This window comes from Oceanicaulis sp. HTCC2633, assembly GCF_000152745.1.
In the GTDB taxonomy this organism is placed as follows: domain Bacteria; phylum Pseudomonadota; class Alphaproteobacteria; order Caulobacterales; family Maricaulaceae; genus Oceanicaulis.
In genome coordinates, this window is the sequence record NZ_CH672428.1 from 2,279,728 (window position 1) to 2,323,357 (window position 43,630).

The 43,630-nt window shown below is 65.2% G+C and carries 39 protein-coding genes and 1 tRNA gene; 22 read left to right on the forward strand and 18 right to left on the reverse strand.

Going from position 1 to position 43,630, the window contains the following annotated elements:
- Positions 1 to 766, forward strand: a 766-nt coding sequence (locus tag OA2633_RS10910) for a dicarboxylate/amino acid:cation symporter (RefSeq protein ID WP_009802605.1), incomplete at its 5' end; no start/stop codon positions are given.
- On the opposite strand, the gene OA2633_RS10915 is transcribed toward OA2633_RS10910, so the two are convergent.
- Together OA2633_RS10915 and OA2633_RS10920 are read right to left on the reverse strand one after the other, a co-directional pair.
- Positions 755 to 1,219 carry a GNAT family N-acetyltransferase gene (locus tag OA2633_RS10915; RefSeq protein WP_009802606.1) on the reverse strand — a complete coding sequence of 155 codons (465 nt, stop codon included), beginning with the start codon at positions 1,217 to 1,219 and terminating at the stop codon, positions 755 to 757. The genes OA2633_RS10910 and OA2633_RS10915 overlap by 12 nt on opposite strands.
- Positions 1,216 to 1,809 (reverse strand): TetR/AcrR family transcriptional regulator, encoded by a 594-nt coding sequence (locus OA2633_RS10920; RefSeq protein WP_009802607.1) that lies wholly within the window; start codon positions 1,807 to 1,809, stop codon positions 1,216 to 1,218. Before OA2633_RS10920 ends, OA2633_RS10915 begins: the two co-directional genes overlap by 4 nt.
- Before the next feature lie 120 nt (positions 1,810 to 1,929).
- On the opposite strand from OA2633_RS10920, the gene OA2633_RS10925 reads away from it, so the two are divergent.
- The 7 genes from OA2633_RS10925 (at position 1,930) to OA2633_RS10960 (ending at position 8,721) form a co-directional block, all read left to right on the forward strand.
- Entirely contained in the window at positions 1,930 to 2,802 is an 873-nt protein-coding gene (locus OA2633_RS10925; RefSeq protein ID WP_009802608.1) for an NAD(P)H-binding protein, read from the forward strand.
- A 5-nt stretch (positions 2,803 to 2,807) separates the two neighbouring features.
- A complete protein-coding gene (locus OA2633_RS10930; RefSeq protein ID WP_206740503.1) occupies positions 2,808 to 3,272 on the forward strand; it encodes a DUF1772 domain-containing protein in 465 nt (154 codons plus the stop codon).
- Between the two features lie 205 nt (positions 3,273 to 3,477).
- A complete protein-coding gene (locus tag OA2633_RS10940; protein WP_009802610.1) occupies positions 3,478 to 4,365 on the forward strand; it encodes a LysR family transcriptional regulator in 888 nt (295 codons plus the stop codon).
- 103 nt (positions 4,366 to 4,468) lie between these two features.
- On the forward strand, positions 4,469 to 5,077 hold the full coding sequence (locus tag OA2633_RS10945; RefSeq protein ID WP_009802611.1) for a flavodoxin family protein: 609 nt from the start codon (positions 4,469 to 4,471) through the stop codon (positions 5,075 to 5,077).
- Positions 5,074 to 6,081: a cyclase family protein gene (locus OA2633_RS10950; protein WP_009802612.1), complete on the forward strand. Its 1,008-nt coding sequence runs from the start codon at positions 5,074 to 5,076 to the stop codon at positions 6,079 to 6,081. Before OA2633_RS10945 ends, OA2633_RS10950 begins: the two co-directional genes overlap by 4 nt.
- 96 nt (positions 6,082 to 6,177) lie before the next feature.
- The gene (locus tag OA2633_RS10955; protein WP_162010991.1) at positions 6,178 to 7,620 is read left to right on the forward strand and encodes an amidohydrolase family protein; all 1,443 of its coding nucleotides are present in this window, start codon (positions 6,178 to 6,180) and stop codon (positions 7,618 to 7,620) included.
- 69 nt (positions 7,621 to 7,689) lie between these two features.
- Positions 7,690 to 8,721 (forward strand): GlxA family transcriptional regulator, encoded by a 1,032-nt coding sequence (locus OA2633_RS10960; protein ID WP_009802614.1) that lies wholly within the window; start codon positions 7,690 to 7,692, stop codon positions 8,719 to 8,721.
- A 7-nt stretch (positions 8,722 to 8,728) separates the two neighbouring features.
- Here OA2633_RS10960 and OA2633_RS10965 read toward each other — a convergent pair whose 3' ends face one another.
- Positions 8,729 to 9,049: a helix-turn-helix domain-containing protein gene (locus OA2633_RS10965; RefSeq protein WP_206740504.1), complete on the reverse strand. Its 321-nt coding sequence runs from the start codon at positions 9,047 to 9,049 to the stop codon at positions 8,729 to 8,731.
- Between the two features lie 377 nt (positions 9,050 to 9,426).
- Between OA2633_RS10965 and OA2633_RS10970 the strand changes: the two genes are divergently transcribed.
- From OA2633_RS10970 to OA2633_RS11010, 9 genes are all read left to right on the forward strand, one after another.
- Positions 9,427 to 11,316: an autotransporter domain-containing protein gene (locus OA2633_RS10970; protein ID WP_156776221.1), complete on the forward strand. Its 1,890-nt coding sequence runs from the start codon at positions 9,427 to 9,429 to the stop codon at positions 11,314 to 11,316.
- A 41-nt stretch (positions 11,317 to 11,357) separates the two neighbouring features.
- A complete protein-coding gene (locus OA2633_RS10975; RefSeq protein WP_009802618.1) occupies positions 11,358 to 11,738 on the forward strand; it encodes a hypothetical protein in 381 nt (126 codons plus the stop codon).
- Between the two features lie 138 nt (positions 11,739 to 11,876).
- Positions 11,877 to 12,539 (forward strand): ribulose-phosphate 3-epimerase, encoded by a 663-nt coding sequence (gene rpe, locus OA2633_RS10980; protein WP_009802619.1) that lies wholly within the window; start codon positions 11,877 to 11,879, stop codon positions 12,537 to 12,539.
- Between the two features lie 7 nt (positions 12,540 to 12,546).
- On the forward strand, positions 12,547 to 14,295 hold the full coding sequence (locus tag OA2633_RS10985) for a heparinase II/III family protein (RefSeq protein ID WP_009802620.1): 1,749 nt from the start codon (positions 12,547 to 12,549) through the stop codon (positions 14,293 to 14,295).
- 55 nt (positions 14,296 to 14,350) lie between these two features.
- Positions 14,351 to 16,297, forward strand: coding sequence for a polysaccharide biosynthesis protein (locus OA2633_RS10990; RefSeq protein WP_009802621.1), 1,947 nt, complete (start codon positions 14,351 to 14,353; stop codon positions 16,295 to 16,297).
- A 59-nt stretch (positions 16,298 to 16,356) separates the two neighbouring features.
- Positions 16,357 to 17,952, forward strand: a complete 1,596-nt coding sequence (purH, locus tag OA2633_RS10995) for a bifunctional phosphoribosylaminoimidazolecarboxamide formyltransferase/IMP cyclohydrolase (RefSeq protein WP_009802622.1) — start codon at positions 16,357 to 16,359, stop codon at positions 17,950 to 17,952.
- A 72-nt stretch (positions 17,953 to 18,024) separates the two neighbouring features.
- A complete protein-coding gene (locus OA2633_RS15495; protein ID WP_009802623.1) occupies positions 18,025 to 18,891 on the forward strand; it encodes a dienelactone hydrolase family protein in 867 nt (288 codons plus the stop codon).
- 8 nt (positions 18,892 to 18,899) lie between these two features.
- Positions 18,900 to 19,472: a hypothetical protein gene (locus tag OA2633_RS11005; RefSeq protein ID WP_009802624.1), complete on the forward strand. Its 573-nt coding sequence runs from the start codon at positions 18,900 to 18,902 to the stop codon at positions 19,470 to 19,472.
- A gap of 150 nt (positions 19,473 to 19,622) precedes the next feature.
- Positions 19,623 to 21,104, forward strand: a complete 1,482-nt coding sequence (locus OA2633_RS11010) for a sodium:alanine symporter family protein (protein WP_009802625.1) — start codon at positions 19,623 to 19,625, stop codon at positions 21,102 to 21,104.
- Positions 21,105 to 21,159: 55 nt separating this feature from the next.
- Here OA2633_RS11010 and OA2633_RS11015 read toward each other — a convergent pair whose 3' ends face one another.
- Complete coding sequence (locus tag OA2633_RS11015; protein WP_009802626.1) at positions 21,160 to 21,588, reverse strand: VanZ like protein; 429 nt, start codon at positions 21,586 to 21,588, stop codon at positions 21,160 to 21,162.
- On the opposite strand from OA2633_RS11015, the gene bioB reads away from it, so the two are divergent.
- A complete protein-coding gene (gene bioB, locus OA2633_RS11020) occupies positions 21,587 to 22,585 on the forward strand; it encodes a biotin synthase BioB (RefSeq protein ID WP_009802627.1) in 999 nt (332 codons plus the stop codon). The genes OA2633_RS11015 and bioB overlap by 2 nt on opposite strands.
- A 3-nt stretch (positions 22,586 to 22,588) precedes the next feature.
- Here the strand turns inward: bioB and OA2633_RS11025 are convergent, their stop codons facing one another.
- From OA2633_RS11025 to ahcY, 3 genes are all read right to left on the reverse strand, one after another.
- On the reverse strand, positions 22,589 to 25,045 hold the full coding sequence (locus OA2633_RS11025) for a PAS domain-containing sensor histidine kinase (protein ID WP_009802628.1): 2,457 nt from the start codon (positions 25,043 to 25,045) through the stop codon (positions 22,589 to 22,591).
- Positions 25,046 to 25,232: 187 nt separating this feature from the next.
- Positions 25,233 to 25,685 (reverse strand): energy transducer TonB, encoded by a 453-nt coding sequence (locus OA2633_RS11030; protein ID WP_156776223.1) that lies wholly within the window; start codon positions 25,683 to 25,685, stop codon positions 25,233 to 25,235.
- Between the two features lie 102 nt (positions 25,686 to 25,787).
- Positions 25,788 to 27,206, reverse strand: coding sequence for an adenosylhomocysteinase (gene ahcY, locus OA2633_RS11035; protein WP_009802630.1), 1,419 nt, complete (start codon positions 27,204 to 27,206; stop codon positions 25,788 to 25,790).
- Between the two features lie 279 nt (positions 27,207 to 27,485).
- Here ahcY and OA2633_RS11040 point away from each other — a divergent pair, with 279 nt between their 5' ends.
- Positions 27,486 to 29,360 carry an MFS transporter gene (locus tag OA2633_RS11040; protein WP_009802631.1) on the forward strand — a complete coding sequence of 625 codons (1,875 nt, stop codon included), beginning with the start codon at positions 27,486 to 27,488 and terminating at the stop codon, positions 29,358 to 29,360.
- A gap of 78 nt (positions 29,361 to 29,438) precedes the next feature.
- On the opposite strand, the gene OA2633_RS11045 is transcribed toward OA2633_RS11040, so the two are convergent.
- The 4 genes from OA2633_RS11045 to OA2633_RS11060 all read right to left on the reverse strand — a co-directional run bounded on the left by OA2633_RS11045 (position 29,439) and on the right by OA2633_RS11060 (position 32,577).
- Positions 29,439 to 29,711 carry an HPr family phosphocarrier protein gene (locus tag OA2633_RS11045; RefSeq protein WP_009802632.1) on the reverse strand — a complete coding sequence of 91 codons (273 nt, stop codon included), beginning with the start codon at positions 29,709 to 29,711 and terminating at the stop codon, positions 29,439 to 29,441.
- Positions 29,708 to 30,112 carry a PTS sugar transporter subunit IIA gene (locus OA2633_RS11050; protein WP_009802633.1) on the reverse strand — a complete coding sequence of 135 codons (405 nt, stop codon included), beginning with the start codon at positions 30,110 to 30,112 and terminating at the stop codon, positions 29,708 to 29,710. The genes OA2633_RS11045 and OA2633_RS11050 overlap by 4 nt, the downstream gene beginning before the upstream one ends.
- Positions 30,113 to 30,251: 139 nt before the next feature.
- Complete coding sequence (locus OA2633_RS11055) at positions 30,252 to 31,904, reverse strand: stimulus-sensing domain-containing protein (protein WP_050752874.1); 1,653 nt, start codon at positions 31,902 to 31,904, stop codon at positions 30,252 to 30,254.
- On the reverse strand, positions 31,873 to 32,577 hold the full coding sequence (locus OA2633_RS11060) for a response regulator transcription factor (protein ID WP_009802635.1): 705 nt from the start codon (positions 32,575 to 32,577) through the stop codon (positions 31,873 to 31,875). Before OA2633_RS11060 ends, OA2633_RS11055 begins: the two co-directional genes overlap by 32 nt.
- A gap of 147 nt (positions 32,578 to 32,724) precedes the next feature.
- Here OA2633_RS11060 and OA2633_RS11065 point away from each other — a divergent pair, with 147 nt between their 5' ends.
- A complete protein-coding gene (locus OA2633_RS11065; protein ID WP_009802636.1) occupies positions 32,725 to 34,440 on the forward strand; it encodes a hypothetical protein in 1,716 nt (571 codons plus the stop codon).
- Here the strand turns inward: OA2633_RS11065 and OA2633_RS11070 are convergent.
- From OA2633_RS11070 to OA2633_RS11090, 5 genes are all read right to left on the reverse strand, one after another.
- Complete coding sequence (locus tag OA2633_RS11070; protein ID WP_009802637.1) at positions 34,437 to 34,793, reverse strand: gamma-butyrobetaine hydroxylase-like domain-containing protein; 357 nt, start codon at positions 34,791 to 34,793, stop codon at positions 34,437 to 34,439. The genes OA2633_RS11065 and OA2633_RS11070 overlap by 4 nt on opposite strands.
- 3 nt (positions 34,794 to 34,796) lie before the next feature.
- The gene (locus OA2633_RS11075) at positions 34,797 to 34,994 is read right to left on the reverse strand and encodes a Trm112 family protein (RefSeq protein WP_009802638.1); all 198 of its coding nucleotides are present in this window, start codon (positions 34,992 to 34,994) and stop codon (positions 34,797 to 34,799) included.
- A gap of 25 nt (positions 34,995 to 35,019) precedes the next feature.
- The gene (locus OA2633_RS11080) at positions 35,020 to 35,667 is read right to left on the reverse strand and encodes an LON peptidase substrate-binding domain-containing protein (RefSeq protein ID WP_009802639.1); all 648 of its coding nucleotides are present in this window, start codon (positions 35,665 to 35,667) and stop codon (positions 35,020 to 35,022) included.
- A gap of 78 nt (positions 35,668 to 35,745) precedes the next feature.
- Positions 35,746 to 36,654, reverse strand: a complete 909-nt coding sequence (gene trxA, locus OA2633_RS11085) for a thioredoxin (protein ID WP_009802640.1) — start codon at positions 36,652 to 36,654, stop codon at positions 35,746 to 35,748.
- A gap of 77 nt (positions 36,655 to 36,731) precedes the next feature.
- The gene (locus OA2633_RS11090; RefSeq protein ID WP_009802641.1) at positions 36,732 to 37,253 is read right to left on the reverse strand and encodes a prolyl-tRNA synthetase associated domain-containing protein; all 522 of its coding nucleotides are present in this window, start codon (positions 37,251 to 37,253) and stop codon (positions 36,732 to 36,734) included.
- Between the two features lie 142 nt (positions 37,254 to 37,395).
- On the opposite strand from OA2633_RS11090, the gene OA2633_RS11095 reads away from it, so the two are divergent.
- Positions 37,396 to 37,470: transfer RNA gene (locus tag OA2633_RS11095), tRNA-Gly, on the forward strand.
- A gap of 236 nt (positions 37,471 to 37,706) precedes the next feature.
- Here the strand turns inward: OA2633_RS11095 and OA2633_RS11100 are convergent.
- Complete coding sequence (locus tag OA2633_RS11100) at positions 37,707 to 38,423, reverse strand: PepSY domain-containing protein (protein ID WP_009802642.1); 717 nt, start codon at positions 38,421 to 38,423, stop codon at positions 37,707 to 37,709.
- Between the two features lie 569 nt (positions 38,424 to 38,992).
- On the reverse strand, positions 38,993 to 39,682 hold the full coding sequence (locus OA2633_RS11105; protein WP_009802644.1) for an SDR family oxidoreductase: 690 nt from the start codon (positions 39,680 to 39,682) through the stop codon (positions 38,993 to 38,995).
- Between the two features lie 188 nt (positions 39,683 to 39,870).
- Here OA2633_RS11105 and OA2633_RS11110 point away from each other — a divergent pair.
- Positions 39,871 to 43,630 (forward strand): NAD-glutamate dehydrogenase (locus tag OA2633_RS11110; RefSeq protein WP_009802645.1); only part of this gene is annotated, 3,760 nt, incomplete at its 3' end.

The window sequence follows — 43,630 nt, forward strand, 5'->3', positions numbered from 1 at the left end:
ACGCTCCGAGCCTCTCAGCCGCCTTCTTCAGACCGTGCAGGAAGTGGCGATGAAGATTGTCGGCTGGGCCATGCGGCTGGCGCCCTTCGCGGTGCTGGGGCTGATTTCCGACTTTGTCATCCGGGCAGGCCTTGATGCATTGGTGGGCTTGTCCGCCTACATCCTGTCGGTGCTTCTGGGGCTGATCGCGCTTCTGGGCGCCTATCTACTGATCGTGCTGGTTCTGGGACGGCGCAATCCCTTCGCCTTCGCCGGTCAGGTGGTGGAGGCGCAATTGCTCGCTTTCTCCACATCGAGCTCGGCTGCGACCATGCCCTTGTCCCTGCGGGTGGCCGAGGACCGGTTGAAAGTCGCCCCGCCCATCGCCCGTTTCGTCATTCCGTTGGGCGCGACGGTGAACATGGACGGCACGGCGCTCTATCAGGTGGTCGCCGCGCTCTTCATCGCCCAGCTCTTCGGGGTGGAGGTGAACACGGCCCAGTTTGCTCTGCTGGTGGTGACGGTGGTGGGGGCCAGCATTGGCAGCCCGTCCACACCGGGCGTCGGCATCATCATCCTCGCCACCATCCTGCAAGGGATGGGCATTCCGGCGGCGGGGGTGGCGATCCTCCTGGGCGTGGACCGGATTCTGGACATGTGCCGGACGGCGGTGAACGTCACCGGCGACCTGACCGCCTGCGTGGTGATGGATCGCTGGCTGGAGGATGTGAAGGACGACCCGCTCGCCGCTGTGCCCGAGAGCGCCCCGCCGGCCTCAGAGAGCTAGCTTGAAGCCTTCATGGCTCGCGATGAAGCCAAGGCTCTCATAAAAGCGGAGGGCGTCAGAGCGGCTCTTGTCCGAGGTGAGCTGGACAAGCTGACAGTTGCGCTGCCGGCACTGATCGATCGCCCATTCGAGCATCTCTCGGCCCAGCTTTGCGCCGCGCAAACGGCTGGCGATGCGCACGCTTTCAATCTGGCCGCGCCACATGCCTCGCCGCGACAGGCCGGGGATGAAGCTGATCTGCAGGCAGCCCGCCACGCCGTCCTCATCCTCCATCACCGCCAGCAACTGGTTCGGGTCCGTCTCGATCGCGCGAAAGGCCTCCGCATAGGCCGGGTCGGTTGGCGTTGCGACGCGCTCGCGCGTCTGCCCCAGGGCGTCATCGGCCAGCAGCGCGATGATGGCGTCAAGATCACGGGCCTCGGCGCGACGGAAGCGGGGCGACACACGGCTCATGCGTCGATGATCTCGGCGCACAGATAGGCCCGGCTGAGCGCCTTCATGTCCTTGATATAGCGCGTCTGATCCCAACCGCAGTCCTGCACCAGGCTTTCCCAGTTGCGCACGGACAGGAGCGTCCACAACATGTCCGTTGCGGGTTTTTCGCCAAGCCCGGCCCTCAACCGCCCTGCCATGGCCAGCGCCTTCACCGCGGCTTCACAGCCCTGGCGCATGGCGTTCATCCGGTCGTCCCAGGCCAGGCGCGCGGCGTCATCGGTCGGCGCCATCGCCATGAGCGCCTGCCCCACCGGGTAGATCACGGGGATATAGGCGCCCCAGGCCTCGATATAGGCGTCCAGTCGCTCCAGCCCTGTGGCGGATCGGCTGGCGACAAGCCGCTCCTCCACATGTTCAACCTCATCAATATGCCGGGTCAGGGCGATCAGCAGCTCCGCCCGCGTCTTGAAATGCAGGTAGACGGCCTGCCGGCTGACCCCGGCCGCCTTGGCCACATCGCTCATGCGGGTGACGGCGCCGGCGTCGCTTTCCAGAAGGGCGCGGCAGGCGTTGAGAATTCGGGTGCGGGTGATCGAGGCGTCCGCCATTCGAGGCTCCTTCAGGGGAAACCGGGTCAGGTTCGAATACGCTTGACATCGTGTCAAGTTGCTGTCACTTGTCACCATGTAAACTTTACATAGCGTCAAGTGACGCGTCAGGAGCTTGAGATGAGTATCTTCACATCCGTTCGCCGCGCGTTCACGCGCACCTCTCCCATTCTGGTCACCGGCGCGACCGGCAAGACCGGCAGCCGCGTTGCAGCCCGGCTCGCCGAGCGCGGTCATGAAGTCCGTCTTGGTTCACGACGCGCCGAGATCCCGTTCGACTGGAACGCGCCGCAAGGCTGGGCGGCAGCGCTCAAGGATGTGAAGGCGGTCTATATCGCCTACGTGCCGGACCTTGCCGTGCCGGGCGCGGTCGAGCTGATCAACCGTTTTGTCGAGGCGGCGAAAACCGCAGGCGTGGAACGCCTTGTGCTGTTGTCAGGTCGGGGCGAGGAAGAGGCCCAGGCCTGCGAACAGATCGTTCTGAAAAGCGGTCTGAACGCGACGGTGGTGCGCGCCGGCTGGTTCAACCAGAATTTCTCCGAAGGCGGGTTTGCAGACATGGTCCGGGCCGGGCGGATCACTCTGCCGGGTGCAGACGTGCTCGAACCCTTTGTGGATGTGGACGATATCGCTGATGTCGCGGTCGCTGCGCTGACCGGGGATGGTCATGCCGGCGAGATCTACGAGGTGACCGGCCCGCGCCTTCTGGGCTTTGCGGATATGGCGCAGATCCTGTCGGAAGCGTCAGGGCGCGAGATCGCCTACATCCCGCTGAGGCATGAGGATTTCATAGAGGGTCTCAAGGCCCAGGGCGCGCCGGGCGAAGTGGTCTGGCTGATGGATTACCTCTTCAGCACCGTCTTTGACGGCCGCAACGCCCATGTCTGTGACGGTGTGGAGCGAGCGCTCGGACGCAAGCCGACCGATTTCGAGACCTTCGCGCGCAAGGCTGCAGCGGCGGGCGCCTTCAGGGTCACCGAGGCGGCAGAGTGATGGGGATGGCCCTTTATGCAAGCATGGTTCTGGGCCTCGTCATGATGACGGGGCTCGGGGCCGGGGTGTTCCTGGCGTTCTCCGACTTCATCATGCGCGGGCTGCAACGCGCCGAGGCCGGAGCCGGGGCGATGATCGCGATCAATCAGGTCATCTTTCGTTCGATCTTTCTCACCGGCTTCATGCTCACGACACCGGTGGCGGCGGGGCTTGCGTTCTGGGCGCCGGACGGGGTGAGCGATGAGGTGCGAGCCCTGATCGGCGCAGGTGCTGTGATCTATGGCGTCCTCGTGTTTGGGCTGACCGCGGTGCGTAATGTGCCCCTCAACAAACAGCTCGAAGCCTCAGGCGGCGAAGCGTCGGTCTGGGGTCGGTATCTCCGCGTATGGACGGTGTGGAACCATGTTCGTAGCGTCGGGGCGATTATGGCCTTTGGCCTGTTCGTGCTGGCGTTTGCGCGCCTGATCTGACGTCCGGAGGGCGCGATGAGACCCTGTCTGGCCCCTGCTTTTCTGAGTCTGTCCCTGCTGGCGGCGCCGCAGCCGGACCGGGCCGTTGAGCGATTGTCCTGCCCGGCCCTGACGCCGGAACCGGATCTGACGGCAGAGCGCCCGCTTTCCCCCTTCGCCGACTTGGCCCAGACTGACGCCATACGGGCGGACCGGGGTTGACGTCATGGATCGACTGAGCACGCTTGAGATTTTCAGGAAGGTCGTGGACCGCAATGGTTTCAGCGCGGCGGCGCGGGATCTGGGTCTGTCGAATGCGTCGGTCAGCAAGGCGATCAAGGAGCTGGAGGCCCAGCTGGGCGCGCAGCTGATCGTGCGCACCACCCGCTCGCTGCATCTGACCGATGTGGGACAGGCCTATTATCAGCGGGTGGGGGGTGTTCTGGATGCGCTTGATGACGCGGACGAGCTGGTGCGGTCGGAGACCGCCTCTCCCCGCGGGCGATTGAGATTGGCGGCGCCCCTGTCCCTTGGGCTGGTGGCGCTTCAGGAAGCGCTCCTGTCCTTTTGCAAGACCTATCCCGACATCCTGCTCGACCTTCATATGAGCGATGCGGTGGTCGATGTGGTCGGCGAAGGGTTCGACGCCGCGATCCGCGGCGGCAATCTGCCCGATTCAAGTCTGAAAGCCCGCAAGCTCATGTCGCTGGACCGTGTGGTCGTGGCGTCGCCAGACTATCTCGCGCGGTCTGTCGAGCTGAAACGACCTGAGGATCTCTCTCGTCACGATGCGTTGATCTATTCCGGCGCCGAGCATAGCGAGACCTGTATTCTCAAGCGGGACGGCGAGGCGGTTCAGGTTCAGCTTCGCCCACGCTTGCGGGTGAACAGCTCCATCGCGGTCAAGAGCGCGGCCGTGGAAGGGCTGGGCATCGCCGTCACCCCTCATGTCTATGTGCGTCAGGCTCTGGAAGAGGGCGCGCTGGTGCAATTGCTGCCGGATTGGTCCATTGAAGGGCGCGCGCTGTATGTCGTCTATCCGGAACAGCGCGAAGTGTCGCGAAAGCTGCGTGTCCTGCTGGACCATCTGGCCGAGACCTTCCGCGAACGTTAGCAGTCTTATTTTTCAAATCGCGAAATATATATTCAAAAATTTGCCAATTATTTTCAATTTGTGAACGGCCTAGCTGTGTCCCGTCAAACAACGGGAGATCCTCATGCAGGCTCATATCGCAATCGCCTATCATTCCGGATACGGCCATACCCGGGCGCTGGCGGACGCTGTCGCCCAGGGCGTGGCGCGTGTACCGGGCGCCACGGCCGCGCTCATCGATGTCGTCAGCCTGTCCGACCCGGACTGGAAGGCGCTGGGCCAGGCCGACGCCATCATCTTCGGCTCGCCCACCTATATGGGCGCGGTCTCGGGACCGTTTAAGCATTTCATGGACCTGACTTCGGCGACCTGGCTGGCGCGCGGATGGTCCAACAAGCTCGCCGCCGGCTTCACGGTCTCAAGCTCCCAGGCGGGCGACAAGTTCGCCACGCTGAGCCAGCTCTCCACCTTCGCCGCCCAGCACGGCATGATCTGGGTCAGTCTCGATCAGCTGCCGGGCAATAACAGCTCCACCGCCAGCGTGGACGATCTCAATCGGATCGGCGCCTCCATCGGTGTGATGGCGCAGGCCAATAATGATCAGGGCCCGGATGTGGCGCCGCCAGGGTCGGACCGGGAAACCGCAGCCCGGCTGGGCGTTCGTGTGGCGGAGCTGACGCTTCGTTTCCTGCGGGGCGCGGATGCGGCCCGGATGATGGAGGCGTCGGCATGAAACCGCATCTGTTGGCCAATCTGGCGGCCTTCGCCCTTATCGCCTTTCCCGCCCAGGCGCAGACGGAAGATGTGCCGGCCAAGGTCGGCGTCAGCCCCTGGGGCGCTGAGGACGAAATCGGCCGGCTCAACCTCATGACGGACGAGAGTCAGGCCGCGATCCTGAGCCGGATTTCCGGCGGCGCGCCCCATGACCTGTCGGTGGAGTATTTCATCGGCATGCCCAGCTGGCAGGCGGCGGGCGACCCCCATTACCGCATCTGGATGACCCATACGCCCCATGGGACCGAAGTTGATGACCCTCTCGGCGTCGGTCACGCGATGAACGCCCATGTGGGTTACACCGGGGCGGCGGTGGCGATGTACACCCACACCGGCACCCATATCGATGCGCTGGTCCATTTCGGTCTGAACGGTGAGGTCTGGAACGGGTTCTCCGCTGAGGACCATCTGGGCGATCGCGGCTGGCGCGTGGGCGGGGCGGAGGCTCTGCCGCCCATTGTGGCGCGCGGGGTCATGCTGGACCTGGCCCGCTACAAGGGCTTGAGCATGCTGGAGGACGGCTATCGGATTACGGCGGATGACTTGCGGGGCGCGGCGGAACAGCAGGGCGTCACGCTGCAAACCGGTGATGTGGTGCTGATCCGGACCGGCCGGATGCAGGTTTATGAGGACGCCGGGCGGTACATGCGCAACCCGCCCGGCCTGGGGCTGGAAGCGGCGCGCTTCCTGATTGAGGAGGCGGGCGCAATGGTCGTGGGCGCGGACAATCTCAGCTTTGAGGCCTTTCCGTCCGAAGATCCGCATAATTATGTGCCCGTTCATACCTATCTGCTGGCCCAGCAGGGCGCACCCATTCTCGAGCTGGTCAATCTTGAAGGCTTGGCGCAAGCCGGGGTGCATGAGTTCGCCTTTGTGGGCGGCGGGTTGAAGCTGCGGGGCGCGGACGCTGCGCCCTTGCGGCCCCTGGCCTTTCCCCTGACCGCTGGGGCGCCGCGCCCCTAACGCTGAAAATGGCGTGAAACGCCCAGCCCCGGTCCGGATTTGCGCTTCCCTTGCGATGTGCGCCATTCCAGACTGGGGCCAGTTATGGGGGGCGGCATGCGGATCTTGACGATCGGATTGACGGTTCTGGCGCTTTTGGCGGCTGGGATCTGGGCGGCATTCTTCCGATGGCCGGGCGCGCTGGTCAGTGCGTCGGTTGAGCCGGCGGTGCTGATTTCGGATGTGCGTCTGGTGTCCATGAGTCCAGGCGCTGCAGAGGTCGAACTCCACAAGGACGTCCTCGTGCTCGACGGCGTCATCGTCGCCATTGCCGATCACGGCGGGCTGGATGGGGATCCGCGCGTCGCAAGCGCGCTGCGGGTCGACGCCAGCGGTCAGACGCTGCTTCCGGGGCTGATCGACGCCCATGTGCATGTCTGGGATGTGCCCGAACTCGCCGCCTATCTCGCACATGGGGTGACGACCGTGCGCAATGTGTCGGGTCTCGAGGTGCATCTGCGCTGGGCGGAAAGGATCGAGCACGGGGCGCTGCTGGGCCCGACCTTGCTCACGACCGGTCCGATTCTGAACTCTCCCGGTCCCAACGCCCAGCAGAACCATGTGCTGGTGATGACGCAGGACGAGGCGCGCGCCGCGGTGCGCCGCCAGCATGAGCAGGGTTTCGAGCATCTCAAGGTCTATTCCAACCTGACGGAAGACGCGTATCGCGGCGTGCTTGAGGAGGCGCGGGCGCTGGGCATGACCGTATCGGGCCACACGCCCGAAGGGGTCCGCGAGCCGGGCATTCCGCTCGAGCGCGATTTCCTGATCCCCTTCTTGAGCGTGCTCGATGACGGCTTCCTGACGATCGAGCACACCGAATCCATTGTCTGGCATGGTTTGCGCGACCGCTTGAACGCCGAACGGATGGAGGTGCTGGCGCAAGAAATGGCGATGGCGGGCGCGGTGGTGACGCCGACCCTGATCGCCCATGACAATCTGGTGCGGGTCGCGGAGAGCGATGGCGCGTATCTGGAGCGCGATGGCGTTGCGGCGATGAACCCGCTTTATGTGAAGGTGGATGCGGGGGTTTATGACTTCTGGTCCCGTCAGGATCCGGCGTTCCGGGAAGAGGTGAGGCGTCAGTTCTATCAGCGCGCCACCGGGATGATGCACGAGGCGGGCGTCACCCTGATTGCGGGCACGGATGCGGGCATTTTCACCAACCTTCCCGGTCGCGCAATGACGCGGGAGCTTGAATTGCTCGTCCTGTCCGGGCTCACCCCCTATGAGGCGCTGCAGGCTGCGACAGTGACGCCGGCCGGTGTGTTCGGGCTGGACGATCGCGGCGTCATCGCGCCGGGCATGCGCGGCGACCTCCTCCTCGTCTCCGGCGATCCGCTCAGTGATGTGTCCAGTGTGGAATATCCCGCCGCGGTCATGGCGAATGGCGTCTGGCTGGATCAGGATGCGCTCAACCGGCTTGAGGCTGCGAGCTATCAGGGCTCGCTGCCACGCAGCGTGCTGAACGCCCTGCCGGTCCTTCTGGGGACCCAATAAGGCGCGATTGGCGGGATTTGCGTTTTTTCCGGCCTTACGGTTTTGGGAAAAGCGCGCAATATCCGCCACATGAACACGACAGCCGCACGCCCCGCCGCCGACGCGCCGCTCATCCATGTGGTGATGGTGGCTTACCCTGACGCCCATGTGCTCGACATCACCGGGCCGATGGAGGTGCTGTCAGGCGTGAAGCTGTTCAAGGATGGCGGGGTGGGCGGCTATGAGCTGACCCTGGTCGCTGCTGACGCAACGCCCATCCGCACCACCTCGGGCCTGTCGCTTGTGCCGGACATGACCTTTGATCAGGCGCGCGAGAGCGGTCTGCCGGTGGATGTGCTGATGATCGCGGGCGGGCACGGCACTCAGGCCGCGCTCAAGGATCAGCGCCTGCTGGAGTTCGTGCGCTGGGCGGATGGCGAGGCCGAACGGGTGATCTCGATCTGCACCGGCTCTTTCATCCTGGCCGAGCTGGGGCTTCTGAACGGTCGGCGCGCCTCCACCCATTGGTGGTGGTGCCCGGTGATGGCCAAACGCTATCCGCAGATCGCGCTCGATGCAGACGCCATCTATGTGCGCGACGGCAAGTACTGGACCTCTGCGGGCGTGACCTCGGGCATGGATCTGGCGCTGGCGCTGGTGGAGGCGGACTGGGGGCATGACATGGCGCTCAAGGTCGCCCGCTATAATGTCATGTACATGATGCGGCCGGGCGGACAGGCCCAGTTCAGCGCCCAGCTGGTGGCTCAGCAAGTGGATGACGGGCCGATCAACCGTACGCTCCAGCACATACTCGCGAACCTCACCGACGAGCTGAGCGTGACCCAGCTGGCCAATTTCGCCTGCATGTCCGAGCGCAGCTTTGCCCGCAAGTTCAAGAGCGAGACCGGCCAGACGCCCGCCACCTATGTGGAGCAGGCGCGGCTGCAGGATGCCCGGGTCAGGTTGGAGCAGTCCGATGACACGATTGACCTGATTGCGCTCAAATCAGGATTTGGCGCGGCCGAACGCATGCGTCGGGCCTTTCACAAGCATCTCGGGGTGACGGTGCGCGAATATCGCGAGCGCTTCCGCCCCGTCCGCGTCCGATCTGCAGAGGCCTGAGATGCGTTCACACGTCATGCCCGTGCGCGACGCGGGTTTCCGCCCACATGTTCGACCAGTCGCGCAGGGCGTACAGCACCGGACCCAGCTCCTCGAGCAGGGCGGTCGGCTTGTAGCCTTCATCGGTGCTTTCCAGCAGCAGCGTCTCTTTGAGAAGCGCCAGGCGCTGGTTGAGGACGGTTGGCGAAATCTCGTCGCACTGGGCCCGCAGCTCGCGAAAGGTCAGCGGGCCGTTGCGCAACTCCCAGATGATGCGCAGCACCCATTTCTGACCCAGGACTTCAAACAGGGCCATTACCGGGCGCGAGGATTCGGTCAGTTTCGCCACAATCTCTCCTCGAAATGGTCACTTGCGCTACGGAAAGCGTAGCAGTACTTCTTGCTACATAATACGTAGCGATTGCCGCCCTGATTGAAAGGGCGGCGCCTACGAAAGGGGGCATTGTCCCCGCTGGTTGGTCAACCCTTCCGCCTGAACACGGGAAACCCGGTCGGCGGAGACTGCAGGAGACGCCAGGATGGCGCACACAGCAGTTCGGGCGTTTGTCGCGCCCGTCGCCAAGATGACGACAGCGCCGCTCGGCGTTGCGCATGCCGTGTCCGGACCGCCGATGATCGGCCCGGACACCTGACTGACGCTGCGCGGTAAGCGCGGCCCAAGATTCGGGTCCTGACAGGCGGACCCTTCCTCAGGAGAGAGACATTATGAAACGCAGTATGACTGCGCGCACGGCTCTGTGCGCGTTGCGGGGCGGGTGCGCCCTTATGGCCGGGGGCTTCGCCGCGCTGGCGCTGGGCGGGGCGAGTTACGCCAAACCCGGAGACGGGAACTGGTATTTCTTTGGCGACAGCTCGACCGGGCAGGGCAATCACGCTGCCCTTCTGGAGCAGCGCGGCGAGACCCAATTCCCCTATTCGTCCAATAATGGCTTCCGTCGCCTGTCCAATGGTCTGGTCTGGTCAGAAATGATGGGCCGGGATGTGGACATTGTCCTCGACCCCGACCGCGACAGCAACAATGTGAACTTCGCTTTCTCCGGCGCTCATATCACCGCAAGCGGCGATCTGGCCGAGTTTGGCCTCTATACGGGCGTGCAGATCCAGACCGCGATCTTTGCCGAGATGGTCGAGGCGGGCGAGGCCAGCGTTGGCGCAGACGATGTCGCCTTCATCATGGCGGGCGCCAACGATCTGATGGATCGCGCCGCGGCGGGCGAGGATTTCGATGCGATCATCGCCGATATCGCCGAAGCGGGCGCGGATAACATCACCACCCTGGGCGCGCTGGGCGTGAAAACGGTGCTGATGGCGGAAGTGCGCCCGATCAAGTTCGCCCCGCTGGTGCGCGATGACGCCGAGGCTCAGGCCGCCTTCGCCGAAGCCGTGGATGCGGCGAATATCGCCCTGTTTGATGCGGCGGTCGCAGCCGCGGATGCGGCGGGCGTCAATCTGGTGACGGTGCGGGACGAGGCGTTCCTCACCTATATCCGGGACAACGCCGCAGCGCTGGGCTTCGATGAGGTGGATCGCGAGTGTTATCTTGAAGACGCCGACACGGTCTGCGCGCCCGATATGGCGGGGCAGAACCGCTATCTGTTCCTCGATGATCTGCACTTCACCGAAGCCGGTCAGCTTCTGACCGCGCAATGGTGGCAGGCGACCTTGGCGGGCGCGAATGGCGAGGCCGCGCGGCCTGCGTTGATGCTGCCCTCGCTGGTCGCCGCCGGGCTGGAGATGAGCGAGCAATCGGTCTGGGCGGGCGCGCGTCAGGGGCCGGGCGTGTTCGGTGATCTCGCCTATCAGGACGTGAAGTTCGACTTTGACGGCCTGACCGCGGATGTCCGCCTGAAAGCGGCAAGCTTTGGCGGCGCCTATCGTCTGACCGACGTGTTCAGCGCCGGCGCGGCCCTGCGCCATGACGACGCCGAGATTCGCTTTGGCAACGGGGATCGTCAGGACTACGCCGCCACCACGCTGACGGGCTTCCTGCGCTATGCCGAAGACGGTTATGGCCTGACGGCGGCGGTCAGCCATAGCTGGCTCGATTTCGAGGATGGCGTGCGCCAGACCGGCGTGCGCGGTCTGTCCGCCCGCACCAGCTTTGACGGCGAGGCCTGGCAGGCGAGCCTTTTGAGTGATGCGGCCTATGAGTGGGGAGTGTTCGACCTGCAGGTCAGCAATTCCTTGCAATATGACGCGATCCGTATCGATGGCGCGACCGAGACCGGCGCGACCGGTCTGGCGCTGCGCTATGGCGCGCAATCGCTCAACACCTGGCGCTTTGACACCCATCTTGATGCGCGCATGGACGGCTGGCGCGTGGCGGAGAACGTCACCCTCGCCCCGGTCGGCGCTGTGGGCTGGACCTGGCGCAGCAATGCCGATCACAGCCTCGTCTCACAGCTGATCGACAACACCGCGGACCCGGTGACGCTGTTCGGCGAGGGGCTGGCGGAGAACAGCTTCGAGACCCGTCTGGGCCTTGAGGCGCAGATCGCCGAACGCTTCACCGCCGGGCTCAGCTATGGCCGCGGCTGGGGTGATGACCGCCATTCTGATGACCGGATCGCGCTGACCGTGCGCGCCCGCTTCTGATCCTGAAATCAAAAGAGCAACAACAAGAAAGGATACTCCCCATGAAACCGATTGTTCTGATGACCGTGATCGCCTCCGGCCTGATGGTCACCGCCTGCGCTGGCGGCGGCGCCGATTACGCCCCGATCGTGGATGGTCCGCATTCCGTGGCCTATGAGGCGGATCTTCAGGCGTGCCAGGCGCTGGCGCGCGAGCGGGCCTATCTGAACTCCGAAACCCGCACCGACATGGCGGTGGGCGCTGGCATCGGCGCACTGGCCGGTCTGGCCGATGACGATGTGACCGACACCGAAGGCGCGATTGCCGGCGCCGTGGTGGGGGCGGCGGCGGGCGCTCTGGGCGGTTCGCTCGAAACCCGCGACGAGCGGCGCCAGATGGTGGTGGAGTGCCTGCGCATGCGCGGGCATCGCGCGGTGGGCTGATCCATCAGCGGCCTCGGGAAGGCGTCTCTCTCCGGCGCTTTTCCGAGGCTTCTGAATCCGGCGAACAAACTGACGTGAAAGGCGGGAAAGCCGCCGCCGCATCTTGCCCAAAATGCGGGCCGCTGATACGCAATCAGCATGGCTCGTTCGACGATTATTTCACCCTCGATTCTGTCTGCTGATTTCGCCCGGCTGGGAGACGAGGTCAAAGCCATCGACGCCGCGGGCGCCGACTGGATCCATATCGACGTCATGGACGGGCATTTCGTGCCCAATCTGACCATTGGCCCGGCGGTCGTGAAGGCCTTGCGGCCCTGGTCGGACCAGCCTTTTGACGTGCACCTGATGATTTCGCCGGTGGACGCCTATGTCGCCGACTTCGCCGAGGCGGGCGCGGACATGATCACCGCCCATCCCGAGGCGGGCCCGCACTTTCACCGCACCGTGCAGACCATCAAGAGCCATGGCGTGAAGGCCGGCGCGGCGCTCAATCCGGGCTCCTCGCTGGACATGATCGACTATGTGCTCGACGAGCTCGATCTCGTCCTGATCATGAGCGTCAATCCCGGCTTTGGCGGGCAGAGCTTCCTGACCTCCCAGCTGCGCAAGATCGAAACCCTGCGCAAGACCATCGAGCGTCGGGGCCTGGACACGATGATCGAGGTGGATGGCGGGGTGAACCCGCAAACCGCCCAGCACTGCATCAATGCGGGCGCAGATGCGCTTGTCGCAGGCTCCGCCGTCTTCAAGGGCGGTCCCGGCGCCTATGCCGGGAACATTGCCGCATTGCGGGGCGTTTGAGGCCTTGATGAAACGCCCGCCCAGGACCCGTGAGATCGCCGCCGCCCTGGCGCTGCGCGGTCGTCGGGAAATGTCAGATCTGCTCAATGCGGCCCCGCCCTATCGCATACTGACCCAGAGCCAGCGTGCGCCCGAAGCGCTGGCCGTGCGGCCCAAAGCGCTGATCAAGGGCGACAAGGCGCGCGGCGCCGCCCTGCTGGGCGGTCGGTTCGCGCTGGCGGGCGAAATGCTGGAAGTGTCCGAGGAGGAGTCGGTCTGGGACCGGACAGCGCCGTCCAAACGCTTTGCCGAAAGCCTGCACCGGTTTGACTGGCTGGCGGACCTTCTGGCGGTGGAGGACCCCGAGGCGCCGACCATGGCGCGCGCCCTGGTCGATGACTGGCTGGCGCGTTTTGGCAAATGGAACTGGTTCAGCTGGGAGCCGCATGTGCTCGAAGGCCGGTTGTGGGCCTGGATGCTGGCAAGCGAAACCGTCTTCGCCTCCGAGGATCCCGAAACGCCGAAGCGGCTGAAATCCGCGGTGCGCCAGGGTCTGCGTCTGGCGCGCTGCCTGTCGCTCATGCCCCAGGACAAGACGCGGCTCTGCGCTGCGATCACCCTGCGTCTGGCCGCGCTGACCCTGGACTTGCCCGCCAAGCTGCAGACCCAGGCCCAGAGCGCGCTTGATCGCGAGCTGACCAGCCAGATCCTGCCTGATGGCGGCCACGCCAGCCGCAATCCGCGCGTCGCGGCGGATGTCCTGATTGCGCTCGTCATTCTCGACCGCGCCGCCGATGCGCGCGGACTCAGCCTGTCCTCCGAGGTCAGTCGTGCGATGGATCGCACGGCGGCCTTCATCCGCTTCTGTCGCATGCCGGGCGGCGGGCTGACCGTCTTTCATGGCGGGGATGAAGGGGATTCCCGCGCCATCGAGACCGCGCTCAAGCATGTGGGCGGTGGTCAGGGGCGTGGCTTCAATGTCGCGCCGCACAGCGGATTCAACCGTGTGGAAGCGGGCGGCGCCGTGCTGATCATGGATTCCGCAGGCCCGCCATCGGGTCCGCATTCGGCGGATGTTCACGCCAGCGCGCTGGCCTTTGAATTTGCTGCTCCCGGCGGGCGTCTGGTGGTCAATTGCGGCTGGTCCGCGGATCAGCCGCGCACCTGGCGCGAGGCGGTTCGGGCGACGGCCGCCCATTCAGTGCTCACTCTTGAGGAAACCTCCTCAACGCGGCTTGTCGCCCAGGGTTGGGCCCGAGCCCTGCTGGGGCCGCGGGTCGCTGCCGGACCCGAGCCGGTGAAGGCGCGACGCAATGAGGAAGATCTCGGCGTCTGGCTGGAAGCCAGCCATGAAGGCTATCGCCGCGAGTTCGGCCTCTCCCTGCGCCGCCGGCTCTTTCTGGCGTCTGATGGCGGAGATCTGCGCGGGGAAGACAGCCTGTATCGCCCCGTCGAGGATGGTGCGCCGGACAATCCCGAACTGCGCTATCGCTTCTCCATCCGCTTCCACCTGCATCCCAGCGTTCGCGCTTCTCTTTCAAGGGATTCCTTGAGCGCACTTCTGGTTGCGGGTAATGGTGATGGCTGGCGCTTCCGGACCGATGGGGGACCGGTGCGCCTCGAGCGTTCCGTCTATCTGGCGGCAGGGGGCAAGCCCGAACGGTCGACACAGCTGGTGGTGTCGGGCGAAGCGGAGCCCTATGGTGGGGGCGAACGTCCGCCAAACCGGGTCCGATGGGCGTTTCAGCGCTTGGGCCGCGTGGGGGCGGCGGGGTAAACATGGCAGGCGGGTCCAGGATCGATTGCGCTGTCGCAGGGGGGAAGGCGGCGATATGAGCGAGAACGCCAAGGAGCAAGCGCAGACGACGCCGCCTCGCGGGGTGGCGCTGACGACCAGTCTCGTCTTGCTGTACGATACGCTGGCGGCGGCCATGGCGATGTTCGCCAGCCTGATGATCCGCTATCACTTTTCCGAATACAGCGTACCGCCCGGACCGCTTGAGTATCTCGCGCCGGCAGTGTTCGCGCCGATCAGCGCCGCCGTCTTCCTGGTGCTCGGCGTTCATCGCGGCCTGTGGCGTCACATGTCCATGCCGGACCTGCTGCCCATCGTGCAGGCGGTGCTGCTGTCGCATCTGATCTTCCTGCCGGTCTTCTTCGCCATGAACCGGCTGGAGGATTTCCCGCGCTCGACCTTCGCCCTGTCTGCTCCGCTTCTGGTCTTCCTTCTCGTGGCGCCGCGCGTGGCGGCGGCCGCCTGGCGCTCCGGCGATCTCAGATCGCTGGTCCAGCGCGGCGATGAAAGCGCGCCCATGGCCATCCTGGTCGGCGCGCGCGAGCATCTGGCCGATGTGCTCAAGGCGCATTTGCGCCGCGCCTCCGGCCCCAGCTTCCGCTTCCGCGCGCTGGTGGAGACCGAGGGCACGGCGGGCGGTCGCGCGCTCTACGGCATTCCCATCGAGGGCGGACCCGACAAGCTGACCCGCGCCGTGCTGCGGGTGAAGCGACAGGCGGGCGACGGCCCGGTGCGCATCGTCCTGGCCGATCCCAATCCGGATGCGGCGCTGGTGAATGAAGTGGCGCGCGTGGCGGGCCGCACCGGCGTGCAGCTGAGCCGGGCGCGCGGCGGCAATGGCGTGCGCGCCTTCACCTCGGTCGAGGCGTCTGACCTTCTGGCCCGCCCGCCCCGCGCCCTGGCGCGCGACGGCGCGCGCCGCCTGATCGCCGGCAAGCGGGTGCTGGTCACCGGCGCGGGCGGCACGATCGGGTCCGAGCTGGTGCGCCAGGCGGCGGCGCTCAAGCCTGAACGCCTGATCCTGCTCGATAGCGCCGAACCCAATCTCTACGAGATCGACATGGTGCTGCAGTCCATGCCGGACGCGCCCAGCTGGCGCTCGGTGCTGGGCGACATCAAGGACCGCAAGGGTCTGGATGTGCTGATGGCCGAAGAGCAGCCCGAAGTCGTCCTCCACGCCGCAGCGCTCAAGCATGTGCCGCTGATGGAGGAGAATGTCTCCGAAACCGTGCGCACCAATCTGATGGGCACGCGCAATGTGGTCGAGGCCGCAGCCGCGGCCGGCGTGGACGCCGTGGTGTCCATCTCCACTGACAAGGCGGTCGATCCCAGCTCGATCATGGGGGGCAGCAAGCGCGCAGTGGAGCTCTATCTCGCCGCAACGGCCAGCAAGGTCGAGCCCATGAAGCTAGCCTCCGTGCGGTTCGGCAATGTGCTGGGCTCCGCCGGTTCGGTTGTGCCGCTGTTCGAGCGCCAGATCGCCCAGGGCGGCCCGGTGACAGTCACTCATGAAGAGACCACGCGCTATTTCATGACCGTGGAGGAAGCCGCCGGCCTGGTGCTGGAAGCGGGTGCCCAGGCGGGCGCTGTGGGCCTTGAGGGCGGGGATATCTTCCTTCTGGACATGGGCGAACCGGTGCTGATCTCGCGCCTGGCGCGGCAGCTGATCCGCCTGCGCGGGCTGGAGCCCGAGCGCGATGTGCCGATCATCTATACCGGCATGCGTCCGGGCGAGAAGCTGCATGAAGCGCTGACCCATGCCTTTGAACGGGTCTCGCCGGCCGGTCCGGCCGGGGTGTTGCGAATCCAGACGCCGGATCTGGATCTGGCCCGGGTGGAGTCCGCGCTGGAGCAGTTGATCGCCGCGGCGCAGCGCCGCGATGACGATCAGGTGCGCAATCGGTTAAAACTGGTCATCGAAGCCGGCTGGCCAGAAGGCGTGACGGCGATCAGTCAGACGCTTCCCGCCGCGCGTGACGCGTGATAAGGGGCCGTCTTCGTTCCTGGCGCAGCTAGTTTGGCGCCGTATGGGAGGACGTTTCCATGGATGATTCCGGCCTTGCCCCGCTCAAGCGGGCGCTGATTTCCGTTTCCGACAAAACCGGTCTCGCCGAACGCGCCGCCAAGCTGGCGGAAGCGGGCGTCGAGCTTCTGTCCACAGGCGGCACGCTGCAGGCCCTGCGCGACGCCGGACTGGAGGCGCGCGACGTTTCGAGCGTCACCGAATACCCCGAAATGATGGATGGCCGGGTCAAGACCCTGCATCCGCGCATCCATGGCGGTCTGCTGGCCCGGCGCGACCGGGAGGATGATCTGGCGGCCATGGCGGAACATGGCATTCCCCAGATCGACCTTCTGGTGGTCAATCTCTATCCGTTCGAGGAAACCGCCCGTTCCGGCGCCGACATCGACGCCTGCATCCAGAAGATCGATGTGGGCGGGCCGGCGATGATCCGCGCCGCCGCCAAGAACCACAATCATGTGGCCGTGTGCACCGACATGCGCGATCTCGACAAGGTGCTGGAATCCATGGCCGCCCATAACGGCGAGACCACGCTGGCCATTCGCCGCCATCTGGCCGCAAAGGCCTTCGCCCGCACCGCCGCCTATGACAGCGCGATCGCCGCGCGCTTCGAGCCGGAAGTCGAGAAACCGGCCCATAGCTGGTTCACCATTGGCGGTCGCCGTCTGAACAAGCTGCGCTATGGCGAGAACCCGCACCAGGATGCGGCGCTCTATGAAGCCGCCGAACAGCGTCCGGGCGTGGTCACGGCGCGCCAAATCCAGGGCAAGGCCCTGTCCTACAACAATATCGCCGATGCGGACGCCGCCTTTGAACTCGTCAGCGAGTTTGATCCCGAGGACCGCGCCGCAGCCGTGATCATCAAGCACGCCAACCCGTGCGGCGCCGCGGCGGCGGATGATCTCGCCACTGCCTATGAGCGCGCCTTCGCCGCGGACCCGATCTCGGCCTTTGGCGGCATCGCGGCGTTCAACCGCACGCTGGACGCCAGCACGGCGGATGCGATCACCAAGATCTTCACCGAGGTTGTTATCGCCCCGGACGCGGACGAGGCTGCGCTCGACATCCTGTCCGCGAAGAAGAATGTGCGGGTGCTGCTCACCGGCGCCCTCGCGGACCCCACCCAGCCGGGCTGGACCACCAAGGCGGTTGCGGGCGGTCTGCTGGTGCAGGAACGCGATACCGGCCATATCCTGCCGTCCGATCTCAAGGTGGTGACCAAGCGCGCCCCGACCGAGGAAGAGCTGGCGGATCTGATGTTCGCCTGGCGCGTGGTCAAGCACGTCAAATCGAACGCCATCGTCTTCGCCAAGGGCGGTACGACGGCGGGCGTCGGCATGGGCCAGACTTCGCGCGTGGAAGCGGTGCGGCTCGCCGCCCGGAAGGCCGAGGACGCCGCCAAGGAAAATGGCTGGGATGCGCCGCGCACGGCGAACTCCGCCTGCGCGTCCGATGCGTTCTTCCCCTTCCCGGACGGACTTCTGGAAGCGGCCAAGGCAGGCGCGCGCTGCGTCATCCAGCCGGGCGGCTCGGTGCGGGATGAAGACGTGATCGCGGCTGCTGACGAGGCGGGCCTGGCGATGGTCTTCACCGGCATGCGCCATTTCCGTCACTAGACTCTTCGTGTTTGACCCTGATCCTGATGGGCTTAGTCATGAGGACAAGGCCATCAGGATTGGGCGCGTGACATGGATTTGCTGATCTGGGTTCTGGCGATGGCGGGCGCTGGCGTTGTCGCATTCGCGCTCTACATCGCCTGGTCGCTCTATCGGCGACTGCGCGGCCAGCACATGGCGCGCAAACCGTTCGCGGAACACGTCGCCTTCCTGGAGCCCTATGTGCGGGTGTCCTATCCGCCGGGCGAGGGCCCGTTTCCGGCGGTGCTGTTGTTTCATGGGTGCGGCGGCGTTCGCCAGGTCACCGAGAATTACGCCGCTCTGGCGGTGAAGTCCGGCGTCGCGGCGGTGATCGTGGACAGCCTGCGGGCCCGCAATATCAGCTATGAAGAGGCGCTGGCCCAGGTCTGCACCGGGCACAGGCTGTGGGGCCGCGAGCGCGCGGCGGATGTGTATGCCGCGCTCGCCCTGATCCGACAGGACGCCCGGATCGACCCGCGCAGGCTGGCGCTGGCCGGCTGGAGCCATGGCGGCTGGACCCTGCTGGACGCGCTGACGCTGGCGCGGATGGCGCTGCCGCCTGACGGACTGTCCGATGCGCCGGCCCAGCCCTTTGAAGGCGTGCGTGGGGCGTTTCTCGTCTATCCCTATGTCAGCGGGCCGTCCCTGGCTGTGCGCCATGACTGGCTCAGGGATATTCCCATTGAAGCCATTCTGGTGGAGCGCGATTCCATGGCCAGCGAAGCGGACGCCTCGGTGGTCTTCAGCCGGGCGCGCCAGGAGGGGGCGCCGGTCAGCTGGTCGGTGCTGGGGGGCGTGACCCATGCCTTTGACGAGCCCGACCACCATCCGGACTCCACCCTGCGATATGATGAACAGGCGAGCCGGGAGACCGAGGGACGGTTTGTGGATTTTCTGGATCGGCGATTACTGCAATGAGGGACGCCATGCGGGGATGGTTTCAGACGGGTCTGGCGGGAGTGATGGCGTTTGCAGTCCTGTCCTGTACGCGTGTTCCGGATGCGTCGGACGCCGTGGTTCTGTGCCGGGTTGAGGCCGACAGGAGCGCGCCGAGCCCAAGTCTGTATGCCGCCTACGGCACGGGCGGACCGACGCAGTGTCTCTCCCTGGCCGACCTGATGCGGCTTGAAAGCGTCACGCTGGAGACGGACTTCCCTCAAGGCGGAGCGCTGTCACGCTGGACCGGACCGCCGGTCTCGGCGGTGCTTGAAGCGTTGAACGTCCCGGCGAACTCGGATTTGCGCCTGACGGCGCTGGATGGATATCAGGTCGTGGCGCCCGCGCGCCAGCTCGCCGAGTCTGATCCCGTATTGGCCTATCAACGGGACGGCGATCTATTGGCGCTGGGCGATCTTGGCCCGCTCATTCTGGTCTGGCCGCGCCACACGGATTCGCGCCTGGGCGAGATGACGGATGATTTGTGGCCCTGGGCCATCTTCACCCTCGAAGTTCTGGCGACAGGCGATGCTGGCGAGGACGTCGCGATGGCGCATGGATAACCGGATCCGTCGGCGCGCCTTATCTTTGATAATCAGAGCCGAAATAGGTTTGAACGAATTAAAGGATGGCGCCTGAGCTCTTTGTACTTTTGAACAAGCCGATTAAAGTCCGCACCAACGATTAAACACAACCAACGCAAGGGGAGCGGCGTGGGCGATCTTTTTTCCGGCCTTGATGGCCTCATCAATAACGTCTCCAACTTCATCTGGGGCGGCACCTGGGGCGAGGCCCAGGTGCTGCCGCTGGGTTTCCTGGCGGTGGTGCTTCTGGGCACCGGCCTTTACTATATGGTTCGACTGGGCGGACGCCCGGTCCTGCGGTTCTTCCCGGCTCTGAAAGAGCTTTGGGCGGGCCGCAAATCCCAGGGCGAGGATGGCGACATCACCCCCTGGCAAGCGCTGTCGACGGCACTGTCGGGCCAGGTGGGCACGGGTAACCTTGCGGGCGTGGCGACCGCCATCTCGCTGGGCGGGCCGGGCGCAATCTTCTGGATGTGGATCACCGCGCTTCTGGGCATGGCCTGCGCGTTCGCAGAATCCAGCCTGGCGGTGAAGTATCGGGAAACCCACCCGGACGGCCGCATCCATGGCGGTCCGATGTTCTACATCAAGAACGGCCTGAACAAGGGCCGTGCGGGCTTTGGCGGCTGGTTCGGCTGGCTCGCCATGCTGTTCTGCATCGGCACCCTGATCTCCGCGGTCGCGACGGGCGGCATGATCCAGGCGAACTCGATCACCGAATCCGTGGTTCAGACCGGCAATGAGCTGAACTTCACCATCCCCACCTGGGGCGTTGGCCTGGCGCTGGCGGCGCTGGTCTTCCTGGTCATTGTCGGCGGCATCAAGTCCATCGGCTCGGTGGCGGGCAAGGTCGTGCCCTTCATGGCGCTGTTCTATGTGGCCGTGGCCTTCGTGGTGATCTGCATCAACATCGTTCACGTGCCCGAGGCTTTCGGCCTGATCTTCAGCCACGCCTTCGGTTGGCATGAAGCGGTGGGCGGCGCAGCCGGCTATGGCGTGATGCAGGCGGTCCGCTACGGCGTGGCGCGCGGCCTGTTCTCCAACGAGGCCGGTCAGGGCTCCGCTCCGATCGCGCACGCGGCGGCCCAGACCAAGAGCCCGGTGGCCCAGGGCGAGATCGCCATGATCGGCGTTTTCATCGACACCATCGTGATCTGCACCATGACGGCGCTGGTCATCCTGGTGGCCGAAGGCTCCTATCCGGCGGAGGGCGGCGGCGTCGTCTCCTACGCCTGGCAGTCCACACTGAACTCGTCCGCCATCACCACGGCGGCCTTTGCGAGCGCCATTCCGGGCGGTCAGTTCGTGATCACCGTGGCGCTGGCGCTGTTCGCCTTCACCACGATCATCGGCTGGTCCTACTATGCCCAGCAGGCCGCGAGCTATCTGTTCGGCGACTGGGTGACCAACATCATCCGCTATGTCTGGGTCGTGATCGTGTTCGTGGGCTGTCTGGTGGTCGACACCGTGACCCTGTGGCGCTTTGGCGATATCGCGAACGCCTCGATGGCCTTCCCGAACCTGCTGGCGATCCTTCTGCTCTCGGGCGTTGTCGCCACCATGGCGCGCGAAGCCGACGAGAAGGTCAAGCACGGCGAAACGATCATCTAACGATCCTTTCGCATCCTGACGGCAAAACCCCCGGCGCGCGGCGTCGGGGGTTTTCTTATGGGCGCAGGCGGACCCGCAAGCGGCGGACCCCGTCGATCAGGGCGACGCCCAGTCCCAAGCCGATCAGGTCCGCAATGACATCCGCCAACGATGCGGTCCGGCCCCACCCGCTCAGACCCTGGGCCAGTTCGATGGCCACGCCGAAACCGGTCAGGCCAAGCGCGAGGATCCAGAGGCGGACGGACGGCCATCCGGCGCGCGCTAGCACGGTCAGAACCAGGAAGGCGGCGATATGCTTGAGTTTGTCGACGCCGAACAGAACAGGCTCCTCGATGGGCGCCGGCAGCAATGCGACGCCGAACACGCACAGCGCGGCGACCAGCAGCACCAGCCGCGCCTGCACCGGGCTGACTTGCAAGGCTTGCGGCCCGGCGGCGGGCTTTCTACCGTCTCGCTGATTTTCCAAAGGCTCAGAGGCGCTCATGTCCACACTTCTCACCGATCTCGACCGTCTGGCCGAACCCCGTCACGACTGGACCCGTGATGAGGTCGCCGCCCTCCATGATGCGCCGTTCAATGATCTGATCTTCGCCGCGCAAAGCCTGCACCGCCGGGTGCATCGCCCCAATACGGTGCAGAAATCGCGCCTGCTGTCGATCAAGACCGGCGGCTGTGCGGAAGACTGCGGTTATTGCAATCAGTCCGCCCATTTCGACACGGGTCTTAAGGCGTCCAAGTTGATGGATCCCGAAGAGGTCGAGAAAAAGGCGATTGAAGCGAAAAATTCAGGCGCGACGCGGTTCTGCATGGGTGCGGCCTGGCGCGAGCTCAAGGAGCGCGACGAGCCGAAGATCCATGACATGATCCGTCGGGTGAAAGGGTTGGGGCTCGAGACCTGCATGACGCTGGGCATGCTGGGCGAGGGTCAGGCCGAGCGCCTGGCCGAGGCGGGGCTCGATTACTACAACCACAATCTCGACACCTCGCCGGAATACTACAAGCAGATCATCACCACCCGCACCTGGGATGACCGGATCGACACGCTCGCCAAGGTGCGTGCGGCGGGCATGAAGACCTGCTGCGGCGGCATTATCGGCATGGGGGAAAGCAAGGAGGACCGGATCGGGCTTCTGACCGAGCTGGCGACCCTGCCTGTGCATCCCGAAAGCGTGCCGGTGAACCATCTCGTGGACGTGGCGGGCACGCCGCTGTCAGGGTCGGAGAGCCTGGACGGGCTCGACTTCGTGCGCGCCATCGCCACCGCGCGCCTGATCATGCCCAAGAGCGTGGTGCGTCTCTCCGCAGGGCGGGAGACCATGTCTCGGGAGCTGCAGGCGCTGTGCTTCCTGGCGGGCGCCGGATCGATCTTTGTGGGCGATGAGCTTCTGACCACGCCGAACCCCGATCAGGATACCGATACGGTCCTGTTCCGCGATCTGGGGCTGGAAGGCGATGAGGCGGGACGTCAGGCCAACGCCTGACGTCTATTCCGCGCTCAGGGAGTGGCTGCCGGGCAGATCGAGCTCCGGCGCCGCTTCCGAGCTGGTCAGACGGGGCAGGTGACAGGTCACGCGCGTGCCTTCGCCCGGCTCGCTTTCAAGCTCCACCCAGCCGCCATGCAGGCGGATGATGTCGTTGACGAGGGCCAGGCCCAGGCCCGCGCCGCCGCCATCGCCGCGCTCGAAGCGCTCGAAGATCTTCGCCTGACGGTCGGGCGCAATGCCGACGCCGTCATCAGCCACCCAGAGCGACACGTCATCGCCCGCGACCTCAGCGCCGACTTCCACCGCGCCGCCCGGATTGACGTGATCCATGGCGTTGGTGAGCAGGTTGTAGATGACCTGCTTGAGGCGCTTGCCGTCGGCGCGGATCAGCGGGCCGTCCTCGTCGGCGTTCAGCGTCAGCTTGATGCCCGAATGCTCGGCGCGCGAGGCGATCAGCTCCATGGATTCCTCGGCCAGGGCGTGCACATTCACGTCCCCGAGCTCCATTTCCAGCTGGCCGGCGTCAATGGCGGCAATGTCCAGAATGTCGTCGATCAGCTTGCCCAGCTGCGCCGAGGCGGTCTGGATCGCGCCCATATGCTCTTTCTGACGGTCTGACAGATCGCCGGCGAACCCGCCCGCCAGCAGATCGGCATAGCCATGGATCGTCGTCAGCGGGGTGCGCAGCTGATAGCTCACATGCTCGACGAATTCGGTCTTGATCCGTTCGGACGCTTCCAGCGCTTCGGCGCGGTCGCGCAGGGCGGATTCAATGCGGCGGCTGTCGGTGATGTCATCCCAGGCGATCAGCGTCGCGCCATCGGGCAGCGGACGGGTCAGCCAGGTCAGCACGGAATGATCCGCGCGGCGGATCTCGCCGGTCATGGCCTTGCGCGATTCCGGGCTGGGGTCGGTGATGCGCGCCTTGAGCTGTCCCCAGGCTTCGGCATTGTCATAGAGCGGGGTGCAGGAGGCGACCATGTCGTCAAAATGCACGCCGTCCAGCCGCTCCGGGTCGAGCTTCCACAGCGTTTCGAAGGCCGCGTTGCGCAGCTTCAGACGCCCGTCCGATCCGAACACGGCGACAGCTTCGTGCAGCTTGTCCAGCGTCGCGCGTTGCACCTTGAGCTGGGTGTTGTAGCGCGCCTGCAAGGAGAGCTGGTCGGTCATGTCCTCGAAGATCAGCAGGAGCCCGCCCATCGGGTGACGCTGGCGCGCCACACGCAGGGTGCGGCCGTCGGGCAGCGCCCACAGCTCGTCCGGTTCGGCGTCCTGGTTCGGCGCGGTTTCGTAGCGCGACAGCTCGGCCTGGCGCCAGGCGCTGTAATCGGCCTGCTCGGGCAGGCGGCGCTTCTCGCGCAGGCGATCAAGCAACACGCCATGAGCCGGGCGATCATTGAGGAAGGCTTCTTCCACATTGAACATCTGGCTGAAGGCGCGGTTGTAGAACACGAGCTTCTTGGCGCGGTCAAAGATCGCCACCGCCTCGGTCATGTGGTTGAGCGTCAGGTCATGGGCTTCGCGGAAACGGTTGAGCGCCGCCTTGGCTTCCTCGCCATCGGTCACGTCCACGGCAAAGCCGGTCACCCCGCCCTGTACGGGATAGCTCGTCACCGACATTACCCGGCGCTGGCCCGCCAGCACCACGCCGCGGGCGCCGGTGCGCGGATCGCCGGAGTTGAGCACGTCGCGCGCCTGCTCGCCCAGGGTCGGCTCCAGAAGGAGCTGACGGTCAATCACCTCGGCGACGTCCGACGCTTCCACCGCCTTCACATAGGCGTTGTTCACCCAGTTCAGACGGCCCTTCTGGTCCATGCGCCAGGCGGGAACCGGGTTGCGGCCCATCATATCCATGAAGCCGATGGGATCATCATGACTGATCTCGTCATCGGACGCGCCCTCGGTCTGGCGCAGGGCGGTGTCGGTCAGCCAGATCACGAGCTGACGCCCGGCGGGGCGGCCATCCGCCTGGATCTTGCGGCCCGAACGTCCCGTCAGGGTCAGCGAGAAGGGTTGGCCCTCCGCCATCAGCGCGCGGGCGCGATCGCGGAAGCTCACCGTTTCGCCAGAGGCGTTGCGGGCGCTGAACTCGGAAATGCTGTCGAGAATGTCGGTGGCGATCTGCCCGTTCGCGCCGGCCGACTGGCTCAGCTCGGCGAATTGCAGCAGCGAAGCGAGCGCGGCGGGCGAGCCATAGAGCTTGGGCGCGGACCAGTGCTCCGCCTCGGACTGGGGTGGAACATCCCAGACCACGACCACGCCGGGATGGGCGGCGAACAGGCTGGTATTGCGTTCGGCGCGGTCTTCAGCAGCCAGAAGGCGGTCGCGCCAGAGCTTGCGGGCCTTGCGGGCGCCCGCGGTCAATCGATAGGCCCAGACAGACGAGGCGAGGGCGAAGGCGACCGAGCCGCCTGTGACGATGAGTGTGGCCAGTTGTACCGGTTCGGCTGCGGTCATGACGCGCCTTTTCCCCAATTGCCTGGTGCGCCATCCCGCTGAAAACGCGCACGCGTGCGAATCACATCTTACCGGAAGGTGAATTGAGACGCGATGGGCAGAGGAATCCCGGCCGTGAATTGACCGTGTTGCGCTGTGGACAAGGTCAATAAAGGCTTAAGTTTCAACTCAAATTGAATGATCAGATTCACCGAATCCGCACTTCGCCTTGGGTGAACTCAAACAGTACGACACAGCCTTGCAGCGCCGCGCCCTGGCTCAAGGGTGCGAAGCGCCAGTCCTCGACCGCGCGGCGGGCCTCATGATCGAAACTGCCGCCCGGCACGCCGCGCGCGACAGATACGTTCTGCACCTCGCCGGCCTGGGTGACGTCAAACTGGACGATGGACCAGCCCTGCAGGCCGCGCGACCAGCCGCGCGCGGGATAGTCGGGCAGGCTGGCGTTGATCGCGCGCAAGGGCTCGCCCGCACACTGATCCGAGCTTGCGGCGCGCTCCACATTGGGCGGGACCGGCATGTCGGAGGTAGCGATGAAGGGCTGAAGCCGCGGATCGGCCAGCGGGTTCAGCTCCGGGCTCGACCCGCAAGCTGCGAGCGAGAGCGACAGGGCGAGAAGGGTCGGGATCAGGATCAGGCGCATGGCGCGCACAGTGAGACGGGAGCGCGGGAAGGGCAAGAAGCGGATATGAAAAACCCCGCCGGATCGCTCCGGCGGGGTTTCTGGTTTGGCGATCGCCGAGGCTTAGTAGCGATAGTGCTCGGCCTTGAACGGGCCTTTCTGCTCGACGCCGATATAGTCGGCCTGTTCGGGCGACAGCTCGCTCAGTTGCGCGCCCAGCTTTTCAAGGTGCAGGGCGGCGACTTTCTCGTCGAGATGCTTGGGCAGGATGTAGACCTGGTTGTCGTACTGATCGCCGCGGGTCCACAGCTCGATCTGGGCCAGCACCTGATTGGTGAAGGACGCAGACATCACGAAGCTGGGGTGGCCGTTGGCGTTGCCCAGATTCACCAGGCGGCCTTCGGAGAGCAGGATGATCTTGTGGCCTTCGGGGAACTCCACCATGTCGACCTGCGGCTTGACGTTGGTCCACTGGAAGTTCTTCAGCGCCTCGACCTGAATCTCGTTGTCGAAGTGGCCGATGTTACACACGATCGCCATGTTCTTCATGGTGCGCATGTGGTCGACGGTGACGACGTCCTTGTTGCCGGTGGCGGTGACGACGATGTCGGTGTTCTTGATCGCGTCTTCCAGCTTGACGACCTCATAGCCGTCCATGGCCGCCTGAAGGGCGCAGATCGGGTCGATCTCGGTGACCGACACGCGGCAACCGGCGCTGCGCAGGGATTCCGCCGAGCCCTTGCCCACATCGCCATAGCCGCAGACGACGGCGGTCTTGCCGGCCATCATCACGTCGGTGCCGCGACGGATGGCGTCCACCAGGCTTTCACGGCAGCCATAGCGGTTGTCGAACTTGGACTTGGTCACGGAGTCGTTGACGTTGATCGCCGGGAAGGCCAGCTCGCCCTTCTTGGCCAGCTGATACAGACGCATCACGCCGGTGGTGGTTTCCTCGGACACGCCCTTGATGGCGGCCTTGGCCTTGGCGAACCAGCCCGGAGAGGCCTCGATGCGCTTCTTGATGGTCTGGAAGAGATAGCCTTCTTCCTCGGACTTCGGCTCGCCGAGGAAGTTGGGGTCCGCTTCGGCCTTCTCGCCCAGCTGCAGATACATGGTCGCGTCGCCGCCATCATCCAGGATCATGTTGGCGGTTTCGCCGTTCGGCCAATGGAAGATGGCGTCGGCGAACTCCCAGTACTCTTCCAGCGTCTCGCCCTTGTAGGCGAAGACCGGAATGCCCTTGTCCGCGATCGCGGCGGCGGCGTGGTCCTGGGTGGAGAAGATGTTGCACGACGCCCAGCGCACATCCGCGCCCAGCTCGACCAGCGTTTCGATCAGCACGGCGGTCTGGATCGTCATGTGCAGCGAGCCGGCGATGCGCGCGCCTGCGAGGGGCTTCTTGCCCTTGTACTCTTCACGCAGGGCCATCAGGCCGGGCATTTCAATCTCGGCCATCTCGATCTCCAGCCGGCCCCAGCGAGCCAGCGAGAGGTCTTTGACATAGCGATCGTCGCCGGTGTTGGCGGCATTGAGCAGGGTCATGAATGAGCGCCTTGTTTTCTGACTGCGGGCAGGGGGTCCCCTGCCGGTTCCATATGAGACGGCGCATCTCTTAACACGCGTCCCAAAACGGGCAAACCGTCTGGCGTGCACATCATTATGGGACAGGAAATTCGCTCTATTTCTTAAATTGGTCCTAAATCTGTATAAACTTTATGGTAAGGTTTTTGCTCGGGCCCTGTGTTATGGGTCTTTGCGGCATGGCCGCAGGCGTCGCCGAGGGGCGGCGCGCCTGTGCAACGGACTGAGGGGACTGTTGAAATGGCGAATTTGCCGACCGCCTATGCGAGCCAGAATTTCGGCCGCAAGACGCTGGATTTCTACGCCGCCTCCGGCGAGGTGAGCGGATCGGATCCCCGCGCACGCGCCGATGAGCGCAGCCTGACCGATTATGACGGCGCCAAGCACACCGTGCGCGTCATGGACCGCAATTTCGCTCTGGAGGCCGGGGATCAGGCGTCCGTGCTGCGCATGCAGACCGGCCCCTCCCAGCGTTCGCGTCCCGTGGCGCTGGTCAATCACACCCAGAAAGGCTGGTCGCGCACCCATCCGGGAGCCAGCGCGCTGCTGTCGCGGGCCGGGGTTGCGCGGAATGTGAACTGGTTCCTCACGGTTCTCCTGTTTGCGCTGGCCTCCATCGTCATGGTCTGGCCGGCCTTGCGCGCCTTCCTGGTGGAGGTCGATCCGGGCCTGTTCGGGGCTTTGCCCCAGTTTGATCTGTTCGCTCTGGCGCTGACCGCCCTGCCGGATCTGGCGAGCTGGAGCTTCTCTGAGAGCGTCGCCCCGGTCAGCGGCCTGATCGCCCAGGCCGGGCCGCTGGCGGCCGAGCATGCAGACGCCATTGTCTTTTACGGTCTGAGCGGACTGGCCGCGCTGACCGTGTTCGCCACGCGCTCCTGGCGCCTGCTCTGGGCGCCGCTCTTTGCGGGGCTCGTGGGCGCTGCGGCCCTGGGCCTGGGCGGCGAGGCCGAGGCTGCGGGCTATGCCGTTGGCGCTTACGGGCTCGCGGCCCTGATCTTCGTGATCGGAGGCCTGATCAACCGGGTGCGCGATTCCGCCCGTCTCGAGCGCCGGATCGCGCTTCTGGCCGACCATCTCGAGCGTCATCCTCCGGAAGAGACCATTGCGCGGGCTGAAGACCCTGACGAAATTGTCGATAACGACGCGGGCATTGAGGAGCCGGACGACGCGGCGGCCTCTGATGAGGATGCGCCGATCGCCATCGCCGTACCGGTCAGCGCTGCGCTGAGCGAAACAGCGGATGAGGCGGACGCCGAACCGGTCATCGCCGAGTCCGAGACGCAGGCTGTCGATCCCGAAACGGCGGACTCTGAACGCGGTGACGTAGAGGCTCAGGAGGCTGAAGCGGTCGAGGCGGAGTTCGAAGCCCCTGTGGTTGATGCGGAACAGGACGTTGCGGTCGATCTCGATGAAAGCGAGACCGAGGCGACGGACGCTGCAGAAACGCGCGTCGAGGCTGAGCCTGAAGCGCCTGAAGCGGATGAATCCGCCTCTGAAGATGCGGTCCTGAGCGAAGAGACGCCTGAGCCGGCCCTGTCCTCGCCCGAGGGGCGTGACGAGGATACGGCTCTGGACGCGTCTTCTGAAGGCGATGATGTCTCCGAGGATGCGGACGCGGCTGCGGCCGACGCCGCGGCGGAAGAGGCTGAACACGAACCGCTTGCTGGCGAAGCCGTCGCCTTTGAGTCCGAGGACGAAGTCGACACCCGGGCGGAGCCTGAGGCGCTGACGGCGGAGGCGGGCGAAGAGCTCGAGCCGGCGCTGAGCGCTGAGGCGCCCTCTGACGACGCGCCCGAAAAGGCGGATCTCGAGCTTGCAGGGCTGGATGCCGAAGAAGCCGAGCGTCTGAAGAATGATCCGCGCTATGCCGCGCGCGCCATCGTACTGCCTTCTCCGCCGCCCATGCCGGCTGCCGAAGCCGAGAGCGAGGCGGTGTCGGACGCGGACGAAGCCGTAAAGCCGAGCACGGGACCGGTGACGCGTGAGACGCGGGAGCTGCGCCCGAGCGCGCCGCTGACCAACCGCGTGCTGTCGCTCTTCTCCAATCCGCCCGTGCCGCCTGCGCCTCCGGCGCCCCCGGCGCCGGCGCGCAGCGCCGAGGATGAGGACGCCTGAGGGCGCGCCCCGACCTGAGACACGAACGCCGCCGGGATGACCGGCGGCGTTTTCATGTGGGGCGTTGGGCGGACAGGCTCAGTCGTTCTCGTTGAAGCCGCATTCCACCAGCGCGCTGAGGGCGTCCACGGCCTCTTCTGCGTCCGCGCCCTCGGCCCTGATGGTGATGGCGACGCCGGGTCCGGCCGCCAGCATCAGCAATTCCATGATGGAATCCGCGCTGACTTCCTCGGCGTCACGCGCCACGCTGACCTGGGAGTCAAAGCGGGCGGCCTCGGCGACGAATTTCGCAGATGCGCGGGCGTGCAGACCGCGCTGATTGCAGATGGTGACCGTGCGTTGCTGGCTCACGCGGCGCCGTCCAGGATCTGGGAGGCGACGGCGATATAGCGCTTGCCCGCCTCGCTGGCGCTTTCGGCCAGGGCGTTCATGTCGAGCCGCGAGCGCGCTTCGGCCAGCTTGATCAGCATGGGCAGATTGGCGCCGGCGATGACTTCCACGCGCCCCTTTTCCAGGAGCGAAATGGACAGGTTCGACGGCGTGCCGCCGAACATGTCGGTCAGGATGATGACGCCATCGCCCTGGTCGGCTTTCTCCACCGCCTCGCGAATATCGTCGCGCCGCCGCTCCATATCATCGTCCGGGCCGATGGAGATGGCGCTACAGGCTTCCAGCGGGCCAACCACATGCTCTGTGGCGGCGACGAGTTCGTCAGCGAGACGGCCATGGGTGACGACGACAATGCCGATCATGGTGCGGATCAGATCCTCAGACGGAGTAACTTGATGTCCATGTAAACCCGGTTTTGCGTCCGGCGAAAGCCCTGTGCGTCGGGTGTGCAACAGTCCGCTGCATGCTGATGACAGGCGCCGTTTTCGCGCCACACATCCGCTAGCGCGACGAGGCGGGCAGGGTGACGGTGAAACAGGCGCCCAGCACCTGGCCCTGATCATCGGTGCGGTTTGAGGCGCGTATCTGGCCGCCATGGGCCGTCACGATCTGCCGCGCGATCGCCAGGCCGAGCCCGGAATGTCCGCCAAAGGCCGCCCCCTTGGGGCGCTGGGTGTAGAAGCGGTCGAAAATGGCTTCGAGATTGTCTTCGGGAATGCCCGGACCGTCATCTTCGATGCGGACTTCCTGGCTCTGCCCGGCGCCGCGCTCGATCCGCACGCGCACCCCGCCCTCTGCCGGGGAGAAGGTGACGGCGTTCTCGATGAGATTGATGAAGACCCGGCTTAACGGGTTCTCGTGTCCGCGCACGATGTGCCGCTCGGACTCGGCCGTGACGATGACCCGGGGGGCGGGCGCGTCGGGATCATTCTGCAAGCTGGCGATGTCGGTGAGCAAGACAACGAGATCGATGGTCTCGAGATCCTCGCGGGCCAGCTCCGCGTCCAGGCGCGAGGCGTTGGAGATGTCCGTGATCAGCCGGTCGAGCCGCTTCACATCGTGCTGGATCACCTCGATCAGGCGCGCGCGCTTGTCGTCATCCTTGGCCAGCGGCAGGATTTCCGACGCCGAGCGGATGGAGGTCAGCGGGTTCTTGATCTCGTGCGCCACATCGGCGGCGAAGGCCTCGATGGCGTCAAGGCGATCATAGAGCGCATTCGTCATCTGGGTGAAGGCGCGCCCCATATCGCCGATCTCGTCCTTGCGGCCCTTCATGTCGGGCAAGGGCACGCGGCGGCCCCCCGCCAGACGCACTTCACGCGCCGCTTCCGCCAGCCGCCGCACCGGCCAGGCGATCTGCACGGTCAGCACCACCGCCATGAAGAAGGTGACGAGCGCGGCGACGATCACATAGGGCAGGATGGCGGCGCGCTCCTGCGCGATCAGGGCGTCAAGGTCATAGGATTCATAGGTGATCGTGCCCACCACCGCCTGGATCAGCTGGATGGGGATGGTCACCGACACGACGCGTCCGCCATCAGGGTCGCGCCGAACCCCGGTCTGCGCCTCGCCGGTCTGGAAAGCGGCGCGCACCTCGTCAGACAGGCTGCGGTCGAGCGCCGCCCGCTCCTCGGCCGACAGGAAGATCTCGCCTACATGCTCCATGACCGAATGGCCGAAACCGCGGGCCCGCGAGATCGGCGTCTGGGGATCGTCTGTAATGGGCGGCAGAGGCAGCTGGTCGACCTCGCCCGCAATGAGGTCGGAGTCGGCGATGCGGATGGGGCCGGGCGCATGAAGCAGAGCGCGCGTTTCGTCCGGCACGTAAAGCCCGGACAGACGGCGCAGCACCTCGCGCGCCGCATCGCGGTCCATTTGCGGGCCGGGGGCGTCGCCATAGACGGCGGTCTCGGTGATGATGTTGGCGATGATCTCGGCCTGGGCGGACAGGGAGTCCACCTTGGCGTCCACCAGGCCGCGCCGGTTCTCGGTGATCGCGAACATGCCGCCGATCAGAACGCTCAGCGCCACCAGATTGGTCAGGATGATGGTGGCGCCGAGACGCGTGAACAGAAGAGGCTTGAGCTGGGCGGACAGGCGCACGATGGCGCGTCGCGCGACCTTAAGCCTCCTTATATCGGTAGCCGACGCCATACAGGGTCTCGATGCTGTCGAACGTGTCGTCCACGTCGCGGAATTTCTTGCGGATGCGCTTGATGTGGCTGTCGATCGTGCGGTCATCCACATAGACCTGATCGTCATAGGCCGCGTCCATCAGGCTGTCGCGGCTTTTGACAAAGCCCGGACGGTTCGCCAGCGCGTGCAGGATCAGGAATTCGGTGACGGTCAGGCGCACCGGCTTGCCCTGCCAGGTGCAGGCGTGACGGTTGGGGTCGAGCACCAGCGAGCCGCGCTCGATCACCTTGTGCTCATTGCCCTCGCCGCCCTCCGCGCCGGCCGGATCGGCCTGGGCGCGGCGCAGCACCGCCTTGATGCGGCGCGCCAGCAGCTGGTGGGAGAAGGGCTTGGCGATGTAATCGTCCGCGCCGAGATCGAGACCCAGGGCTTCGTCGAACTCGCCATCCTTGGAGGTCAGGAAGATCACCGGCAGGTTGGAGGACTGACGCACGCGGCGCAGCAGCTCCAGCCCGTCCATGCGCGGCATCTTGATGTCGAAGATCGCCAGATCCGGCGGCGTCTCGGTCAGGTGCGGCAGGGCGGCGGACCCGTCGGTGAAGGTGCGCACATTGTACCCCTCGTTTTCCAGGAACATGGAAACAGAGGTCAGAATGTTCTCGTCGTCATCCACAAGGGCGATGGTCGCCATCGTTCGTATCCTGTCATTCTCTCGGCGGAACCGATGTCTCTAGCGCTTCACACTAATTGGTGTCCAAGATCAAGCAAAGACATGGTTACCTCGGGTTAAGGCGGGTAGTGCATTACTTTATGAAACCTGCTGGGGAATGAGGCGGAAATGGCGCACGAAGACGTCCATTACGAGGTCTTTCTGAAGAAAAACGTCAAGGCCTCCTGGACGTTGGTGGAGGCGTTGAAGGACCGCAACGCCGCCCTGGCGCTGGCCAACAAGCTGCACGCCAACCATTCCAGCGGCTCCATCCGCGTGGTGCGCGAGGTCTGGGACGCGGAGTCGAGCGGCTTTCGCGGCGGCGCCATCTTCGAGGTCGGCCCCGAGAAATTCTCCGGCGATGAAAAGCCCGCTGAAGCGACCATTCCGTGCCTGACCCCTGATGACCTGTCCGGTCCGGCGGCGCGCGACACGGTGCGCCGGGCGCTTTCGGGCTGGCTGGAGCGCTCCCAGGTCTGTCCCATGGAGCTTCTGCATCGGCCGGATCTGATCGAGGAGCTGGACGGGTCGGACACCGATCTGCAGCACGCCATCCAGAAGGTCGCCATCGCCCGCGCCCAGAATTCGGACGCCAGCGTGCACGCCTATGTGCGCCTGATCACAGAGCTCGTGCAGCGCGGGATCGAGCAGTCGCGCAAGGAAGCCAAGGCGGCGGGCAAGCCGCCCAAGGGCAAGTCCTTTTCAGAAAGCGCGACGCTGCTGGCCAGCAAGACCACCTCGGAAAAGCAGATGCGTCGCCTGATCGCGGACGAGCTGTCGCAAGCCTATGACATGGGCGAGAAGGTTCGTCGCCTGCTCGACATGCATGACGACCTGCCGCAGAGCGAAGAGGCCCGGGCGCTCGCGGCCAAGCAGACCGACGCCTTCATCGCTGAGATCTTGTCCTTTGATTCCGCGCTTCGCCGGGTGCTGGGCGACACTGTGGATCTGGGCGACGAGGTGCTGCGCCTGACCGGCATCTATGAGGGCGCCCCGGACAGCCCCGATCTCAGCCGGGCGCCGGAAACCGCGCGTCGGCTGGCCAGCCAGATCAAGGCGGCCTCCCTGCCGGCCGCCCACAATGAGCTCGCCCAGCAGATCCTGGAGAAACTCCGCGCGCCCAAGCGCTTCCGGCCGCGCTCGGTGATGGCCGAGATCGAGCTGGCGCGGAAGCTCGCCCAGCGTCTGATCGTGTCGGCGGGCGAGAACCTCAACCCCGAGGCGCTGGTGGACGCCTTCACCCACCGCTCCGCACGCCTGCTGCAGCCGGACGCCATTGAGGAGGCGCTGTCGGGCGCTCATACGCCGGTGGACCAGATCGAGCGCCTGTTCGCGATGGAAGACCATCTGGTGGGTGAGGAGAACAAGAAGAAGCTCGCGAGCTATATCCGCGCCAAGGTCACCGCCAACACGACGGTGAGCTATTTCGTGCGCGGCAGCGGACAGCCGCTTGAGCGATTGTCGCGCGTGACAAGCCTGCAGGCGCGCGCCAAGAAGGGCGGCTTTCCCAAGACGGACAAGCAAGAGCTGGTCGACGCCTTTGACAGCCTCGGTCTCGCCATTCTGGACGCCACCAAGGTGATGGACCGGGTGGCGGGCTCCCAGGCCCCGGTTCTGGACCGCGCCGCCGCCCTCTTGAAGCTGTCGACGACAGGCGTTCTGCCGGAAGGGCGATGCCGGACCGATGCGCAGCTGCGCGCGGTGCGGATGATGGAGAGTGATGAAGCGCGCGTAGCCGCGGCGTCCCCTGGCGGTGAAGCCAAGATGCTGGCCGTGCAACAGTTGTTCGCTCAGCTGGCCCCGCCGGAAACCCAGAGCCCGCCGCAGAGCGACACGGCCGCCTAGTGCGGCAGGCCGGAGGCTTTCAGTCGATCGCGATAGGCCTGCATCAGGGCGTCGGCGTTCTCGCCCAGCTCGTGCAGATAGTCCCAGGAATAGATGCCGCTGTCATGGCCGTCGTCAAAGCTCAGGCGCACGGCGTAGCGCCCCACGGGATCCGCCGCAGTGATCTGCACGCCTGACTTCCCGCTCACCAGCTTTTTCTGGTCCGGGGCATGGCCCTGCACTTCTGCGGACGGACTTTCCACACGCAGCAATTCGAACGGTATCGCGTAGCGGTCGCCGCCTTCAAAACTGATGTCCAGCACGCTGTCAGAGCGTTTGAAGCTCAAACGGGTCGGCCAGGGGCGGTCGCTCATGGATCAGTCGTCCAGATTGCGGGCTTCTTCAGGCAGCATGATCGGCACGCCTTCCCGGATCGGATAGGCGAGGCGGGCCTCCTTGGAGATCAGCTCATTCGCCGCGCGATCATATTCGAGCGGGCCGCGGCTGACCGGGCAGACCAGGATCTCCAGAAGCTTGGGATCGAGAGCGGATTGTTCGGTTTTCACGTCACTCATGGGGAAAACTCTTACGCCGACGCTTTCAGGGCGTCCAGCCTCGCGAGCCGCTTGCGGCCTCGTCGAGGCTGTTTTGCATCAACCGGTCCAGGATCTCCGCCCGATGCGGGATCGAGCTCGCTTCGAGCAGTCTCTGCTTGGACTCGGGGTCAAAGGGAGCGGCCATGGCGGTCTTGTTGATGACCAGCGACAGGGGCGCCTTTTCAAGGGCGGGCCAGTCGGTTTCGATCCCCACCAGGTCGAAATAGGCGCGCAACCGCTCGATCAGCCCCTGAACATCAATGGCGGGCGGCATGTGCACCTCGACGAGGTCCTGGGTGAACGGACGGTAGTCCGCTTGCGCCACGCGATAGGGGGTCTGCTGCTCAAGCTCGGCCTCGACGGCGAACCGGGTCAGCCCTTCCAGCACCATCAGATAGCGCCCGTCCGCCGTTTCCTGGTGGCTGACGATCCGGCCCGCCCCGCCCACAGGCTGGAGCGCCGGTTTCTCGGGCGTTCCGCCGGTCGCGGGCTGGATCACCCCGATGATCCCGTCAGAGGCCAGCGCGTCATCCACCATGTTCAGATAGCGCGGCTCAAACACGTTCAGAGGCAGGTGCTCGCCCGGGGGCAGGATGCAGCCGCGGATCGGAAACAGCTTGATGGCGCTGGGGAGGATGAGGCTCTCGGACATGACTGGGCTCTTGGGTCGCTCCTTGGACGTGAGATAGCCCGATCAGGGCCGCAGGCGAGTGCTGCGGCCCTCTCAGATTCAGGAAAACAGGATCGAGGACAGGCGGCGACGGCCGTTCTTGGCCAGGTCGGATCCGGCGCCCGCGGATTCAAACACGCGCAGCAGCAACTGGCGCGCGGCGGCGTCATTGTGCCCGCGGTCAATGGCGATGGATTCCAGCAGCGCCTCTGCAGCGCCGCCCATATCCCCCGTACCCAGCCGTGCGCGGCCCAACTCGTACCAGGTCTGGGCCCCGGGATTTGATTTCACGGCCGCTTCGGCGGCATCGAGCTCGGGGGCGTCCTCGGCCTCGCCCGCCAGCTCCATGGAGGCGCGGACGGCGGCGATGGCGGGGGCGGAGCGCAGCGTGTCAGGCACATTGTCCAGAAGCGCCTTGGCCTGAACCGGATCGCCGCTGGCCAGATAGACCCGCGCCATGCCGGAGATGGCGTCGGCATTGTCCTTGTCCATTTGCAGCGCCGTGGCGAAATCCTGGGCGGCGCCGCCGAAATCGCCGTTGTCCAGCGCCTGCTGGGCCCGCTCCACAAGCGCGGAGACTTCCTCCTCGGAGACTTCGCCGGTCATGCGGTTGATGAAGTCATTGACCTGGCTCTCGGGCAGGGCGCCCATGAAGCCGTCCACCGGCTGGCCATCCTTGAAGGCGATCACGGCCGGGATGGACTGGATGCGCAATTGGCCCGCGACGCCGGGGTTCTCATCGATATTGACCTTGACGAGTTTCACCTTGCCGCCTGCCTTGGCGACGGCGCGTTCGATGGTCGGGCCCAGCTGGCGGCACGGGCCGCACCAGGGCGCCCAGAAGTCCACCAGCACCGGGACCTCGCGTGAGGGCTCGATGACGTCGGCCATAAAGGACTGGTCGGTGCCGTCGCGCACCAGATCATCACCGCCGGGCGCATCCGCGCCGTTTGCACCGATAATTTCCATGAAAGCCTCCCGTTTGGGGCGAAATGTCGTTTGACCACTAGGTGGCCGTTTGCGCGCCGTGATGCAAGCGCGCCCGTTCACCCGTCCAGCTTCACGATTTCCGGAGCGCGCCCGAGCGCTTCGACAAATCTGAGCAGATCCGCGGACCGGATGGCGGTGGTGGCGTCGTTTTTCAGCGGATGAAAGTTGACGATATCATGGGCCATCAGCGCTTCATCCAGAATGAAGCGGACCTGATGATCGTGATCATTGAGCAGGGCGAAGGCGGTGACCGAGCCCGGCGTCACGCCCAGCTTGTCTTCCAGGAGCTCGGCCTTGCCGAAGGAGAGGCGGCCGCATCCCAGAGAATGATGGAGCTGGTTGAGGGCGATCCGGGTCGACTGCAGCGCCGAAATCAGGATCAGCGCGCCCTTCTTGTCCTTCAGGAACAGGTTCTTGGTGTGTCCGCCGGGCATGTCGAGCTTGAGGGACTCGCCCTCCTCGACGGTGAAGATGGGCGGGTGGTCATGCGTTTCATGCGCGATCCCGAGGCCATCGAGAAAGCGCAACAGGTCCTCGCGCGAGGCGGGCGGAGCGGGCAGGGGCGGGGTCTTTGTCATGGCGTGTAGATCAGCAGGACAGGGGAAGTCAGGCAAGGTGCAGCACGACTGCAAAAGCTGCAGATGACAGGCTTGCAAAACGAACGGCGATGAGCGATATACCCGGCCTCGGCGCAAGCCGGACCCTGTACGCAGGTAGTGAGCGGGCGTAGCTCAGGGGTAGAGCATCACCTTGCCAAGGTGAGGGTCGTGAGTTCGAATCTCATCGCCCGCTCCATTTCTTCAGACGACAAACGACTTGCGCTGCAGCCGGGCCTTGTGTTCGGGCAAGTTCCCAGTCGCCGGCCTTCGGGCCGGTGATGTTGTTTGAGGAATGCGTCCCCCGGACGCTGCGCTCACAGGATGGACTGCGCGGGGCGGATCAACCGTCAGCCTTTCCCCCGAAGGTTCTCGGCCACCAATCCCTCTGGACCGCCTGTGACAGGCTCCGCCCCGCTCCCATCCCTGTTCCAGTTATCGCTTGCGCGCCGCGCGCCAGACCGCAAGGCTGCGCCGCATCCTGAAGATCAGGATGACAAGGCCTGCGAGCGCCACGGCGAGGCCCAGACTGGCGGCGATGACCAGCAGGGGATGATTGAAATCCTCGCCGTCATCGTAATCCATCACATGCAGACGCCAGAAGAAGTCGAACAGGCGCCAGGTGTCCGACCGGCGCGCGCGCACAAGTCCGCTCTCGGGATCCACATACAACCGGGTCCCCTCGGCATCCGCGAAAACGATTTGCCAGACAGGCCCGCCCGGGCCGTATTCGGAGGGGGGATCGGCGAGCAGGCGGATGCTGTCAATCTCGGCCTCGGGCGCAAAGTCATAGTCGGCGATCCGGCGCACGAGGGACTCGTCCAGGAAAGACAGGGGCTCTCCGCTGCGGGCCGAGATGACTCTCGTGCGCCCCCGGCTTTCAAGTCGCCAGACCGGCTCGTCGGTGATCGAGGTCAGAACCGCGCTGTCGAGTGTCTGGAAACCGGCTGATCGCGTGGCGTCTGAGAGCGGGATCAGGGCTTCCGGCGTCATCAGGACCGGAGGGTGGTCGGCGATCTTGTGCTCGCCGCGCACGCGCTCGATCGGCAGGACGCTCATCACAAGCCCGCCCAGAATCCACAGCAGAACCTGCACGCCGATGATCAGGGCCAGCCATTTGTGGACCCGCACGGCCGTTCGCAAAATCATCATCCCGCTTCTTCCCCCGCCAGACTGTCGGCTCCCGAGCTTGCGATCCTGCCCCGGAATGTTGCCGGACAGGAAATACATCTTTCACGCAGCTGTGAGACGGCGTGTCTGGCGAAACGGTCGCGCCCGCCCCATATCCCGTCCTGCGAAGGCGGAGCCGGATCCCCTCACCGGACCTCTCCCCAGCCGGAAGACCCTGAAAGCCCTGGCTTGACGGGCCTGACCGGCTCCGCCCTTCGCCAACCGGCGGCAAGCCGGAGATCAAGACAAGAAAGAAGGTTCAGCCATGACCCGCGCCATCTCACTGGTGATCGCAACTGGTATTTTTCTGACTCTCGCCCTCATAGCCGCTTGCGCTTCAGGCGAGGGGCTCTACATCACAGGCTGATTGAACGCGATTCGGTGAAGCGCGTCAGTGAACAGAACAGGCCTCAGAGTGCGTCCCCCCAGCCTGCCCGATGAGGCCTGCAGGCGCCGCCGGACAAGCCTGTCCCCGTCCGGCGGCGCCGCTTGAAACGAAAAACCCCGCAGCAAGGCTGCGGGGTTTTTTGCTGTCCGGTAATGGCCGGCGTCTACCAGGACAGGTCTTCACCGCTGATATGGAAGAAGCGCCCGCTCATCGCAGGGTTGGCGCGCGCGATCAGATCCAGCTGTGCGCTGACGGACTCGCTGGGCGTCATCAGCCCGTTCGGGCCGCCCATATCGGTGCGCACCCAGCCTGGATGCAGGATCAGCACGACGACGCCCTTGTCCTTGAGATCGATGCTCAGCGACTTGCCCACGGCGTTCAGCGCCGCCTTCGAGGCGCGATAGGCGTATCGCCCGCCGCTGTCATTGTCGGCGATGGAGCCCATGCGGCTCGATTGCAGCGCGATCACCTTGAGCTGGCTCTGGGCGACCTGATCGGCGAAGGCCTCCGCCAGCGCCAGCGGCGCGAGCGTATTGATGCGGAAGGTGTCCAGGAAGCCGTCATTGGCGGCCTCGCCGAAGGCTTGCTCTTTCGGGCCCATCACGCCGGCATTGGCGAACAGAATGTCGAGCGGACCGGTGACCTTGTCCTTCAGCGCCTGGGCGGCGTTCAGATCGGAGGCGTCATAGGGCAGGATCGTCAGGCGGCCATCGCCCGGGTCCAGCGCCTTGAGCGCATCCGCGCCCTCGGGATCACGCACGGCGGCGCTGATCGTCCATTCGCGCTTAAGAAGTTGGCTGACATGCTCAAGGCCGAGCCCGCGATTGGCGCCCGTGATGAGAGCGTGAGGCATGGTCGTCTCCGATGTGGAAATCTGTTGTTTTGTTAGTGCAGAACCAAGCACAGCCATGATTGCAGGTCTAGCCGCTCAGTACCGCTTGAACCCAGCGCGAGCGGGAGTAGGCTGCGGGTCATATGTTCATGGTTATTCGATGAACACCGTCCACCGTCCACCATTTTTCCGTTCAGGAGCCCCTTGATATGAACGCCGTGGTCAGCGTCCGACACGCATATGACAGAGAGGCCTTTCTGAAGGCCGCGCAAAGCCGTTTTGCTGCGGCGTTTGGCGATAGCGGGCCCGATGCCGCCAGCTTCCTGGAGCAGCTCTGGGGCGATGCGCTGGCGGACGATCTCGCCGGGATTTCCGAACAGGATGCGATCTCCCTGGCCGAGGAATTCTGGCGCTATGGCGTCGAGCGGGGATCGGACAAGCTTCTAGTGCGGGTGCGGACGGCGCATGGCGCGGATGGCCGCAATCTCGAGCGCGACATCCTCGAGGTGATCGGTCAGGACCGGCCCTTCCTTGTGGATTCCGTCATGGGCGAGATCGCCAGCCAGGGGCTGGACGTGCTCGCCATGTTCCACCCGGTGGTCCAGGTGCGCCGTGATGATGAGGGGCAGCGGGTCGCGTCGGGCGGGCGGTGCCTGAACGAGTCCATGATCCAGGTCCATCTCGACCTTCTGAGCGAGGATCTGCGCGAGCGGCTCGTCGCGGGCGTGCGCGCCACGCTCGATGATGTGCGCGACGCGGTCGAGGACTGGAACGACATGCGCGCGGAGATGGACGATGCGATCGACCATCTGACCAACGCCAACACTTCCGCCTCCAAGGAAGAACAGGAAGAGGCCGTCGCCTTCCTGCGCTGGCTTCGCGACAACCATTTCGCCTTCCTGGGCAGCCGCACCTATCAGTTCGACTTCGAGAAGGGCGCCGAAGGCGATCACAAGCCCGAAGTGAAGTCCGAAAGCGGGCGCGGCGTGCTGCGCGATCCCGAACGCAAGGTGCTGCGCAAGAGCGCCGAGCCGATGATGCTGACCCCGGCCATCGAAGCCTATATGCGCGCGCCCTCGCCGGTGATCGTCGCCAAGGCGAACATGAAGAGCCGCGTCCATCGCCGGGTTTACATGGATTATATCGGCGTCAAACGCTATGACGCGGACGGCAATGTGGTCGGCGAGACCCGCTTTGTGGGCCTGTTCACCGCCGAGGCCTATGACCAGATGGCGCGCGAAGTGCCGCTGATCCGCCGCAAGGTGCGCCGCGTGCTCGACAAGGCGGCCAAGGCGCCGGGCTCGCACTCGGCCAAGAAGCTGCAGAACATCGTCGAGAACTATCCGCGCGACGAACTGTTCCAGACCGAGGAACAGGACCTGCTGGATATCTCGCTGGGCATCCTGCACCTGCATGACCGGCCGCGCACCAAGCTGTTCATGCGTCGCGACCAGTTTGACCGCTTTGTCTCCTGCCTCCTGTTCGTGCCGCGTGACCGCTATAACTCCAAGGTGCGCGAACTGGCGGGGGAGAAGATCCGCGAAGCCTTCAATGGCCGCCTGTCGGCCTTCTATCCCCAGTTCGGCGATGCGCCACTGGCGCGGGTCCATTTCATTGTCGGGCTCGATCCGTTCAACCATCCCGAGCCCGATCCGTCCGAGCTGGATCGCGAGATCGCGGCGCTCGCGCGGACCTGGGAGGACGAGCTTCACAACGCGGCGCGCAATTCCGGCGACGCCGAGCTGCGCCGGGCGGTGACGCGCTATCTGGACGGCTATTCCGCTGGCTATCGCGAACGGTTCACTCCCGAGGACGCGCTGGCGGATATTGGCCGCATGGAGCGGGTCAAGGCGTCCGAAGACACCAGCGCGCGCGCCTATCGCGTGGAAAAGGACGGCGAGGACCGTCTGCGGGTCAAGCTGTATCGCTGCGGCGAACCGGTGGCGCTGTCGGGCGTGATGCCGGTGCTGGAAAATCTGGGTCTGCACGTGCTGGCCGAGGCCGGCTATCCGGTCCAGCGTCATGGCGAGAACGGTGCGGAAACCGTCTGGGTGCACGAGTTCGAGGCCTCCCTGAATGGCGAAAGCGCCAGCAAGATCGACAGTGAAGCGGAAGCCTTCGAGAGCGCCCTTCTGGCGGTTCTGAACGGGCAGACCGAGGATGACGGCTTCAACAAGCTGGTGCTGGCCATCGGGGTCAGCTGGCGCGAAGCGGCCTTCCTGCGCACCGTCGCCCGCTATCGCCAGCAGACCGGTCTGGATCCCTCCCAGGCCATTCAGGAAGAGGCCCTGGCGGCCAACCCGGAAATCGCGCGCGGCCTTCTGGAGCTGGTGAACACCAAGTTCAATCCCGAGCTCGATTTTGGCGAGGAAAGCCGCGAGAGCCACGCCAAGGATGTGTCCAAGGCGATCCGCATCCTGCTGGAACGCGTCGAGAGTCTCGATCATGACCGCGCCCTGCGCCGCATGCTGCGTCTGATCGAGGCGGTGCTGCGCACCAACTTCTTCCAGACCGATGAGGAGGGCCGCGCCAAGCCGTGGATCTCCATGAAGATCGCCAGCCGCGACGTGCGCGAGCTGCCTGATCCCAAGCCCTATCGCGAGATCTTCGTGTGGAGCCCGCGCGTCGAGGGCGTGCATATCCGCTTCGGCCCGGTCGCCCGCGGCGGCCTGCGCTGGTCGGACCGTCGGGAGGATTTCCGCACCGAGGTTCTGGGTCTGGTGAAGGCCCAGCAGGTCAAGAACGCCGTCATCGTGCCGGTGGGCTCCAAGGGCGGGTTCTATCCCAAGCAATTGCCCGATCGCAGCGATCGCGACGCCTGGCTGGCCGAGGGTCAGGAAGCCTACAAGACCTTCCTGCGCGGCCTTCTGGATATCACCGACAATCTCGTTGATGACGGCGTGAAGCGTCCCGACAATGTTGTGTGCTGGGATGATGAGGACCCCTATCTCGTCGTCGCCGCGGACAAGGGCACGGCCACCTTCTCAGACCTCGCCAACTCCGTGGCCCAGACCGAGTATGATTTCTGGCTGGGCGACGCCTTCGCCTCGGGCGGTTCGGCCGGGTACGACCACAAGAAGATGGGCATCACCGCACGCGGCGGCTGGGTCAGCGTCCAGCGCCATTTCCGCGAAATGGGCAAGGACATCCAGAACGAGCCCTTCACGGTCATCGGCGTCGGGGACATGTCCGGCGACGTGTTCGGCAACGGCATGCTGCTCTCCAAGCAGATCAGGCTGATCGCCGCGTTCGACCATCGCGACATCTTCATCGATCCCAACCCCACTGATCTCGAGAAGACCTGGGAGGAGCGCAAGCGGCTGTTTGAACTCGGGCGCTCAAGCTGGCAGGACTATGACAAGTCCCTGATTTCAAAAGGCGGCGGGATTTTCCCGCGGGCCGCCAAGTCCATCAAGCTCAGCGACGAGATCCGCGAACTGACCGGACTTAAGGCTCAGACCGCTCCGGCCACGACCCTGATCAAGGCCCTTCTGAAGGCGGATGTGGAGCTGTTGTGGTTCGGCGGCATCGGCACCTATGTGAAGGCGTCGACCGAGCAGAACTATCAGGTCGGCGACAAGGCCAATGACGCCCTGCGCATCGATGCGAACGAATTGAATGCAAAGGTCATCGGCGAGGGCGCCAATCTGGGCGTCACCCAGGCGGCGCGCATCGAGTACGCCCGCAAGGGCGGCCGCGTGAATGCGGACTTTGTCGACAACTCGGCGGGCGTGGACAGCTCTGACCACGAGGTCAACATCAAGATCCTGCTGAACCCGATGGTGCGCGAGGGCTCGATGAAGCTCGATGACCGCAACACGCTGCTGGAATCCATGACCGATACGGTGGCGCACCATGTGCTCGAGCACAATTACGACCAGACCCTGGCGATCACCATCGCCAAGGAGCATGCGGTCGAGGATCTCGACGCCCATGAACGCCTGATGGAGCGGCTGGAGCAGGACGGCC

Excerpts from the sequence above, each read along its gene's own strand:
- OA2633_RS10955 (WP_162010991.1), top strand. The coding sequence starts at position 6,178 with ATGCGGATCTTGACGATCGGATTGACGGTTCTGGCGCTTTTGGCGGCT.
- OA2633_RS10940 (WP_009802610.1), top strand. The coding sequence starts at position 3,478 with ATGGATCGACTGAGCACGCTTGAGATTTTCAGGAAGGTCGTGGACCGC.
- OA2633_RS10950 (WP_009802612.1), top strand. The coding sequence starts at position 5,074 with ATGAAACCGCATCTGTTGGCCAATCTGGCGGCCTTCGCCCTTATCGCC.
- ahcY (WP_009802630.1), bottom strand. The coding sequence starts at position 27,206 with ATGACCCTGCTCAATGCCGCCAACACCGGCGACGATCGCTATGTCAAA.
- OA2633_RS11040 (WP_009802631.1), top strand. The coding sequence starts at position 27,486 with ATGGCGAATTTGCCGACCGCCTATGCGAGCCAGAATTTCGGCCGCAAG.
- OA2633_RS10915 (WP_009802606.1), bottom strand. The coding sequence starts at position 1,219 with ATGAGCCGTGTGTCGCCCCGCTTCCGTCGCGCCGAGGCCCGTGATCTT.
- OA2633_RS11055 (WP_050752874.1), bottom strand. The coding sequence starts at position 31,904 with ATGGCGTCGGCTACCGATATAAGGAGGCTTAAGGTCGCGCGACGCGCC.
- OA2633_RS11070 (WP_009802637.1), bottom strand. The coding sequence starts at position 34,793 with ATGAGCGACCGCCCCTGGCCGACCCGTTTGAGCTTCAAACGCTCTGAC.
- OA2633_RS11015 (WP_009802626.1), bottom strand. The coding sequence starts at position 21,588 with ATGAGCGCCTCTGAGCCTTTGGAAAATCAGCGAGACGGTAGAAAGCCC.
- bioB (WP_009802627.1), top strand. The coding sequence starts at position 21,587 with ATGTCCACACTTCTCACCGATCTCGACCGTCTGGCCGAACCCCGTCAC.
- OA2633_RS10945 (WP_009802611.1), top strand. The coding sequence starts at position 4,469 with ATGCAGGCTCATATCGCAATCGCCTATCATTCCGGATACGGCCATACC.
- rpe (WP_009802619.1), top strand. The coding sequence starts at position 11,877 with ATGGCTCGTTCGACGATTATTTCACCCTCGATTCTGTCTGCTGATTTC.
- OA2633_RS11105 (WP_009802644.1), bottom strand. The coding sequence starts at position 39,682 with ATGCCTCACGCTCTCATCACGGGCGCCAATCGCGGGCTCGGCCTTGAG.
- OA2633_RS10985 (WP_009802620.1), top strand. The coding sequence starts at position 12,547 with ATGAAACGCCCGCCCAGGACCCGTGAGATCGCCGCCGCCCTGGCGCTG.
- OA2633_RS11005 (WP_009802624.1), top strand. The coding sequence starts at position 18,900 with ATGCGGGGATGGTTTCAGACGGGTCTGGCGGGAGTGATGGCGTTTGCA.
- OA2633_RS11075 (WP_009802638.1), bottom strand. The coding sequence starts at position 34,994 with ATGAGTGACGTGAAAACCGAACAATCCGCTCTCGATCCCAAGCTTCTG.
- OA2633_RS15495 (WP_009802623.1), top strand. The coding sequence starts at position 18,025 with ATGGATTTGCTGATCTGGGTTCTGGCGATGGCGGGCGCTGGCGTTGTC.
- OA2633_RS11090 (WP_009802641.1), bottom strand. The coding sequence starts at position 37,253 with ATGACAAAGACCCCGCCCCTGCCCGCTCCGCCCGCCTCGCGCGAGGAC.
- OA2633_RS11080 (WP_009802639.1), bottom strand. The coding sequence starts at position 35,667 with ATGTCCGAGAGCCTCATCCTCCCCAGCGCCATCAAGCTGTTTCCGATC.
- OA2633_RS11060 (WP_009802635.1), bottom strand. The coding sequence starts at position 32,577 with ATGGCGACCATCGCCCTTGTGGATGACGACGAGAACATTCTGACCTCT.
- OA2633_RS10970 (WP_156776221.1), top strand. The coding sequence starts at position 9,427 with ATGAAACGCAGTATGACTGCGCGCACGGCTCTGTGCGCGTTGCGGGGC.
- OA2633_RS10920 (WP_009802607.1), bottom strand. The coding sequence starts at position 1,809 with ATGGCGGACGCCTCGATCACCCGCACCCGAATTCTCAACGCCTGCCGC.
- OA2633_RS10925 (WP_009802608.1), top strand. The coding sequence starts at position 1,930 with ATGAGTATCTTCACATCCGTTCGCCGCGCGTTCACGCGCACCTCTCCC.
- OA2633_RS11050 (WP_009802633.1), bottom strand. The coding sequence starts at position 30,112 with ATGATCGGCATTGTCGTCGTCACCCATGGCCGTCTCGCTGACGAACTC.
- OA2633_RS11065 (WP_009802636.1), top strand. The coding sequence starts at position 32,725 with ATGGCGCACGAAGACGTCCATTACGAGGTCTTTCTGAAGAAAAACGTC.
- OA2633_RS11100 (WP_009802642.1), bottom strand. The coding sequence starts at position 38,423 with ATGATGATTTTGCGAACGGCCGTGCGGGTCCACAAATGGCTGGCCCTG.
- trxA (WP_009802640.1), bottom strand. The coding sequence starts at position 36,654 with ATGGAAATTATCGGTGCAAACGGCGCGGATGCGCCCGGCGGTGATGAT.
- OA2633_RS11030 (WP_156776223.1), bottom strand. The coding sequence starts at position 25,685 with ATGCGCCTGATCCTGATCCCGACCCTTCTCGCCCTGTCGCTCTCGCTC.
- OA2633_RS10930 (WP_206740503.1), top strand. The coding sequence starts at position 2,808 with ATGGCCCTTTATGCAAGCATGGTTCTGGGCCTCGTCATGATGACGGGG.
- purH (WP_009802622.1), top strand. The coding sequence starts at position 16,357 with ATGGATGATTCCGGCCTTGCCCCGCTCAAGCGGGCGCTGATTTCCGTT.
- OA2633_RS11025 (WP_009802628.1), bottom strand. The coding sequence starts at position 25,045 with ATGACCGCAGCCGAACCGGTACAACTGGCCACACTCATCGTCACAGGC.
- OA2633_RS10975 (WP_009802618.1), top strand. The coding sequence starts at position 11,358 with ATGAAACCGATTGTTCTGATGACCGTGATCGCCTCCGGCCTGATGGTC.
- OA2633_RS10960 (WP_009802614.1), top strand. The coding sequence starts at position 7,690 with ATGAACACGACAGCCGCACGCCCCGCCGCCGACGCGCCGCTCATCCAT.
- OA2633_RS10990 (WP_009802621.1), top strand. The coding sequence starts at position 14,351 with ATGAGCGAGAACGCCAAGGAGCAAGCGCAGACGACGCCGCCTCGCGGG.